60 protein-coding genes, 2 pseudogenes and 1 riboswitch (1 of these 63 only partly in view) are annotated in these 56,523 nt (G+C 52.7%); of the genes and pseudogenes, 41 read left to right on the top strand and 21 right to left on the bottom strand.

What is annotated here, in order from left to right:
- Positions 1-123: 123 nt before the first annotated feature.
- The 3 genes from MFP24_RS05405 to MFP24_RS05415 all read right to left on the bottom strand — a co-directional run bounded on the left by MFP24_RS05405 (position 124) and on the right by MFP24_RS05415 (position 3,175).
- Complete coding sequence (locus MFP24_RS05405; RefSeq protein WP_263458416.1) at positions 124-408, bottom strand: group II intron maturase-specific domain-containing protein; 285 nt, start codon at positions 406-408, stop codon at positions 124-126.
- Between the two features lie 144 nt (positions 409-552).
- Entirely contained in the window at positions 553-1,350 is a 798-nt protein-coding gene (gene ltrA / locus MFP24_RS05410; RefSeq protein ID WP_249229558.1) for a group II intron reverse transcriptase/maturase, read from the bottom strand.
- Between the two features lie 589 nt (positions 1,351-1,939).
- A complete protein-coding gene (locus tag MFP24_RS05415; RefSeq protein ID WP_249229559.1) occupies positions 1,940-3,175 on the bottom strand; it encodes an O-antigen ligase family protein in 1,236 nt (411 codons plus the stop codon).
- Positions 3,176-3,370: 195 nt separating this feature from the next.
- Between MFP24_RS05415 and MFP24_RS05420 the strand changes: the two genes are divergently transcribed.
- Positions 3,371-4,576: a right-handed parallel beta-helix repeat-containing protein gene (locus MFP24_RS05420; RefSeq protein WP_249229560.1), complete on the top strand. Its 1,206-nt coding sequence runs from the start codon at positions 3,371-3,373 to the stop codon at positions 4,574-4,576.
- Between the two features lie 796 nt (positions 4,577-5,372).
- Here MFP24_RS05420 and MFP24_RS05425 read toward each other — a convergent pair.
- Complete coding sequence (locus tag MFP24_RS05425) at positions 5,373-6,413, bottom strand: IS110 family RNA-guided transposase (RefSeq protein WP_249229561.1); 1,041 nt, start codon at positions 6,411-6,413, stop codon at positions 5,373-5,375.
- Between the two features lie 175 nt (positions 6,414-6,588).
- Between MFP24_RS05425 and MFP24_RS05430 the strand changes: the two are divergent.
- Positions 6,589-7,626 (top strand): annotated as a pseudogene (locus MFP24_RS05430) (IS630 family transposase).
- Positions 7,627-7,692: 66 nt separating this feature from the next.
- On the opposite strand, the gene MFP24_RS05435 reads toward MFP24_RS05430, so the two are convergent.
- The 5 genes from MFP24_RS05435 to MFP24_RS05455 form a co-directional block, all read right to left on the bottom strand.
- Positions 7,693-8,769, bottom strand: a complete 1,077-nt coding sequence (locus MFP24_RS05435; RefSeq protein ID WP_249229562.1) for an acyltransferase family protein — start codon at positions 8,767-8,769, stop codon at positions 7,693-7,695.
- 17 nt (positions 8,770-8,786) lie between these two features.
- A complete protein-coding gene (locus MFP24_RS05440) occupies positions 8,787-9,650 on the bottom strand; it encodes an ATP-grasp fold amidoligase family protein (protein ID WP_249229563.1) in 864 nt (287 codons plus the stop codon).
- Positions 9,647-10,237: an oligosaccharide flippase family protein gene (locus MFP24_RS05445; protein ID WP_318011325.1), complete on the bottom strand. Its 591-nt coding sequence runs from the start codon at positions 10,235-10,237 to the stop codon at positions 9,647-9,649. The genes MFP24_RS05440 and MFP24_RS05445 overlap by 4 nt, the downstream gene beginning before the upstream one ends.
- Before the next feature lie 17 nt (positions 10,238-10,254).
- Complete coding sequence (locus MFP24_RS05450) at positions 10,255-10,893, bottom strand: polysaccharide biosynthesis protein (RefSeq protein ID WP_249229564.1); 639 nt, start codon at positions 10,891-10,893, stop codon at positions 10,255-10,257.
- 483 nt (positions 10,894-11,376) lie between these two features.
- The gene (locus MFP24_RS05455) at positions 11,377-12,051 is read right to left on the bottom strand and encodes a conjugal transfer protein TraJ (protein ID WP_249229565.1); all 675 of its coding nucleotides are present in this window, start codon (positions 12,049-12,051) and stop codon (positions 11,377-11,379) included.
- 233 nt (positions 12,052-12,284) lie between these two features.
- Between MFP24_RS05455 and MFP24_RS05460 the strand changes: the two are divergent.
- From MFP24_RS05460 to MFP24_RS05465, 3 genes and pseudogenes are all read left to right on the top strand, one after another.
- Positions 12,285-12,840, top strand: a pseudogene (locus MFP24_RS05460) (transposase); the annotation flags it as partial.
- A complete protein-coding gene (locus tag MFP24_RS24370; RefSeq protein WP_407061980.1) occupies positions 12,833-12,958 on the top strand; it encodes an integrase core domain-containing protein in 126 nt (41 codons plus the stop codon). The pseudogene MFP24_RS05460 and the gene MFP24_RS24370, both read left to right, overlap by 8 nt.
- A 103-nt stretch (positions 12,959-13,061) precedes the next feature.
- Complete coding sequence (locus MFP24_RS05465; RefSeq protein WP_249229566.1) at positions 13,062-13,622, top strand: DedA family protein; 561 nt, start codon at positions 13,062-13,064, stop codon at positions 13,620-13,622.
- 194 nt (positions 13,623-13,816) lie between these two features.
- On the opposite strand, the gene MFP24_RS05470 is transcribed toward MFP24_RS05465, so the two are convergent.
- Complete coding sequence (locus MFP24_RS05470; protein ID WP_249229567.1) at positions 13,817-14,173, bottom strand: HepT-like ribonuclease domain-containing protein; 357 nt, start codon at positions 14,171-14,173, stop codon at positions 13,817-13,819.
- Positions 14,170-14,460 carry a nucleotidyltransferase family protein gene (locus MFP24_RS05475; RefSeq protein ID WP_249229568.1) on the bottom strand — a complete coding sequence of 97 codons (291 nt, stop codon included), beginning with the start codon at positions 14,458-14,460 and terminating at the stop codon, positions 14,170-14,172. Before MFP24_RS05475 ends, MFP24_RS05470 begins: the two co-directional genes overlap by 4 nt.
- 273 nt (positions 14,461-14,733) lie before the next feature.
- Between MFP24_RS05475 and MFP24_RS05480 the strand changes: the two genes are divergently transcribed.
- Both MFP24_RS05480 and MFP24_RS05485 read left to right on the top strand, forming a co-directional pair.
- Positions 14,734-15,636 (top strand): sugar phosphate nucleotidyltransferase, encoded by a 903-nt coding sequence (locus tag MFP24_RS05480; RefSeq protein WP_249229569.1) that lies wholly within the window; start codon positions 14,734-14,736, stop codon positions 15,634-15,636.
- A gap of 519 nt (positions 15,637-16,155) precedes the next feature.
- A complete protein-coding gene (locus MFP24_RS05485; protein ID WP_210417037.1) occupies positions 16,156-16,464 on the top strand; it encodes a BrnA antitoxin family protein in 309 nt (102 codons plus the stop codon).
- 404 nt (positions 16,465-16,868) lie between these two features.
- Here MFP24_RS05485 and MFP24_RS05490 read toward each other — a convergent pair whose 3' ends face one another.
- Together MFP24_RS05490 and MFP24_RS05495 are read right to left on the bottom strand one after the other, a co-directional pair.
- Positions 16,869-17,234 (bottom strand): DUF4751 family protein, encoded by a 366-nt coding sequence (locus MFP24_RS05490; protein ID WP_249229570.1) that lies wholly within the window; start codon positions 17,232-17,234, stop codon positions 16,869-16,871.
- A 112-nt stretch (positions 17,235-17,346) separates the two neighbouring features.
- Positions 17,347-18,288, bottom strand: coding sequence for an omptin family outer membrane protease (locus tag MFP24_RS05495; RefSeq protein WP_249229571.1), 942 nt, complete (start codon positions 18,286-18,288; stop codon positions 17,347-17,349).
- 531 nt (positions 18,289-18,819) lie between these two features.
- Between MFP24_RS05495 and MFP24_RS05500 the strand changes: the two genes are divergently transcribed.
- Positions 18,820-20,271 (top strand): M20 family metallo-hydrolase, encoded by a 1,452-nt coding sequence (locus MFP24_RS05500; RefSeq protein ID WP_249229572.1) that lies wholly within the window; start codon positions 18,820-18,822, stop codon positions 20,269-20,271.
- A 231-nt stretch (positions 20,272-20,502) separates the two neighbouring features.
- Positions 20,503-20,793: a helix-turn-helix domain-containing protein gene (locus MFP24_RS05505; protein ID WP_249229698.1), complete on the top strand. Its 291-nt coding sequence runs from the start codon at positions 20,503-20,505 to the stop codon at positions 20,791-20,793.
- Between the two features lie 149 nt (positions 20,794-20,942).
- Here MFP24_RS05505 and MFP24_RS05510 read toward each other — a convergent pair whose 3' ends face one another.
- Together MFP24_RS05510 and MFP24_RS05515 are read right to left on the bottom strand one after the other, a co-directional pair.
- A complete protein-coding gene (locus MFP24_RS05510) occupies positions 20,943-21,188 on the bottom strand; it encodes a hypothetical protein (protein ID WP_249229573.1) in 246 nt (81 codons plus the stop codon).
- Between the two features lie 252 nt (positions 21,189-21,440).
- Positions 21,441-22,049 (bottom strand): plasmid pRiA4b ORF-3 family protein, encoded by a 609-nt coding sequence (locus MFP24_RS05515; protein ID WP_249229574.1) that lies wholly within the window; start codon positions 22,047-22,049, stop codon positions 21,441-21,443.
- 180 nt (positions 22,050-22,229) lie between these two features.
- On the opposite strand from MFP24_RS05515, the gene gnd reads away from it, so the two are divergent.
- A complete protein-coding gene (gnd, locus tag MFP24_RS05520) occupies positions 22,230-23,636 on the top strand; it encodes an NADP-dependent phosphogluconate dehydrogenase (protein WP_249229575.1) in 1,407 nt (468 codons plus the stop codon).
- A 120-nt stretch (positions 23,637-23,756) separates the two neighbouring features.
- Complete coding sequence (locus MFP24_RS05525) at positions 23,757-24,401, top strand: PRD domain-containing protein (RefSeq protein WP_249229576.1); 645 nt, start codon at positions 23,757-23,759, stop codon at positions 24,399-24,401.
- Positions 24,402-24,629: 228 nt separating this feature from the next.
- On the opposite strand, the gene MFP24_RS23985 is transcribed toward MFP24_RS05525, so the two are convergent.
- Positions 24,630-24,755 (bottom strand): hypothetical protein, encoded by a 126-nt coding sequence (locus tag MFP24_RS23985; RefSeq protein WP_263458418.1) that lies wholly within the window; start codon positions 24,753-24,755, stop codon positions 24,630-24,632.
- 183 nt (positions 24,756-24,938) lie between these two features.
- Between MFP24_RS23985 and abiEi the strand changes: the two genes are divergently transcribed.
- Positions 24,939-25,484 (top strand): type IV toxin-antitoxin system AbiEi family antitoxin, encoded by a 546-nt coding sequence (gene abiEi / locus MFP24_RS05530; RefSeq protein WP_249229577.1) that lies wholly within the window; start codon positions 24,939-24,941, stop codon positions 25,482-25,484.
- Positions 25,477-26,391: a nucleotidyl transferase AbiEii/AbiGii toxin family protein gene (locus MFP24_RS05535; protein ID WP_249229578.1), complete on the top strand. Its 915-nt coding sequence runs from the start codon at positions 25,477-25,479 to the stop codon at positions 26,389-26,391. Before abiEi ends, MFP24_RS05535 begins: the two co-directional genes overlap by 8 nt.
- 148 nt (positions 26,392-26,539) lie before the next feature.
- Here MFP24_RS05535 and MFP24_RS05540 read toward each other — a convergent pair whose 3' ends face one another.
- The 3 genes from MFP24_RS05540 to MFP24_RS05550 all read right to left on the bottom strand — a co-directional run bounded on the left by MFP24_RS05540 (position 26,540) and on the right by MFP24_RS05550 (position 29,624).
- Positions 26,540-27,400 carry a GHMP family kinase ATP-binding protein gene (locus MFP24_RS05540; RefSeq protein ID WP_249229579.1) on the bottom strand — a complete coding sequence of 287 codons (861 nt, stop codon included), beginning with the start codon at positions 27,398-27,400 and terminating at the stop codon, positions 26,540-26,542.
- On the bottom strand, positions 27,393-28,466 hold the full coding sequence (cobD, locus tag MFP24_RS05545; RefSeq protein ID WP_249229580.1) for a threonine-phosphate decarboxylase CobD: 1,074 nt from the start codon (positions 28,464-28,466) through the stop codon (positions 27,393-27,395). Before cobD ends, MFP24_RS05540 begins: the two co-directional genes overlap by 8 nt.
- Positions 28,467-28,565: 99 nt before the next feature.
- The gene (locus MFP24_RS05550; RefSeq protein ID WP_249229581.1) at positions 28,566-29,624 is read right to left on the bottom strand and encodes an NAD(P)-dependent alcohol dehydrogenase; all 1,059 of its coding nucleotides are present in this window, start codon (positions 29,622-29,624) and stop codon (positions 28,566-28,568) included.
- Positions 29,625-29,863: 239 nt separating this feature from the next.
- Positions 29,864-30,041, top strand: a riboswitch (cobalamin riboswitch).
- A 132-nt stretch (positions 30,042-30,173) separates the two neighbouring features.
- Here MFP24_RS05550 and MFP24_RS05555 point away from each other — a divergent pair.
- From MFP24_RS05555 to MFP24_RS05610, 12 genes are read left to right on the top strand one after another with little or no spacing between them, the layout of a single operon-like run.
- Entirely contained in the window at positions 30,174-31,586 is a 1,413-nt protein-coding gene (locus MFP24_RS05555) for a cobyrinic acid a,c-diamide synthase CobB (protein ID WP_249229699.1), read from the top strand.
- The gene (gene cbiB, locus MFP24_RS05560) at positions 31,583-32,548 is read left to right on the top strand and encodes an adenosylcobinamide-phosphate synthase CbiB (RefSeq protein ID WP_249229582.1); all 966 of its coding nucleotides are present in this window, start codon (positions 31,583-31,585) and stop codon (positions 32,546-32,548) included. Before MFP24_RS05555 ends, cbiB begins: the two co-directional genes overlap by 4 nt.
- Before the next feature lie 16 nt (positions 32,549-32,564).
- Positions 32,565-33,197, top strand: coding sequence for a cobalt-precorrin-8 methylmutase (locus MFP24_RS05565; RefSeq protein WP_249229583.1), 633 nt, complete (start codon positions 32,565-32,567; stop codon positions 33,195-33,197).
- Complete coding sequence (gene cbiD, locus MFP24_RS05570; protein ID WP_249229584.1) at positions 33,194-34,345, top strand: cobalt-precorrin-5B (C(1))-methyltransferase CbiD; 1,152 nt, start codon at positions 33,194-33,196, stop codon at positions 34,343-34,345. Before MFP24_RS05565 ends, cbiD begins: the two co-directional genes overlap by 4 nt.
- Entirely contained in the window at positions 34,342-34,944 is a 603-nt protein-coding gene (locus tag MFP24_RS05575) for a cobalt-precorrin-7 (C(5))-methyltransferase (RefSeq protein WP_249229585.1), read from the top strand. The genes cbiD and MFP24_RS05575 overlap by 4 nt, the downstream gene beginning before the upstream one ends.
- Complete coding sequence (locus MFP24_RS05580) at positions 34,934-35,503, top strand: decarboxylating cobalt-precorrin-6B (C(15))-methyltransferase (protein WP_249229586.1); 570 nt, start codon at positions 34,934-34,936, stop codon at positions 35,501-35,503. The genes MFP24_RS05575 and MFP24_RS05580 overlap by 11 nt, the downstream gene beginning before the upstream one ends.
- Entirely contained in the window at positions 35,496-36,305 is an 810-nt protein-coding gene (locus MFP24_RS05585; protein ID WP_249229587.1) for a cobalt-precorrin-4 methyltransferase, read from the top strand. The genes MFP24_RS05580 and MFP24_RS05585 overlap by 8 nt, the downstream gene beginning before the upstream one ends.
- The gene (gene cbiG / locus MFP24_RS05590; RefSeq protein WP_249229588.1) at positions 36,286-37,356 is read left to right on the top strand and encodes a cobalt-precorrin 5A hydrolase; all 1,071 of its coding nucleotides are present in this window, start codon (positions 36,286-36,288) and stop codon (positions 37,354-37,356) included. The genes MFP24_RS05585 and cbiG overlap by 20 nt, the downstream gene beginning before the upstream one ends.
- Positions 37,350-38,075: a precorrin-3B C(17)-methyltransferase gene (locus MFP24_RS05595; protein WP_249229589.1), complete on the top strand. Its 726-nt coding sequence runs from the start codon at positions 37,350-37,352 to the stop codon at positions 38,073-38,075. Before cbiG ends, MFP24_RS05595 begins: the two co-directional genes overlap by 7 nt.
- Entirely contained in the window at positions 38,072-38,863 is a 792-nt protein-coding gene (locus MFP24_RS05600) for a cobalt-precorrin-6A reductase (protein WP_249229590.1), read from the top strand. The genes MFP24_RS05595 and MFP24_RS05600 overlap by 4 nt, the downstream gene beginning before the upstream one ends.
- 1 nt (position 38,864) lies before the next feature.
- A complete protein-coding gene (gene cbiK / locus MFP24_RS05605; RefSeq protein ID WP_249229591.1) occupies positions 38,865-39,659 on the top strand; it encodes a sirohydrochlorin cobaltochelatase in 795 nt (264 codons plus the stop codon).
- Positions 39,656-40,384, top strand: coding sequence for a cobalt-factor II C(20)-methyltransferase (locus tag MFP24_RS05610; RefSeq protein WP_249229592.1), 729 nt, complete (start codon positions 39,656-39,658; stop codon positions 40,382-40,384). Before cbiK ends, MFP24_RS05610 begins: the two co-directional genes overlap by 4 nt.
- Positions 40,385-40,411: 27 nt before the next feature.
- Here the strand turns inward: MFP24_RS05610 and MFP24_RS05615 are convergent, their stop codons facing one another.
- Complete coding sequence (locus MFP24_RS05615; RefSeq protein WP_249229593.1) at positions 40,412-40,573, bottom strand: hypothetical protein; 162 nt, start codon at positions 40,571-40,573, stop codon at positions 40,412-40,414.
- Between the two features lie 37 nt (positions 40,574-40,610).
- On the opposite strand from MFP24_RS05615, the gene cbiM reads away from it, so the two are divergent.
- The 15 genes from cbiM (at position 40,611) to MFP24_RS05690 (ending at position 54,737) form a co-directional block, all read left to right on the top strand.
- Positions 40,611-41,342, top strand: a complete 732-nt coding sequence (gene cbiM, locus MFP24_RS05620) for a cobalt ECF transporter S component CbiM (RefSeq protein ID WP_249229594.1) — start codon at positions 40,611-40,613, stop codon at positions 41,340-41,342.
- Between the two features lies 1 nt (position 41,343).
- A complete protein-coding gene (locus MFP24_RS05625; protein ID WP_249229595.1) occupies positions 41,344-41,625 on the top strand; it encodes an energy-coupling factor ABC transporter substrate-binding protein in 282 nt (93 codons plus the stop codon).
- Complete coding sequence (locus tag MFP24_RS05630) at positions 41,612-42,289, top strand: energy-coupling factor ABC transporter transmembrane protein (RefSeq protein ID WP_249229596.1); 678 nt, start codon at positions 41,612-41,614, stop codon at positions 42,287-42,289. The genes MFP24_RS05625 and MFP24_RS05630 overlap by 14 nt, the downstream gene beginning before the upstream one ends.
- 13 nt (positions 42,290-42,302) lie before the next feature.
- Positions 42,303-43,118 carry an ATP-binding cassette domain-containing protein gene (locus MFP24_RS05635; protein WP_249229597.1) on the top strand — a complete coding sequence of 272 codons (816 nt, stop codon included), beginning with the start codon at positions 42,303-42,305 and terminating at the stop codon, positions 43,116-43,118.
- Positions 43,115-44,647, top strand: coding sequence for a cobyric acid synthase (locus MFP24_RS05640; protein WP_249229598.1), 1,533 nt, complete (start codon positions 43,115-43,117; stop codon positions 44,645-44,647). Before MFP24_RS05635 ends, MFP24_RS05640 begins: the two co-directional genes overlap by 4 nt.
- 92 nt (positions 44,648-44,739) lie before the next feature.
- Complete coding sequence (gene cobU / locus MFP24_RS05645) at positions 44,740-45,285, top strand: bifunctional adenosylcobinamide kinase/adenosylcobinamide-phosphate guanylyltransferase (RefSeq protein WP_249229599.1); 546 nt, start codon at positions 44,740-44,742, stop codon at positions 45,283-45,285.
- Positions 45,282-46,028 carry an adenosylcobinamide-GDP ribazoletransferase gene (gene cobS, locus MFP24_RS05650; protein WP_249229600.1) on the top strand — a complete coding sequence of 249 codons (747 nt, stop codon included), beginning with the start codon at positions 45,282-45,284 and terminating at the stop codon, positions 46,026-46,028. The genes cobU and cobS overlap by 4 nt, the downstream gene beginning before the upstream one ends.
- A 59-nt stretch (positions 46,029-46,087) precedes the next feature.
- Positions 46,088-46,696 carry an adenosylcobalamin/alpha-ribazole phosphatase gene (locus tag MFP24_RS05655; RefSeq protein ID WP_249229601.1) on the top strand — a complete coding sequence of 203 codons (609 nt, stop codon included), beginning with the start codon at positions 46,088-46,090 and terminating at the stop codon, positions 46,694-46,696.
- 12 nt (positions 46,697-46,708) lie between these two features.
- Positions 46,709-47,773: a nicotinate-nucleotide--dimethylbenzimidazole phosphoribosyltransferase gene (cobT, locus tag MFP24_RS05660; protein WP_249229602.1), complete on the top strand. Its 1,065-nt coding sequence runs from the start codon at positions 46,709-46,711 to the stop codon at positions 47,771-47,773.
- Positions 47,774-48,720: 947 nt separating this feature from the next.
- Positions 48,721-49,587: a MurR/RpiR family transcriptional regulator gene (locus MFP24_RS05665; protein WP_249229603.1), complete on the top strand. Its 867-nt coding sequence runs from the start codon at positions 48,721-48,723 to the stop codon at positions 49,585-49,587.
- 105 nt (positions 49,588-49,692) lie between these two features.
- A complete protein-coding gene (locus MFP24_RS05670; protein ID WP_249229604.1) occupies positions 49,693-50,826 on the top strand; it encodes an ABC transporter substrate-binding protein in 1,134 nt (377 codons plus the stop codon).
- A complete protein-coding gene (locus tag MFP24_RS05675) occupies positions 50,826-51,938 on the top strand; it encodes an ABC transporter ATP-binding protein (RefSeq protein WP_249229605.1) in 1,113 nt (370 codons plus the stop codon). Before MFP24_RS05670 ends, MFP24_RS05675 begins: the two co-directional genes overlap by 1 nt.
- Positions 51,938-52,792: an ABC transporter permease gene (locus MFP24_RS05680; RefSeq protein ID WP_249229606.1), complete on the top strand. Its 855-nt coding sequence runs from the start codon at positions 51,938-51,940 to the stop codon at positions 52,790-52,792. Before MFP24_RS05675 ends, MFP24_RS05680 begins: the two co-directional genes overlap by 1 nt.
- A complete protein-coding gene (locus MFP24_RS05685; protein ID WP_249229607.1) occupies positions 52,789-53,565 on the top strand; it encodes an ABC transporter permease in 777 nt (258 codons plus the stop codon). Before MFP24_RS05680 ends, MFP24_RS05685 begins: the two co-directional genes overlap by 4 nt.
- A gap of 29 nt (positions 53,566-53,594) precedes the next feature.
- Positions 53,595-54,737 carry a M24 family metallopeptidase gene (locus MFP24_RS05690; protein WP_249229608.1) on the top strand — a complete coding sequence of 381 codons (1,143 nt, stop codon included), beginning with the start codon at positions 53,595-53,597 and terminating at the stop codon, positions 54,735-54,737.
- Between the two features lie 4 nt (positions 54,738-54,741).
- On the opposite strand, the gene MFP24_RS05695 is transcribed toward MFP24_RS05690, so the two are convergent.
- Positions 54,742-55,608: a MurR/RpiR family transcriptional regulator gene (locus MFP24_RS05695; protein WP_249229609.1), complete on the bottom strand. Its 867-nt coding sequence runs from the start codon at positions 55,606-55,608 to the stop codon at positions 54,742-54,744.
- 316 nt (positions 55,609-55,924) lie between these two features.
- Here MFP24_RS05695 and MFP24_RS05700 point away from each other — a divergent pair, with 316 nt between their 5' ends.
- Positions 55,925-56,523 carry the 5' portion of a CoA-acylating methylmalonate-semialdehyde dehydrogenase gene (locus MFP24_RS05700; RefSeq protein WP_249229610.1) on the top strand. The gene runs 913 nt beyond the window's last position, so 599 of the gene's 1,512 nt are visible here — the first part of the coding sequence; the start codon lies at positions 55,925-55,927; its stop codon lies beyond the right edge, outside the window.

Below are 56,523 nucleotides of genomic sequence, written 5' to 3' on the forward strand. Positions count from 1 at the left end.
CGCTTTCGAGCAGCAATGCAACGGCTCTGCGCTTGAACTCCGGAGTATATTGTTGTCTTGACATAGTGACCTCGCTTTCGTTGATTGATTTGAAAACAAGGTGGGCACTAAATCAAGGACAGATCAGATAAATGCCCAGTGCGCAAACAATTTAGGACATTGCCCTCTTATCTGTTTGAGCCAGTTCCATGAACGTCGTTTATGTCCACGCAGCCGTTTGTATTTGTTACGGGCCCATCGCCCCAGATGCAGATCTATTCTGACCAAGGCTCGGGACAATATTTCCGGGTAAAATTTTCCGTAATACATTATCCACCCTCGCACCCGGGAATTGATCCGTTTCGCCAATTGGCCTAGATCCATCCCGGTTGCCCTGGCGATTTTCATACCGCGTAATACTTCACCCATCCGTTTGAGTGCTTTCCTACTCACACCCGGATTAAATCCGCTAAACAACTTCCCCTGCCGATCCTGTACGGTCCGGGCATGGAAGCTGAATCCCAGAAAATCAAACCGGGTATGTTCAGCATGCCCGGTACGACGACCATCCTTTCAATACACCAGCCGCGTCTTTTCTGGATGAAGTTGCAACCGACAGGCGATCAATCTCGCCTGTAAGGCTTCGTGCAACGCTTTTCCTTCAGATTCGGTGCGGCAATGGCAGACAATATCATCGGCATAACGCTCGAACGGCACCTGTGGAAAATGTTTATTCATCCAGCTATCAAACGCATAATGCAAGTACAGGTTGGCTAATAACGGCGAAATCACTCCGCCTTGTGGCGTTCCACGATCACGTGACTGACATTGTCCGTCAGCCACTATTACCGGGCACGCCAACCACCGTCTGATATACAGTCGTATCCAGCTTTCGGGGATATGCTTTTCAACGGCACGCATCATCAAATCGTGGTCGAGAGTATCAAAGAATGCTTTCATATCCATATCCAGCACCCAGTCATATCGCCAACAATGCCGTCGCGCCTGCTCCACTGCGTGGTGGGCACTTCGTTGTGGACGATATCCAAATGAGCTGGGATGAAAAAGCTGTTCCAGCCTCGCTTCCACTATCAACTTGACCGTCATTTGCGCAACCCGGTCACCTACGGTAGGGATCCCCAGAGGCCTGAACTCGCCGGCTCCTTTGGGGATCAATACCTGACGAACCGGGGATGGCATATAACTCCCTGAACTCATCCGGTTCCATAACTTATACAAATTGGGTCCCAGCCGTTCCCCGAAGGCGGTGATGCTTTCCTTGTCAACGCCAGGCGCACCTTTATTGGCGGCCACGCATTTCCACGCTTCCCACAGGGTACGCTTGGGTATATCAAAGGGTTTTGTTGACAAGCCAGGGTCATCCTGATGCGCAGTTGTCCTCACTTTTCAACGGGATAAGGTCACGTCTTCGCTCCAGTACCATTACAGCACCTTCCCCACTACTACGCATGACTCCGTCTCTGTATTCCGCATTGGTACTCAGATCCTCCACAGGTTCGCTGCTTGGATCGCTCCCTTAACATCGAAATGACAGATTCTCCTGTTCCATATTTGTGCCTGAATGATCGTCACGCCACCTCCGTGCCGGATACCGTCAGACCCGCACTTCAGGTATCGGTCTGACTTATCCCAGAGTGATGTCAAGGCCCTGGTTCTGATATCGGTTACAATTATCGACATGTCTTCAGTGGTTCACTTGCGTTCGTCTCAATCATTAGTACCTTGCGGAGTCTTGCTCCGCCTTTTCCCATGGCGCTCACCACACACGCTCTTTACGTATGCAGCCCAGGGTGGTTTGGGATCACCACCTGATCGGCGAACCCGAGGGGCCTGCCCTCATCACAAATACAGCATGGTAGAACTTCATCCAGAAGATCTACCTTCAGGACACACTGACATCTATCCTGACAAAGGGAGCAGCCACGGCGTTAAAAATGTTTCATACTTTAAATTTTATTTTTCTAAAATCAATTGTTGTATTGTTTTTCTTGTTCTCTATATACATATACCCAAAAATGAAAAGCATAAAAGACATTACTTTATAAGACATGTAAATATCAATCATAATCATGTTTATTAAAAATGAATAAAATATAAGATAATTCATTAAGGAGAGTTTTTTATTTGCTGAAAGGAATGATAAAAATAAAATTAACCCAATCACTCCACATTCTATCAACATCCGGAGCCAGCCACCATCTAATGCATTACCAAATGTTCCCGCGCCTACACCCGTGGCAATGAATACCGGGTTAGATAAGAATAACTTAACAGCATAAATCCATTTAATGGAACGTATCGACCAACTTGCATCAACATCACCATCCAGAATGTCAAAGTTTGACCAGTCAGGGTTGCCATGAAGTAAAGTTGTCGCTCTGTATGTCGTGGGTAATTCGATGAAGTTATCTGCGTTAAAAAGATTTACTGATCTTTCCGCTACGGTAGAATTAGACAGATAAAAAATTGATGCAAAAAATAACGGAGCCATTATCATTACTTTTTTCATAACACCCAATGCTGATGATGTTTTTAGTATGTAAGCAATTGCCACAACCATTTGAGCAACGAATGACATACGAGAGCCTGAAAGAAAAATAACAATTAAGCAAACGAAGAAAATAATAATTTTATACAGATTTCCTGACTTGCTGGATAAAAAATAGCAAGTGAGAAAGTTTAATAAAACTCCAAGCTCCCAAGGGCCACTAGTTAGCCCTATGACTCTTGATGATACATCTGAATTGTAACCACTAACAGTAAACCCGCCAATAATTCCAACTGATTGCAGTACTGAAATGATTATATTTAAATAAAGAATCACTTTCATCATTCCTGTAATGTAAACATCTTTTTGGGCTAGATACACACCCATTATAAAAAATGTAAAGTATTCTAGGAATCTGAATGGGAATATGATTGAGCCCTGATTGTAAAATAATAAAGAAAAGCATGTTCCAATAAACATAAATATAATGAATTTATAGTATTTTAAGTCTATGACTCTAATTGTATTTTTTTTGTTTAAAACGTAACTAAACAGGAAAACAAACAGCCAAGTAGCGATGATAAAATCATCTACACGTATACCAGCATTATAGTTTCCCACAGATATTATATTTATTTTAGGCATTAAAAAAAGAACAAAAACAGAATAATAAAGAAAAGTGGTCATTTTATTCCTTTGATATATTTTTTATGTAAATCAATAATATATTTTCGTAATCTGTTGTTTTTAAATAAAAAACTCAAATTAAGAATTTTCTTATAATGCACAGGTTTATTTTATTGCTAGCTCTAACATTTTGCAATGTTTCGAGCATACTTATCTGTAGTATGATGAGGTGTCGTTTAAATTTTGGTAATGAAAATGATAAGCAATAGACGATTTTTCCTTAAATATCTTGCTGTTATTGTAGTATCCAACAGTGTGTTTAACGATAAGGCGCTAGCTTTATCAAAAAATGATACTGTTACTCCGGAGCAGTTTGGAGCCAGCGGAACTGGTGGTGATGACACTCACGCTATCCAGGCCGCCATAGACTCCGGATGCCAAAACCTGTATCTATCGAAAAAGTACATAGTATCTCCAATAAAACATCCCGGTGTTCCTGGAATCATTGGAAGGAATTCAGTTTGTCTAAAATTAAGGAGTGATCTACGGATTTATGGGGATGGTACAATTATTCTGGCAGAAGGGTGTGAGGGGGTAAGTGGTGCAATAATGAGTAACGCTTCAACGGATGGAATACGCAACTGTGTTATTGAGGTTATCGTTGATGGTAGTAATGCTGGCGGTAAGAATGGTTTTTCTGGAATAGTGTTTATTAATGCTAATAACTGTTCAACTACATCAAAAACCAAGATTGCGAATGTTACCTATAATGGAATTCAATTTGCCAGGGGGTCTCGTGCTTGTAAATGTTATGGGACGACTATAATCAATACGGGGTACATTGGCATTCAGGCTCAGAATCCAACGGACATTATCGTTGAACGCTGTAATATCAGGAAAACAAAGGATAACGCCATTGATTTTGAAGCAAATAAGGGATGGCAAAATGGTGCAATAAGAAGTAATACGATTGCTGACTGTAAGGCTGGAATATTTCTTGAGTCTGGCGGGAACTGCTTGGTGGCGGGTAATGATATTTCTGGATTCAAAACTGCTGGTATCTTTCTAAATCGTATTAATACACCGGCTGATAATGTTAAAATAGTGAGGAACTATATTTTGGGGGATGGCGATGATGTTCAATTTGGAGGTATAACAATAAACAATGCTATCAAAAATGTTCTGATAGATGGAAATACTATATCCGGTATGAAATACGGTATATGGACAAACGGCGGAATATCTGATGTGATAATTAACATTAATACTTTCAAAGATATTTCGGAATCACTGATAAGAATAGCCGATGGAAAAAATCAGTTAGTGAAAAGTAAAATACGCTCTCAGCGATATCTGGGGAAAATAAGAAACGGTAAACCGTCACTTACAAATATAGATGATCTGGTGAATCCCATCATGCTCTATAAAGTGGACATTGATAAGATGCATGTGAAAGAGTAAGTTTGATACCGAATCAAAATTTTGGAGTTCGACAATTATTTCGAGTACATCTTCTAATGTTATTACTATGTCAATATGGATTACAGTGCAGAGTTTATTTGTTTTTTTTCCTTCGGCTACGAACAATGCTCGTGTCTATTTAATATTAAGTTTTTTGTTATTCAGATTCTGCTCGGTCAAAAACAATGAATACTGCTGACCAGCTTGAAGCTGTTATCTGACAGAAATAAGTGCTTTGCTAAGTAAATCTTACAGAAGCGGCGTTTCCCTCCTGATGCTTTTTTCCACGAGTTTGCAATGAATGTATTCAAGCAGAATCCACGGGTGGGTAGTGGACGAAATAAACTGAAACGAGCAGGCTGGGATGATGAATATAGATCAGAAGTCTTTTGGGTTAAAAGTTAACCACAGTATATTCGCGCCCTGATCTGATGATGCTGCTGGGTATGCTGCTCAGCATTCGCATAGTCTGAGAGATGCGAAAACGACTTTGCTGCGCCTTAAAAATGATTTAATTCAACAAAGCCGATGAAAAACAAAACCGCCCTTGTTAATCAGATACGGGGAGAGAATCCTAAATAGCTATATGGACACCGACCCAAAGCAAGCACGGGCAGATCTTTTTCTGACAAAGTAGTCACACATATATTCGGCTTCGTGAGCCCTGATGAACATCCGTACTCTCTGGCCTCATTATCGCAATGGCCTGCTATGGCCCAGCTATTTGTCAGGTTTACAGAGAGTCGGTTCTACCTGTCAGTACATCAACACTTTTGACTTCTTATAAATCAGACTGTTACTTGGCCATATAATCCGTTTTCTGGTTTACCAGCGCCCAGGCCACCCGGGCATTTTTGTTCGCCAGCGCCACAACGGCCTTATTCACGCCGCTCCGGACAATAATACCCTTCAGCCATCTCTGGAGGGCGCTACACCGCTCATCCGGGAGGTTAACCGTACGATAAACCACGGAGCGGGCACCATGGATAAGTAAGCCGCGCAGATAACCATCTCCGCGCTTCGTTATTCCCAGAAGTCGGGTTTTACCGCCGCTGCTGTGCTCACCGGGCATTAATCCCAGATAACTGGCAAAATGGCGACCATTATTAAAATCCCTGCTGTCACCCAGCGCTATAGTTAGTGCCGATGCACCCAGTGGCCCGACACCCGGAATATTCTCCAACCGGAGTGTATCCTCGTTTTGTGCACTCATCTGCTTCAAGCGGATATCCAGCGTTTTAATTCGTTGCTGGCAGTCCTGAAGTTCCAGCAACATCTCCTGGAACAGCTCCCGGCTGAGCGTGGTGAGTTCATTTTCCGCGTCTTCCAAATAATCAGGCAGACAGGCCATGACTTTATGGGCGGCTTCCGGTATGGCGATACCGTATTCCAGACTCAGCCCCCTGAGCTGATTAATAAGCGCCGTTCTGTTTTTCATCAGCCGCTGGCGAACCCGGTGCAGACACTGAATATCCTGCTGCTCAATGCTTTTTCCCGGTACGTAGCGCATACCTGGACGACTATCAGCCTCAGCCTCAGCCTCAGCCTCAGCAATAGCGGTGGCGTCATTTTTGTCGTTTTTATTTCCCATTCGGAAAGGCGACACATACTGGGGGCTGATTTGTCTGACGTCATGGCCGAATGTCTTAAACTGGCGGGACCAGTAATTTGCACTGCCACACGCTTCCATCACAATTTTGGACGAGGGTTGCTGAGCAATAAAAGCCATCAGCTTTTCACGGGTGATCATTTTGTTAGCTTTCTTCTCACCCTGTGTAGAAACGATATGTACCTGGAAAACTCGCTTTGCCAAGTCAATCCCGATAATTTGTTCCATTGGACACCTCTTCATTTTGCTGTTGGTTTGCACTTACAGCATGGTTCACTGAAGCTGGTATGGGGAGGTGTCCATTTCATTATTGCAAAATAGTAGATCACTCGAAGGGAACTCAGTCCGATTTAAGCGATCTGATCAATCGCCAAATATCCCACATCACTAACCGGACTGAGTTATGCCGATCATAGCATTTATCTCTGATGAAGAACGACGTCTTATGAAAAGAGAAGCTCAATAAACTCATGATAAAAACCACGCTCGCCGACTGATGGCGATGCTTATGTTGCATCAAGGAATGACCGTTACTGAGGTCGCCAGAATATTGTGTGCGGCTCGTTCCTCGGTCGGTCGATGGATTAATTTGTTTACTTTATATGGTGTTAGTGGATTGAAAAGCCTCAAGCCCGGTCGTGAGCCACAGTGGCCGGTTGCTGATATCTTGCGCATTCTGCCGCTTCTTGTGCAGCGTTCACCACAGGATTTCGGCTGGCTGCGCTCCCGCTGGAGTACCGAACTTTTGGCGCTTGTCGTTAATCGGCTTTTTGATATCTCGCTTCACCCCGTCACATTACACCGCTACCTGAGACAGGCGGGCCTTGTCTGGCGCAGAGCCGCACCGACACTGAAGATAAAAGACCCTCAATATGAGGAAAAACGGACGGCCATCGAGCGAGCTTTGGTGCAAAATTCGGTTGATAATCCGGTGTTTTATCAAGATGAAGTCGATATCGATTTAAACCCAAAAATTGGCTCGGACTGGTGTCTGAAAGGACAGCAAAAACGCATCGCCACGCCGGGGATGAATCAAAAACATTACCTGGCGGGTGCGCTGCATGCAGGGACAGGACAAGTCCATTATGTCAGCGGCAGCAGTAAGAACTCTGACTTATTTATCAGGCTGTTAGTGATGTTGAAGCAAACATATCGGCGGGCCAGAACGATAACGTTGGTGGTTGACAATTATATCATTCACAAAAGCCGCAAGGTCGAAAGATGGTTAGCAGGTAATAAAAAGTTCAGGGTACTGTTTTTGCCAATCTATTCTCCGTGGCTAACCCCGATAGCGCGGCTATGGTTGTCGTTACATGAAACGGTAACGCGTAATCATCAATGTCGGTATATGTGGCAATTACTCAACCGTGTTACTCAGTTTATGAAGGCCACCTCACCGTTTCCGGGTAATCAGCACGGACTGGCCAAAGTGGAGCGGTAATATGCAAAGCTATTTAGAATACTGTATCCTATCTCTTATTTTAAGAGACATCTACGGTCTTGTTTTTCAGATAGCCTGGACAGGTTTTAATTTTTTTATTCCGAAGAGCCACTGTCCTGCCCCCTGATTTATTAATCTCCAAAGTATCACCGACACAATACAACATAGTGCGGTCATAATTAGTGGATATCCCAATGCCCAAGCTAGGGAAAATGGGGGATAATCAAACCATTGATGAAATCTCGCTTGTTGAATGGATATCATTCCAAATAATTCTATGAGCACCCTGTGAATAACATATATTGGAAGAGTTATAAAGCCTAATTTATTAAATTTATTCAAGTTAAAATAATCATTCATCCAGCGACAGACTGCTATTGTTATTATAATTGCCAGTAAAGATTCGAAAATATTTTGAGGAAACCCCAGTATACGATGAATGATCGCACCAAATATAAGTGTTAACCATATTTTTTTGTTTCCCCATCGCAGTTGACTAAACGTTATTATGTTAGATGAACCATACAGTCCGATATGAAAAAATATATAATATAGAAATAAACTCTGTGGTCCCCAATAAGGAATTAATTTTAACATTGACACATAATGCAGAGTTAAAGCCAGAACTAAAAGTATAGTGGAGTGATTTTTTCCAATTTTTCCCAGTATTAAATATCCAAACAATGCGTAAAGATACCAGGAGCTGCTCATACCCATCAGTAATAGAATGCAAAAGGATGTTAATGATGATGCGTAAATTGCATTGGTATTCTGTGATATACGTTGCCCTGTAATTTCATAGGTAATAAAATGAACCGTTATCCACTGGAGAGTACACCACAATATGTATAGATATAACAAATTAGCTAAACGCCCAGAACCTAACTCTCTCCATGTTCTGGATGTTACACTCTGGTGTGCAAGTAACCCAGAAACAAAAAAGAAAGCAGGCATACGGAAGGGCGCAAGGTATGTATTGAATACTACCCATGCCTCAGCAATATACCTGCCACTAGAAAGTTCCGGAATTGTATTTATAAATCCCGGCAGGGTTACATGATAAAGAACCACAAGAAGAATACATATAGCCTTAAGTGTATTTATCCATGAGATATTTCGGTTTAATGCTAATTTGTTGTTCATGTTTTATGTGAATAAAATTAAATTGCTTTAGGTAATTCCCAGTGTTGCCCCATTAGTAAGTCTAACTCTTTTCCAAGTCCAGTTGCGAATCCAGCCGCTGGAGTAAGAGTTATTTCGCTAAAATATAACTTGCTATTATGAATCAACCAATCTATTCGGGCATATTCAATAGAGATCATTAATTTAATACTTTCGTTAAGTGCTTTACGTGCAATATCACAATCTTTTTCACTAACTGAGTAATATCCTTTGCACGGTGATTCAAAATTATTTATATATGTGGTAAATATGGGTGATTGCCCCCGTCTTCTTTCAACTACTTGTAAAACAAAAAAAACCTCATCACGTTTTTTAAAAATATGAAATTTATAATCAGCTGGAGGATCGTTAATGTTACCAATCATTTTCTCCACAAGTATTTTTTTGTTAATATTTCTGTAGTGATATTCACAGGAAGCATTGGAGAAATCTATACGCATCCATTTTTTAATATCATTTAAAACTTTACGCGCATTGTCATATGTTAGATAATCATCAATAAAACTAATCATACCAGATCCATGGTTGGGTTTTATAACCACATGATTCAAATTAAAAATGTCATTTTTTAAACTATTGATATCAGAGTAAACATAAATAAGCGGGACTAAATAATCTGAGCCAATAATGGCGCAGACGTAATTGCGAACTTTATATTTATCAGCAAGGCTGGTGTATAACATATTGTCAAAACATTGTGTGCGTTTTCGCTTTAAAACTTTTTCATTAAATGTTTGTGGGTTAGTTAAATTTGGGAAATGTCCAAATTTCCTTCGATACAAAAGCACATCCCTGAGATACCATGGCATACTTTTAAAAAACACATTTATAATAGCATTCATTTTTTATCTCCTTTTATTGCTAGTAGATGCATATTTAATACTGATTTTCGTTTAAAAAAATAACTCATGACGGTTAGTGAGAGAAATTCAACAATGACGACAGCCCATGCGGCCCCTATTATCCCGTAATGTTTTACCATGGGGCCGGTAAGTAATATGCTTAATAGTAATGACAGAACCGTTTTTATTGATAAATAGAAAAATCCGGAATAATGCATAATATATCGATAAGTAACACTCCCCATAAAAGACAACACAGAAGCAAATGAGAGAATAATCATTGGCTCGTGGGCTGAAATAAATTCAGCTCCGTAAAGCTTCAAGATTATTTTCTCTCCCACCGCCATAAGAATAATACTCGCTGAAAGAGAAATGACGGCTACCCAGCGTAATAGCATACCGGCTTTCTCCGCAGCGCGTTTTTCATCAAATTCAGAATAAATAGATGCATAGCACGATGTTACTAACGCATTTATTAATACGCCGATACCTGTTGCCATTGTTAATGCTACAGAGTAGATTCCTAATTTCGTGCTTCCCTCAAAATAATAAATAAAAAAGTTTTGACATTGAGTATACAGAACGATTGATAGCGTAGAACAGACTACGTGTTTACCGCTATGGAAAAAGTATTTTTGGTAATGACTTTTTTTTTAATTTTAACTGAATGATATGTATTGTATTTCTTTCTTCTTAGAAATAAAGGAAGTCCTGTATTTATCACAATCGGTAATGTTAGCCAAATTGGATGCCAGGCTAATGCAGCTATAAGAGCGCGTAATAGCAGGCTTGTTATTAACCCATAGCTATTTATAATAGTATTATATTTTGACATTAATTTTGCATTATAGAATATTGCATATACATCAAGTATATTGAATAAAGTGCCAGTAGCAATTGCAAGTGATAGAACAAAAAATGTAGTATCATGTGTAAAATAAAAGAATAATTCTATTGGGATCGCTAATAAAAAAAGAATCCCCATACGTATAGTCCCTGAAGACTGCAGACAACGGCAACCAGAAACAGGATTCCTGGTGGTTCGTCGAAAAATTACACTTTCCCCTCCCCATTTTGCGACCACTTGTACAATTTGATATATTGAAAAAATATACGCTAATTGACCTACCATTGAAGGCCCAAGATACTTTACTACGTAAGCTGTCACTAAAAAAAAACCAACTATTGTTATAGATTTTTCTGAGCACATCCACATGGTATTTATTATTGTTTTTTTATTCATTTTATAACCTTCCATTTTATAACCTTCGTGTTATTTTTTTTACCGGTAGGTGTTTTTTAGACATAGATTATAAATAGTGTTTTTATTTAATTAAATTAATTTTTTCAATGAAAAAGGCTAAGGTATTTCTCTATATACCTGTCATACTTCAAGCTGCATGTGCGTTGGCCGCATTGCTCGACCCCTCCCTGGGCCTAGCCTGTAAAGAAGCAACGCTTTGCGCTGTTTAAAATGACAATATGTTGCCCTGTAACTTGGGTTGTTTATGTTATATTAACTTAACTATTTTTTAATTGATGCTGTATTAACGTTTATTTCAGGACGCGATTGAAATATTTTTTGTTTTATTAAATTTTTTAAAAACCGGTGTTTTATTAAGAGTTATTTTACTTTTCATGTTATTTTTTTCCCAACATGGCTACATCCTCTGGTTGTTGTTTACAAGAATAGTTTCGGAGAGTACTAAAGTAAATAACCTAAAAGTCACTTTTTTCTTAATAAGTTGTTAACATTTTTATTTATAAGATTTGTTATCTGTTTCACAAAAAGTATGGACAGGCCACTTATGTGAATTATTATGAAAATTTCCTCTTTGTCATCTATGGGGATTTTATTCTGTATATTTCTAATTCTATTTTTTGATGTACCTATGGATATATTAAGTATTTTTGAAATTAAACTATGACTTGCACCTAAATAATATAAGGCCAGGTTATTTCTTTGACTTTCATTTAAATCCGACACCACTGCTTTAATAGTTGTTAATGTCTCCATTATTCTTGAGCTAAATCTCTTCGCTAAAACGATTTTTCTATATATTCGAGTAAATTGCCAAATGGAGATGGCTACATTCCCTACGTTTAATTTTGTAATAAAAAAATCCCAAGAGATTCCATTTATAATGATATTTTCTTCAATAACTAATCCTAACTCTAATGAATATGCCTCAATTTCAAGATCACAAAGTTTGTGTGAGGTTTCGAAATCGAGATTAGATAACCATTCTGTTAATTTTAGGTTCATTAAAAAAGTTTCTGCAAAAGCATGATTACAAATCAAAAAGTCTCCATTGCTTTCTCTAATACATATGGGATGAGCAGAGAGATTGATTATTTTTTGCATGTAATGGCAATAACGTCTTTTTGTTTTCATTTCCATAGTCTTTCATCGCCTCTCAGTTAGCTGTATGCGTAATTGTTAAGATTGTGATCAGTGAGTCCTAACGGTAGACCTACTGGATGTAGGTAAGCGATCGGCGAATTCTCATTGTGCGGATAACGGGGAAATTAATGTTATAGAGTGGTGGGTACTGTTAAGTATCCCGGTAAATCGAACTATTCACTTTTAGAGATCTTCCGACATACTGATTAGGTTCCCCTGAGGAGATCGCTATGCGTAAAGTTAGATTCACTGAACACCGTTCTTAAATCCGTGGAAGCCGGCCATACTGTGAAAGATGTCTGCTGTGACGCCGGTATTTCTGAAACCAGCTATTACAACTGGAAAGCGAAATACGGTTGTATGGATGCGTCTGATATCAAAAAGATGAAAGATCTTGAGGACAAAAACCGACGTCTAAAACAGATGTTCGCCGACTTGAGTCGAGAAAATCGGGCAATGAAATATGTTATCGAAAAAAATCTTTAAAATCAGCGATAAAGCGTGAGCTTATCAGTTACTTGACGGTGCAATTTGCGATGAGCATACGCCAGGCATGCAGGACATTATCGCTGAGCAGGGCGGTATACCTTTACCAGCCCGACACCCGGCGTGATGAGCCGGTGATTCAGTCGTTGACTGAATGAAATGGTAGAACGCTATCCGCGATATGGCTTTAAGAAGCTGTTTCAGATGCTACGCAGACAGGGACAGGTATGGAACCACAAACGCATTCATCGTATTTACTACTTGTTGAAACTGAATTTTCGGCGCATGGGAAATCACAGAGCGCTGGCAGTATGAATATAACAGCGAGCGTCCCCATGAATCCCTGAATAACCTGACGCCGGAAGAATACCGGTTGATGGCTGAAAATCCGGAAATTTCAAAAAATGTGTGGAACTAAAACCATTATGCTTACAATATTCCGGCATGCTGGCTCCACCTAACTCCTTATCCTCGTAAAAAGCCTATACTCCCCCTATATCACAGCAACACAAGGCATAGCCATGGCCGATCTGGCCCACTACATTACGGAATACGGTTACTGGGCGCTGTTTATCGGCTGTCTGGCGGAAGGGGAAACCATCACCCTGCTGGGCGGCATTGCGGCGCATAACGGATTGCTGTACTGGCCGTGGGTGATTACGGTGGTGGCGGTTGGCGGCACGTTGGGCGATCAATTGCTGTATTTTTCCGGCCGCCGTTACGGCGATCGGGTTATCTCGCGTTTGAAAGGTCAGCAAAAACGTATCGCCCGCGCCCAGGGACTGATTGCCCGTCATCCGATGCTGTTCGTTATCGGCGTGCGTTTTATGTATGGTTTTCGCATCATCGGTCCGGCGCTGATCGGCGCCAGTCAACTGCCGCCTGCGCGCTTTGTGCCGCTCAATATCCTCGGCGCCATACTATGGGCTTCTCTATTCGTTATGCTCGGTTATTTTGGCGGCCAGGCGATTGAAAACTTTATTAGCGTCTTCGATAAAAAACTCTCCGCCTTACTGTTTGCGGCGCTGCTCATCGCCATTATCCTGTTGCTGCGCCACTGGTGGCGCCACCGCTGCGTTTGATAAAGACGGCTTCTGAACTTTGGGATGATGTTAAACACCAGCACCAGAATTGTCCTATGTGGCGGAAAAAACCGGTCTCGACGATCGCTTTGCCCAAGATTAGGTGTAATCTTAATGTTATATATGACACAGACTCCTTCGAATTCGAATCCCTGTTGGAAGAGTGCGCCAAAGCGGCAACTGCTGGCAGAGGTTCAGTCTAAGGTTGGATAATCAAGATTTTCCAATTGCTCAATAAGTTCAGGTAACCTATTTTTTACGGTATTCCAAATAGTCACCAAATCAACATCGAAATAGCCATGTGCAACTTGATTACGTAAACCTCGAATCTGTTTCCACGGAATATGTTGGTTGGTTTCGATAAAGTCGGGATGTTTCTGCATGATTTTTGTAGCCGCTTCGCCGATAACAATGAAATTCATTAGCACAGCGTCTTGCTTGAGCACATCACAATTAAAATCAATTTGCTCCATGCCATCTATAAAATAAACACATTTTCGTGAAGCAGCCAGAATATGTTGAATATGATCTATCAGTACCGTTTTACTCATAATGGACGAGCCTCGGTCAGTACCTGATGACGATAGCGCAAGGATATATCACCAGGGCAGCGGACATCCAGATCGATACCTAAGGCATCGCGCAGTTCTTCTGACAGCCCGCCCAGGTGAAACAAATCCGTCTCTGGTAGCGTATCAACCAGGATGTCGAGATCACTTCCCTCGTTGTCCGTGCCTTTAGCCACAGAACCGAAAACACGTGGGTTGGTAACGGGATAGCGAGAGCATATCTCAAGGATTAGCTCTCTTTTCTCTTTTAACACCTCTGACGGTCTCATAAGCGCTCCCATTTTTGTTAACCTTGCATAAATTTTATCATAAGAGTGGGCTGACGAATGAGGATTTGGCCATTTTGAGCGGGTGTGTGATAAAGACGGCTTCTTAACACTTTGGGGAGGAGGTAAACACCGGCACCAGAATTGTCCGATGTGGCGGAAAAAATCAGTCTCGGCGATCGCTTTGCCCAAGATTAGGTGTAATCTTAATGTCATGCGTGACACAGAGGTTACTGTGTTACCAAGTGAAAACAACCTGATGAAGAGAATCCATTCATGACATCATTGAAAGCCGTTATCCCTGTCGCTGGTTTAGGGATGAATTTGTTGCCGGTGACCAAAGCGATCCCGAAAGAAATGTTGCCGTTGGTCGATCGTCCGGTAATTGAAAAAATCGTTAACGAGTGCGCCAATGCGGGTATCAAGGATATTGTGCTGGTTACCCATGCGTCTAAAAATGCCATTGAAAACCACTTTGATACCTCCTTCGAGCTCGAATCCCTGTTGGAAGAGCGCGCTAAGCGGCAACTGCTGGCAGAGGTTCAGTCCATCTGCCCGAAAGGCGTGACCATCATGAACGTGCGGCAGGGTGAAACCCTGGGCTTGGGCCACGCGATTGCCTGTGCGAAACCGATTATTGGCGACTCCCCGTTTGTGGTGGTGCTGCCGGACGTGGTTCTGGATGAGAGCACCGCCGATCAGACCAAAGACAATCTGGCGTTGCTGGTTTCGCGTTTTGAACAGACGGGGCGCAGCCAGGTATTGGTAAAACACCGCCCTTATGAAGTCTTGCCGGAGTATTCCGTGGTTGAATGTGAAAAGCCGCTGGTCAATGCGGGTGATGCTTCAGCTATTACCTCAATGATCGAGAAGCCGGAAGCGCCTTCAGGAACGGGTTCGGATCTTTCGGCGGTCGGCCGCTATGTGTTGACCGCGGATGCCTGGCCGCTGCTGGCTAAAGCCGTACCCGGCGCCTGGGGCCGCATTCAGCTTACCGATGTTATTGCCGAGCTGATCCATACTCAGCAGGTTGATGCGGTGCAGATAGCGGGTAAAAACTTTAACTGCGGCCGTAAGCTGGGTTACGCGCAGGCGTTTATTTCCTACGGTTTGCGCAACCCGGAACTGGGGGCGGCATTTAAGGAAAGCATTAAGAAACTGTTAGCGAAGCAGGCCTGATCCGCTCTTTTTGCATAGCGTTTGTCGTGTAGATCTTTTCTGTTATTTCCGCATTCCCCTGTGCAGGTGAGAGTTTCTCCTGCACACACTCGGTCCTCTGATGTCAAATTCACAGTTTCTTTCTTTTAAAGGGTGCAATTAAACCTTTTATTGCCATTTATCATGCGTTGATTCGAATCGACGGCCGCGGCAGGAAAGTGCGCATAGGCCAAATAGAGTTTGAACTTATATTTTTTGTTACTACAATAATTGTATGAAAATGGAACTTATCTGGGACGAAAACAAGCGTGCCGTGAATCTCAAAAAGCACGGTCTGGATTTTGCGGACGCACATGAGGTTCTGGGGGGCACGTTACCGGTTGGATTTGCCTTCTTTTCGTAACGGAGAGGCGCGTATTCAATCCCTCTCCTACGTCATGGGCTGTCTGTCCGTGTTGTCATTGGCCCATGTTGAGCGCGACGGAGCAACACGAGTTATCAGTTTCAGGAAAGCAAACGACGCAGAATACGAGGTGTATCATGAATGGCTCGAAAACCAATGATATGACGCTGGATGAAGTTATCGCCGCCGTCCGCGCCATTCCGCCGGAGAACCACTATGTGTGGGATGGTCAGGACGAGGACGACCGCCCCATGACGGCGGAAGAGAAGAAGGCGGCGCTGGCCGCAATCAGAAAGCCCGGCAGGCCGAAGGGTAGCGCCAAGACTACTACCACTATCCGGCTTGATGATGAGGTGCTCGAAGCCTTCCGCGCTACGGGAAAGGGCTGGCAGACTCGCGTGAATGACGTTCTCAAGGAATGGCTGGCAACTCATCAGGAACGTTAAGTTTCGGTCACTCGCTTATTTCGGCCGTGGCCGTTCTTTTCGCAGATCCGCCGGTGCGGGGAGGAATCGCTCCTGTACCGGATCGCCATCAGATGCAGATCCCCGCCTACGGACGCGGGGATGACGGTGGCAGTATTCGCGGGGATGACGGTGGCAGTATTCGCAGATACTGTGTTGAGCCTCAGCGGTCAAGACACTTTTATTCACCACGCCTTACCCCCTCCGTCATGCCCGCGAAAGCGGGCATCTCAGCAACACCGAGCCGCCAGCGAAGAGATCCCTGCCTACGGACGCAGGGACGACGGCAAAGGCAAGGCGGATTGGCGCGGCTTTCATCGCAACGATTGGAGGAGACGCCGTCGGGCGTCTCCTTTATAGCAGTTTAACTGCATCAATCATTGTTTCTATTCATCAAACCATTCGGCAAAACTACCTTCGTAAGCTTGGTTATCGCCACTGATATAAGCAATATTAGTGTCTGAATGACCTTTGGCCACATCGCCATTGGGGGAGTGAAAGAAGACATAGTCTTTAATCGTGGCCTGCCATTGCGTGCCGTCGGCGGTAATATAATTGATTATGCTGTCTTTATGGCCTTCCGCTTTTCTCCCTTGATGCCAGTGGAAAAAAGCATTGCCATTGTCGACGACTTCTGCAAACCACAGTTTGGGGTCGTTCCAGGATTTATAGGCTATAAATTTACTTGCCGTTTTTACCGTTCTATCCGATAAAAGCTGGTTTACGAAAACAGGCTTGGTATATTTTCCCATTGCAATTACCTCTCTGATATATGAATTATTCTCGTTTTCGGCGACTTTCCTGGTCGCCGCCTTGCTACAACTCGAAACCTGTTGCTTAATTTCTTAACCTCGATAATGGCGGCTAGAAGGTATATTTAACGCCTAAAGACAGGGTATAATATTTATTATCCAGCCCGCTCCAGTCACCATCGAGATACTCAGTTTCTCCTTCTTCTCGCCACTCCATGCCGCTTCTGGCTTCCTCATAACGACTGTAGGAGGCTTCTGCATAAATTTTTGTTTGCGGATAAATATAATAACCGGCGCTAACGGTAGCGGAGAGATGGCGGGCATTACTTCCCTTATTACGTATGGTCAAGTTCCTGTCATAGTGTTCATCATTGCTTTTCCCTTCTACCCAGTCGCTGAATTTTAGCAGGCCGCCAAGTTCGAAGTCCTGATAGCGCCATAAACCAATTATCCCGATATAAGGCATGCTGTATTTTTGCTGGTAGCCGATTATCTTGTAGCTGTTGGGGTAAGTGAAAATATCCTGGCCGTTGTTGTAGTTGAACTCGCCGCCGTACGCCGACCAGCTAAAGGCGGTTCTCTGATAGCCGAAAGTCGCGCCAACTTGGTAATCAGGGGCTTTGACCAGCCAGCCAATGATATTCACATCAATTTCATTGGCATAGTTCAAATCGGTTTTAGCGTGATGGCTCCAGTGCGACCAGCCTGATTTGCTGTCGTCAATCCAGTCATAATCGTCCATGGTACCGTCGCCGGAGGAAAGCGTGGTCCAGCCGCGCAGTCCTGCGCTAAGGCGGGGCAGAATATCGTAACTCAGGTCGGCTTTCAGAATAGCCGCGTTGTTGATTTTCCAGTCCAGTTCACTGGCTTTTTTTCCGCCGTTATCCGGATGATAAATCGACTCCTGAGACTCTCCGGATAAAAATCCCAGTGCAATACTCCCGGTTAATTTATCCTGGTAAAAGCGCTGGCTCTTTTCATTAGCATCCGCGACGGCATATGCGCTAACCATCAGTCCGCCAGTCAGGCTGATAATGGCGAGTAATTTTTTCATTTTTTATTCCTGTGCCAGTGTAGTCATTTAATGTGACAACCGTGTAACAAAGCCCGGATGATATATATCCGGTAAATAAAAATATAGTTATAAGAAGGTAAGTATTATCTTCCCTGATTTTTTTGGCGTGTTGTCTGCTGTGGTTTATTCAGATTAATGAAATAGAATAATATTCCTATCACCTTTTGTCTGATTTAATATTCACCCCCCCCAGGTGCGATGTATTTATTTTTTTCTGATAAGAATACGCGATCAGACAGGGAGCGGCAGTAAGTAGCCTGTTGGTGCAAAGCAGAAAGATAAAAGTGATAAGTGAGGATGCTCACCCCCTTGGGTTTATATAACCTATTGTTTTTTCGATAAAGTATTGTCTTCGCATGGCTCTCTCACCCCCCTGGTGATAAAAATAGCGGGCTGGCGGGGGGTGAGAGCGATTTTATATTTACACTGTGACTTGATCACGGTAAACGTTTCGCTGCACAGGTAATTGATATAGTAGAAACATTTCCTCATTCAGCGATGGTCGTTCTTATGAATAAGTTGTTACAGGCTTTGGATGAAAAAGAGGGCAGGGTGATTGAGCTCCATCGTGAACTGGTCTGCCGCCCGGCGATTAATCCGGAGCATGGTGGTGAGGGTGAGGAAGTTAAAGCGCGCTGGATCGAAAGCTGGCTGTATCATAACGGCCTGTGCCGGGTACAGCGTATGGATTCGCTGGATATCCGGGCGCATAAAAAGCTGCGGCCAAATCTGGTGGCGCATTATTTACCGCCCGGCTGTAAACACACGCTGTGGATTGTGACGCATATGGACGTCGCGGCCAGCGGTCCGCTGGAAAATTGGGTCAGCGATCCTTTTACGCTGCGGGTTGACGGAGACCGGCTATATGGCCGTGGGGTTGAAGATAATAATCAGGGAATGGTCTCCGCTTTATTATTGCTGGAAACGATAAAACAATTAAATATCTCTCCCCCGATGGGGGTGGGCGTGATATTCACCAGCGCCGGTCTTACCGACTATACCAAGGGTATCGGCCATATTCTGAATAAAAGCCCTAATCTGTTTCGCCCGCAGGATCTGATTGTGGTGCCGGATTATGGCAACGAAACCGGCACTATTATCGAGATCGGTGAAAAACGTAATGCCTGGGTGCGTATTGATGTGCGAGGCAGGGAATATCATGCCGGTTTTAGCGAGGGACCAAACTGTTTTGAAGCGGCGGCCTTGTTTATTTCTCGTCTGAAGCATATTCGCAAACGCTACGCCTGTCCGGATCCTTTTTTTATTCCTCCAACCTCCACCATCACGCCAACGCATGCGGAAACAAACTGTACCGGGATAAATCACGTCCCGGCGAATTTCATTTTTTATCTGGATATTCGTCTGATGCCGAACTGCGAGCTTGAACAGGTTGTGCAGGAATTGCAGCAGTTGGCGCTGGTTATCGAGAAAAGAGAGAAGGTCTCTTTTGCCTTCGAATATGTGGAGATTACCCCGGACGCTCCCGTCACCTCCGGTAACGCCCCGGTGGTCCGCACGCTTTCCGACGCCATAGCGAAAGAGCTTAATGTGACGCCTCGCCTGGTGGGCGTTGGCGGTGTGACCATGGTCTCCGTGATCCGTTCGTTGGGGTTGCCCGTGGCGGTATGGGGGATTCAGCAATCCGCTAAAAATCAGACCAACGAAAGTATCAGCATGAAAGCGCAGCTGGCCCAGACGCGCGTATTTGCCCGCATGCTCTATGCTCCGTTGCTGAAAGAGCAGTCCGTTGTCTGCCGGGAGCGGGTAAACGGAGGCGCCGGGAAGATCACGCCCGCCGAGCAGGCCGTCGCCACCCTGGTGGGGCTTGGCATAAATAACGAGCAAATTGGTGAACAGCTTAATTTAAGCGTGAACACCGTACGTACGCATCTGAAGAATTTGTACCGTAAAACGGGCGCCCGCAACCGGCGTGAGCTGCAACGACTGTTTATTCTGAAGTAGCGAGGCGGCCGGCATTTTCGGTAATTCCCGCAGGCTCTCCCCTCCGTCACCGATGTTTCCGCATTCCCCGGTACAGGTGAGAATCTCGCCTGCATCGGATCGCCATCAGATGCAACTCCCCGCTTTTGCCTCGCATAGTTGCGTAGGATTGAGTACTTGATGTTATGGGTGTACTATACTTTTATACGAAATCTTGTATAAGGCACTGATACAGGAGAGAGCGAAATGACCATCCAGATTCAGACTTTTGACAGCGTATGGGATGCTATAGATGATACTGTTGAGCAGGCTGAAAATATGAAGGTTCGCGCACAACTGATGCGCGTGCTGACGGACTTTATCGTTCGAAAAGAACTCTCTCAGGCAGAAGCTGCTCGTACACTTGGTATAACCCAACCCAGGGTTTCCGAACTGGTGCATGGTAAAATTCACCTTTTCAGCATTGATAAGCTGATCTCCATGATGGCTACAGCGGGTATCCATATAGCTAATATTGAAGTGATAGAAGGCGTTGCTGCGTAATGTTTCATAGGCGCAGAGGGTTTCCTGCAAAATATATTTAACATTATGATATTAAATATAAATTTAGTATTTTAATCGCTCACGTCACGCGCAAGAAATTACGCTGAAGACATCGCGTCAGCGGTGTGATTTCAGCCAGAAGCTCGGGTTCATTTGGAACTGCCGCGGGGATGTCCGGTGGTGATATTCGGGGGTGACCGGCGTAAAAACCCGTTACCCAACTCTTCAGACAAACGTTTAATCAATCGTCGTTCATGCGGCGTCAGCTTGTCTTGTTCGATGTACTTCCAGTTGCGCTCATAGAAGCTAAGCGCCTCACGATCGTCAAACTGAGTGTCTTGAGTAAGATACCAGGCACAAGCTTTCATTTGAGGGTAATCGGCAATTTTAATCATGCGCACCTCTAGGGTATTCATTATACAACCACGCCGATAAGCCTTCAAACTTCAGGCATCCGGGCAGGATTGGCGCAGCAATCATTCTTTTAATTGCTAAGGCAGTCGCAAAAATTACCGATTTCGTTATCGTTATGCTTGATCCAAGTAGCTCCCCGCCCGCGCGGGGAGCTGATTTTTGATGCCGAGCCGCCATCGGGTAGGTCCCTGCCTACGGCCGCAGGGACGACGGAAGTCCCTGGTCGACGTCCCCTAGTCGAACCACGTCTGGTAACGGTCTCTCGTCCAGCGTGTATAGAGCAGTAAATTGTCGTTCACCTCGCCGGGGTCAAATTGCTCAAAAATATCCGGCGCAATCTCGAGCAGTTCAGCCGGAATGCCCAACCATTCCAATGTTTCTTCATAGTCTTCATGGGCGGGGTCCTGAAGAATACCGAGCAGGTTTTCATAGCCGGGTATGCCGCCGCAATCTTCTGGCGGGCAAACGCGCTCTCCATCCAGGCAAAATAGCCAACCGTCAAACTCGTCCGGTTTGTAGTCGCTGTCTTCCAAAATGATTTCGTGTTCCCAACCGTCGCCAAAATCATAAAGGTAAGTCAGGGTGTTGCTTCTGCGTTTCAGCAACTCGTTAAGGCGATAAAAACCTTCTTCTTCCTCTTTTCCCGGCTCTTCCGGCTGTTCGGTAAAACGTTTTTTGCCGAAGGAAAACTGATGAAGGTGGCTGTCTTCCCATCCCATCACGATTTGCAGCACGTCATGCAGCCGATCGAGCGTAATGGAAGAGGGGACTACGAAGCGTCGCCAGATGGCGGGTTTCACTCCGCGAAGACTGACTTTAAGCAGATAAAATCTTGTATCCATGGATGCCTCCTTTCTGGGTATAAAAAAAGGTATGGAAGATAGTATGGTAACCATGAGCGGCTATCAAACCAATCACTATTCACCCGCCGCAAGCTGAGTTACCATGTTGGCCTGCTTTTAATTGCCTGCGGTGATGATGATCGCGGCAGGCAGGTTACCTTTCAGACGGGAGTTGCTTTAATGTCCAAACAGCAAATTGGCGTTGTCGGTATGGCGGTGATGGGGCGTAATCTGGCGCTGAATATCGAAAGCCGTGGTTATACCGTTTCTATTTTTAACCGCTCGGCCGATAAAACTGACGAAGTCGTTACCGAAAATCCGGGTAAAAAACTGGTGCCTTATTACACCTTTCAAGAGTTCGTTGCATCCCTGGAAAAGCCGCGCCGTATTCTGCTGATGGTTAAAGCCGGAGAGGCGACCGATAAAACCATCGAGTCGCTGAAACCCTATCTGGAGAAAGGCGATATCCTGATCGACGGCGGCAACACCTTCTATAAAGACACCATTCGCCGCAATCGCGAGCTGTCCGCCGAAGGGTTTAATTTCATCGGCACCGGCGTTTCCGGCGGTGAAGAGGGCGCGCTGAAAGGGCCTTCCATCATGCCGGGCGGGCAGAAGGAAGCCTATGAGCTGGTGGCGCCGATTCTGGAAAAAATCGCCGCGCGCGCCGAAGGCGAAGCCTGTGTGGCCTATATCGGCGCCGACGGCGCGGGTCACTATGTGAAAATGGTGCACAACGGTATCGAATACGGCGATATGCAGCTGATTGCCGAAGCCTATGCGCTGTTGAAGCAGGCGCTGAATCTGGACAATGAAGCGCTGGCCGCCACGTTCTCCGAGTGGAATAAAGGCGAGCTGAGCAGCTATCTGATCGAAATTACCGCCGATATCTTCACCAAAAAAGATGAAGACGGTAACTATCTGGTTGACGTTATTCTGGATGAGGCGGCGAATAAAGGCACCGGTAAATGGACCAGCCAAAGCTCGCTGGACCTGGGCGAACCGCTCTCTTTGATCACCGAATCGGTGTTTGCCCGCTACCTCTCTTTCCTGAAAGATCAGCGCGTGGCGGCGTCCAAAGTGCTGACCGGTCCGGCGGCCAAACCGTTCGACGGCGACAAGGCCGAATTCGTGGAAAAAGTTCGTCGTGCGCTGTATCTGGGTAAAATCGTCTCTTACGCGCAGGGTTTCTCGCAGCTGAAAGCCGCGTCGGAAGAAAACGACTGGCATCTCAACTACGGCGAGATTGCCAGGATTTTCCGCGCCGGCTGTATTATTCGCGCCCAGTTCCTGCAGAAAATCACCGACGCCTACCAGCAGAACGCGGATATCGCCAACCTGCTGCTGGCGCCGTATTTCAAGCAGGTGGCGGACGAATACCAGCAGGCGCTGCGTGACGTGGTGTCTTATGCCGTTCAGGCGGGCATTCCCACCCCGACCTTCTCGGCGGCTATCGCCTATTACGACAGCTACCGTTCCGCGGTATTGCCCGCCAACCTGATTCAGGCCCAGCGCGACTACTTTGGCGCGCATACCTATAAGCGTACCGATAAAGAAGGCGTATTCCACACCGAGTGGCTGGAATAACCTCGATCTTCGTTCCCGTCTTTCCGCGTCCCTGGCTTTTTAGCGTCGTCTCTGCCTTTTCACCGTCGTCCCTGCCTCTTCACCGTCGTCCCTGCGGTAGTAGGCAGGGACCCGCATTTGATGGGGTGCGGCACCGCCTGTTTAGCGGTAACCCAGCAAATCATTACCCTGGCGCAAAACACGCTGCGGCTGGACGTGCAGGAAACCCTGTTTCTGGCATTAAGCGATCATATTAATTTTGCCGTTCAGCGCCATAAAAAGGGGCAGACTATTAAAAACGCCCTGCTGTGGGATATAAAGCAGTTCTACGGCAGCGAATATGCGGTGGGGCTGGAGGCGTTATCGTTAATTCGCTCCAGGCTGGATATCGACCTGCCGGAAGATGAGGCGGGTTTTATCGCTCTGCATTTAGCCAACGCCCGGAATAACAGCGATATGCACAGCACCATGCAAAGCGCCGGCATTATTAAAGATATCCTGACGATTCTGAAATACGATCCGCATATTAAATTTGATGAAAACTCACTGGATTATCATCGTCTTATCACGCATCTCAAGTTTTTTGCCTTACGCTTGTTGAATCGTAATACCGTGAGTCACGGCGACGACGGTATTTATCAGGGCATTAAGGAACTGATGCCGCAGGCCTTCTCCTGTGCGCTGAAAGTGTATGACTATGTGGAGAAAAACTATCACTGCCAGCTGACTACCGATGAAATCATGTTCCTGACCATCCATATCAACCGCCTGCAAAAGCACCCATAGCCGCTGCCCGCCGGCGCGGTTTCCCCGTTTTATCAGTAAGCCGTCCGAATCGTGACAGGAATAAGTAGGCGAATGTAACCAACTGTTTATTTGCTTCTTTTCAGGAAGATTCCGCATTGCCCGCTTATTGGCGGCCTCCTATGATTCGCCTGGTGAAGTCACAATAAAACAGAGGTAAATATGAGTCGTATTTTTAAAATCATCGGGGTTGTTGCTTTGATTACCGCATTAAGCGGTTGCCTGTTTCCGCCTCCGGGCGGCGGTGGCGGTCATGGCGGAGGTGGCGGCGGCGGTCCGCACGGCGGCTTCCAGGACGTGCACGGTGGCCCAGGCCCGCGTTAATTTCTGTTGCACATAACGTAAAACGCCGGATAACGATATCGTTATCCGGCGTTTTTTCACTAAAAAATCCATTTCTTTATCTGAATCTCCATATGGTCTACATAAAATTATCAAAAAAGATAATTTTATGTAGACCATATAGGTTGTGTTATCTATGATATCAGTGGGCGCATAGCAGAAATTAAAAGGTGCGGGATGACACAGCAGGAACTTCGTACGGTATTGCAGCAATGGGATAAACATGGCGAGTGGCTTTTCACGATTAATGAACTCGCGCTTATGTTTCCCAACGAAACGCGTTCCCAGTTACGGCTTTCATTGCATAGGCATGTTGCAACGGGGGTATTGATTCGTATTTCCAAAGGAGTGTATGCCAATGGTGATGCGCGCTCGCGACCCTTTTATGTTTTGGAGGCTATTGCACAAAAGTTACGTGCGTATGAGATGAACTATATTTCTCTGGAGTCTGCATTGTCGGAATATGGACGTATTTCTCAGGTGCCGATAGGATTACTGACTTTAATGACGACAGGGCGTTCAGGTTTTTTTCTTACTCCCTGGGGAAATATTGAGTTTATCCATACCAAGAGAACGCCTCCTGCCATTTTGAGCGCCACTTTTTTTTCGCAGGAAAGAAATATACTTTTTGCCACAGAAGAAACGGCTCTGCGTGATTTAAAAGTGGTAGGCAGAAATCTTGACCTGGTTGAAATTCGACAGGAAAAATATGAGCATGGATAATAATATATTATTGGCAAAGGCTAGAACATATGCGGAGCACAACCCTTCTTCGTTGGGAGCGGTGATTAAGGAACTTTTGCATTATGATATTATAAATGTGCTCAATAAGCTGAAAGCCTTTGAAAAAGGGATTACTTTCCAGGGAGGAACAGCCCTGCGTCTGGTGTATGGCGGGCGTCGTTTCTCTGAGGATCTCGATTTTGCTGCCGGTCATGATTTTAATCCCGACCGGGTAAAAGGTTTATCAGCAGAGTTACAGCGATATATTGAACATCGGTATCAATTGCCCTGTACGGTAAAGGAACCTAAATTACGGGGAATGGATGGCGTTGCGGTAGATACCTGGCAACTGGCCGTTACTACACAGCCAGAAAAACGCGATGAGCCCCAGCAAAGGATCAAAATCGAATTTGCCTGTGTGAATGCCATCACTAAAACATTAAGATTTATCGAGCCCGCTTTTGATGCGGAAAAATCATCAAGAACAATGGTACTCGTTGAGTCGGCGGAAGAAATTTTTGCCGATAAGATTATCGCCGCCGGGAATCGGACTTATTTTAAGGCGCGTGATTTATTTGACATTAAATTTCTTAGCGACAGACAAATTACGTTCGATATTCAGCATGTCATTCAAAAGGTAGATGACTATCATATTGATATGAAAAGCTTTGTTGACAGGCTCTCTGCCTATTGCGAACTGTTGGAGCTTACTGAAATCGGGGATAAATGGCGGCAGGAGATGAGTCGTTTCGCGACGGCGGAACTGACCCCGGTACTGAATCATCCCGCTTTTTGGCCGTCTGCCCGGCGGCAGGTACAAGACGTGATTATGCAGGCAGTCAGGCAACTTGAATCCTATATTTCTGGTAATGACGTTAAATCTGATAAAGATATTTTCAAACTTTAATAAAGGTCTACATAAAATTATCAGAAAAGATAATTTTATGTAGACCTTTCTGCCATCAGATGCAGATTCCGGACTACCGTGGAGATGGCGGTGGTGGTATTCGCTGGGGACGCCGGGAATATTTATGGTCTCTCCCCGACGCCGCCCATCACCGCACGCCGCCGGCAACCATCGATAACAGATGCTGAACGGGGTAGTGCCGCGTAATACCCCGCTGACGCAGCTGCCAGCGCAGTTTCTCCACGTCGTGATAGCGGCCGTCGAGCAACAATCCCACCACGCTGCCGCTGTGCGCCACGTTTAAACCGTAAATACCGCTGGCTTCGACCAGATCCAATAGATCGCCAAAGGCGGGTTTGGGCAACGTCCGCTGACTGGCGCCGGCGCTGATGACGCAGGCTTCTCCCAGCCTGTGGGGATCCCGCTGTTCAACCGCGCGGCGGAACCGCCGCCAGGCGCGCTCCAGCGCGTCGGCATCGTCCAGCAACGCCTGCCGGCGATCGCGGCGGTGAAAGTCAAGGGTGTTGAGGGTCAGCGGGCTTTCCAGCAGCAAAATATCCATCCGCGGCTGCCAGTCACAGGAAATCGCCGTGGCGGCGGTTTGATGATCGAACAGCGTCAACTGGCGAAACAGGGTGCTGTCGGTCGGTTCCAGCCGAACGCAGAGCGCGGCAATTTCGGCTTCATCCAGCGTTTGTCCGATATGGCGGGCGGTTGCCAGCGCGGTGGCGGCCAGATCCGCCGTGCTGCTGGCCATGCCTTTGGCGACGGGGATGGTGGAGGAAAAATCAATATGCAGGCCGCGCCCGCCCTCCGCGGGCAGGCCGAAGTGCGCGAGCACCGCTTGCAGCATGCGGCGCATGCGCGGGCGCTCGGTTAATCCGGGGGCGCCGTCCGTTACCGCGACTTCGCTGAACCACTCTACCGGGCAGGAGATCAGCTTTTCGCCGCCGAGGATCCACCCCTGGAGCAGTTCGCCGCAGGACGCCGGGCAGCGCGCTTCAGCCATCCGCGAATATCCGGCGCAGCGCGGCGACCAGCCGCCGGTTATCGGCGGCGCTTTTAACGGCCACCCGGTAATGGTCGGCGGTCAGCCCCGGATAGTTGGCGCAGGAGCGGATAAGAATACGCTGTTCCAGCAACGCCTGTTGCAGATCGGTCTGGGCGCGCAGGCAGCGCAGAAAAATATAGTTGGCCGTCGGTCGCCAGACCTGCAGCTCGGGCATGGCGGCCAGCTCCCGGTAAAGCCACGCCTGCTGCTGCGCCAGCCAGCGGCGGGTGGCGGCGATATAGGGCGCGTCGTCCAGCACTGTCTCTCCCGCCAGCGCGGCGAAGGCGTTGATGGTCCACGGCTCCCGCGATTGCTTCATGGCCGCAACGGCCGCCCGGTCGCCGCTCGCCAGATAGCCGAGGCGCAGGCCGGGAATGGCGAAAAATTTGGTCAGCGAACGCAGGATATACAGGTGGGGGAAGGCGGATAATTGCGGGATAAAGCCCGCCTCCCGCGGCAGAAAGTCGATAAAGGCCTCATCGATAATCAAGGCGGTACGGCGCAGCCGGCAGCGTTCGGCAACGGCCTGTAGCAGCCCGGCGTCCGGCATTAGTCCGGTGGGGTTATTCGGCGTGGCGATAAACAGGCAGTCGTAGCGGACGTTGTCCAGCGCGCTCAGCAGACGGGCGTCGGGTTGAAAACCGTCGGCTTCATCCATGGCGTAGTCGTCAATCTCACAGCCGACGCGCTGCAAGGCGCGCCGATATTCCGCAAATCCCGGCGTCAACAGTAACGCCCGCCGCGGGCGCAGGTATTGCACTACGGCATAAATCAGTTCGGTGGCGCCGTTTCCGGCGATAATATTGTCGGCGGCGCAGCCGTGAGCGCGGGCCAGCGCCGCGTGAAGCGCCCGATACGCCACGTCGGGATAACGTTCGGCGCGCTCAAGCTGGCTGACAATCGCGGCCTTCAGCGTGTCGGGCATCCCCAACGGATTGATATTGGCGCTGAAGTCAATAATCTCGCCGGCATCCAGGCCGGTTTTTAACGCCATCTCCAGCACATTGCCGCCATGTTCGCTCATTACGCTCTGATATCCCTGCAATAACTATGGATGTCAGCGTACCATAAGCGACGGAATGGCGGCTAGGTTGCCCGCGGCGCCGGAGCGGCGGGCGAGGGGTTAAAAGCTGGCTTTCAACGACGCGATATCGATAACGAAGCGGTAGTGCACTTCGCTTTTCAACATACGCTCATAGGCGGTGTTGATGGACTGTATATCGATCATTTCAACGTCGCAGGTAATGCCGTGCTCGGCGCAGAAGTCCAGCATTTCCTGCGTTTCCGCAATCCCGCCGATCAGCGAACCGGCAATCGACTTACGTGCCATCACCAGCGCGCCGCTGTGCACCGTCGGCTCAATGGGTTCAATCAGACCCACCAGGATCAGCGTCCCGTCGCGTTTCAGCGTGCTCAGGTAGGGGTTAAGGTCGTGCTGCATCGGCACCGTATCCAGAATAATATCGAAGCGGTTGGCGACCTCTTTTAACTGCGCCTCATCGGTGGAGATCACCACGTGGTCGGCCCCCAGACGGCGCGCTTCCTGCTCTTTGCCCGGCGAGCGGGTGAATAGCGTGACGTCCGCGCCCATCGCTTTGGCGAACTTCAGCCCCATATGACCCAGACCGCCGAGACCGACGACCGCCACCTTGTCCCCCGGCCCGACGTTCCAGTGCTTCAGCGGCGAGTAGGTGGTGATGCCGGCGCACAGCAGCGGCGCGGCGGATTTCATATCCAGCTTGTCGGACATGCGGAGCACGAACTTGTCGGACACCACAATCCGTTCCGAGTAGCCGCCGAAGGTCGGCAGGCCGTCGTGGCGATCGACGCCGCCGTAAGTGCCGGTCGGCCCTTCAACGCAGTACTGTTCCAGCCCGTCGTCACAGGCGTCGCAGCTTTGACAGGAGTCCACCATACAGCCGACGCCCACCCAGTCGCCTTCTTTGAAGTTTTCCACCAGCTTGCCGACGCTGACCACCTTGCCGACGATTTCATGGCCGGGCACCACCGGATACAGGCTGTTTTTCCACTCGTTGCGCGCCATATGAATGTCGGAATGGCACACGCCGCAGTAGACGATATCGATCGTTACATCGTTGTCCCGCGGATCGCGGCGCACGAACTGATGGGGAACTAACGGGCTGCTCGCGTCGAGAGCAGCAAAGCCACGTATATTTTGCATTGCAATTTTCCTCTTTGTTTTTGCACCACATCAAGAGATCGAATTGAAAACTCAGTATGATCTGGCGCTAATGATTCACGTAATTTAGCCAACAGCCGGGTCAGCAAGCGCTTTCGCGCCCGAACTGAGTGAGTAACGTATTAAATAGTAAGATAAACAGCAAAAATACAGTTATCGCCGTCAGGTAAATGTCGCGATGGGCATCAGAGCCGTTGACGCGCCGGAGTTGTGGTATTGGACCCGCCGCGTCGCCAGTTAGTTCAATGATAACCCATTACGACCGGGAAGGAGGTGTAAATCCTCCGCAGCCCCCGCTGCTGTGATGCCGACGAACCCGTTAATACCACTGATCGAACGATCGGGAAGGAACGGGGGAGGATGACGCAGAGCCAGAAGACCGACCTGACGATAACGCCCGCAGCGACCGGCGTTAACGGCGATTCAACTCTTTCGGCGGGAAATGAGTTGTCATCCGATACGCGCGGCGGCGGCGCCGTGTTCGCGTGTCCCGTTGACAGCGTATTTCCCGGCCGGCACGTCGGGATTTATATGCCATGTTCAGATAAACAAGGGCCAGGTAGCCAAGGGCCGGGTAAAAAAGCGTTTGTTATTGCCGGCACCGGCAGCGGCTGCGGCAAAACCACCGTGACGCTGGGGATCCTGCGGGCGCTGATGCAACGCGGATTAGCCGTACAGCCGTTTAAAATCGGGCCGGACTATCTGGACAGCGGCTGGCACAGCGCCGTGTGCGGGGTGACTTCGCGCAACCTTGACGCCTTTATGCTCCCCGCGGCAACGCTGAACGGCCTGTATAAGCAGCATATCCGCCGCGCGGACGTGGCGATAATCGAAGGGGTGATGGGGCTGTACGACGGCTACGGCACCGATCCCGACTATTGCAGCAGCGCGGCGATGGCGAAACAGCTGGGCTGTCCGGTGATTTTGCTGGTGGACGGCAAGGCGGTGTCCACCTCGGTGGCGGCCACCGTGATGGGCTTTTGCCGTTTCGATCCGGCGCTGAATATCGCCGGCGTGATTGTTAACCGCGTTAACTCGGCGGGGCACTATGAGCTGCTGCGCCATGCCATCGAGCGCTACTGCGCCATTCCGGTGCTGGGCCGCCTGCCGGTGATGGAGGAGGTGGCGCTGCCGTCCCGCCACCTCGGCCTTATTCCCGCCCGGGAACAGACCCATGACGACCTGCGCTGGCAACGTCTGGCCCGGCAGGTGGAGCAGACCATCGATCTCGACCGCCTGCTGGCGCTGTGCGCCGTCGCCGCCCTGCCGGCGGGGGAGCCGCCGGCGTTGCCGGACCCCGCGTTGGCGGACGGTCTGACGCTGGCGCTGGCGGACGACGAAGCCTTCAACTTCTACTATCAGGATAATCTCGACCTGCTGGAGCAGGCCGGGGTGCGTCTGCGCCGTTTTAGCCCGCTGCACGACCGCCAACTCCCGGATTGCCAGATGATCTATATCGGCGGCGGTTATCCGGAGATCCACGCCGCGCGGCTGGCCGCCAATACCCCGATGCATGCCGCCCTGCGGAATGCCCACCGCATGCGGATCCCGCTGTACGCCGAGTGCGGCGGACTGATGTATCTGGGCGACGAACTGATCGACGCCGACGGCCGGCGGCACGCGATGGCGGGCATTCTGCCCGGCGTAAGCCGCATGGGAAAACGCCTTACCCGCTTCGGCTACTGCCAGGCGCAGGCCGGCCGCGACACCTTATTGGCCGCCCGCGGCGAGGTGCTGCGCGGCCACGAGTTCCATTACTCCGATTTTTCCACCGCGCTGCCGCCGGCGTTCGACTGCGTCAAATGGCGCGACGGCGCGGTGATCCAGCAGTGGCAGGGCGGCTACCAGCTCGAGCAGACCTGCGCCAGCTATCTGCATCTGCATTTCGCCCAGCGGCCGGGATTGCTGAACCGCTGGCTTGGTCGCGCCAGGAGCCTGCTATGACGCTGAGCGCCTGGTTTTGCGCCTTTTTACTCGACTGCTGGCTGGGAGACCCGCCCCATTGGCCGCACCCGGTGCGCTGGATCGGCCGGCTGATTTCCTGGCTGCATCGCGGCATTCGCGCCCGCTGTCGCAGCGAACGGGCGCTGAGGATCGGCGGCGGCGTGCTGTGGCTGGCGGTGGTAGGGACGACCGGCGCGCTGAGCTGGGGCGTGTTGGCGCTGCTGACGGCGCTCCATCCGTGGCTCGGCTGGCTGGCGCAGGTGTGGATGATTTACACCCTGCTGGCCGGTCGCTGCCTGAGCGACGCCGCGCTGGCGGTGCACGGGGCGTTGCGCCACGGCACGCTGGAAGAAAGCCGCCGCCGGCTGTCGTGGATCGTCGGGCGGGATACCGCACGGCTCGAAAAACCGCAGATAACCCGCGCCGCGGTGGAAACCGTGGCGGAGAACAGCGTCGATGGAGTGATCGCGCCGCTGTTTTACCTGCTGCTCGGCGGCGCGCCGCTGGCGATGGCCTACAAGGCGGTGAATACCCTCGACTCCATGGTGGGCTACAAAAACGCCCAATACCGCGCCATCGGCTACGTATCCGCCCGGATGGACGACCTGGCCAATCTGCTGCCGGCGCGGCTGAGCTGGCCGCTGCTGAGCGTGGCCGCCTGGCTGCTGCGCGCCGACTATCGCCAGGCGTGGCGCATCGGCTGGCGCGATCGCCGTCAGCACGCCAGCCCCAACTGCGCCTGGCCGGAAGCCACCGTGGCCGGAGCGCTGGGCGTGCGGCTGGGCGGCCCCAATAACTATTTCGGCGCGCGGGTGGAGAAACCCTGGATAGGCGATGCGCGCCGGGAGATCGCGCCGGATGATATCCCGCGCAGCATCCGGCTGATGCAGGTCGCCTCGTTGCTGGCGCTGCTGCTGTTTAGCGGCGTCCATCTTCTGCTGGCGGCCGCATGGACGGCATAGAACAAGGAACCGGCTTATGACTTACCTGCGGCATCCGCAACAGATTGAGCAGCAAAGCATGGCGATCATCGGCGACATTATCGCCCGCGAGCGTCCGGACTACCGTTTCGCCGATGCGGCGCAGGAAGCGGTGATCAAACGGGTGATCCACACCACCGCGGATTTCGACTGGCTGGACGTGCTGTGGTTTACGCCGCAGGTGCTGACGCGCATCGCCGACGGCCTGCGCGCCGGCTGCGTGCTCTATACCGATACCACCATGGCGCTGTCGGGGATCAATAAAACCCTGCTGGCGCGACTGGGCTGCGAATGCCGCTGCTTTATCAGCGATCCCCGGGTGGTGGCGCGGGCGCAGGCGGAAACCATCACCCGCTCGATGGCGGCGGTGGATATCGCGCTGGATGAGCCGGGCGACAAGCTGTTCGTCTTCGGCAACGCGCCGACCGCGCTGTTCCGCTTACTGGAGCGCCAGGCGTCGCCGCTGGCGGTAATTGGCGTGCCGGTGGGATTCGTCGGCGCGGCGGAGTCGAAAGAAGCGCTGATGCGCAGCGGGCTGCCGTGCATCGCCGCGGCGGGACGCAAAGGGGGCAGCAACGTGGCGGCGGCGATCGTCAACGCCATTTTGTACCCTATCCGGGAGACGCTGTGAAAAACCATCCGCAAAATTCCGGCGCGCAGCTGGATACGGTGTGGCACAAGGGCAGGCAGTACCGCAAAGGCTACACCACCGGCTCCTGCGCCACCGCCGCGGCGAAAGTGGCGGCGCTGATGGCGCTGCGCCAGCAGGTGATCGATCAGATCTCCATCGTCACCCCCTCCGGCGTCACGCTCTATCTCAACGTGGAGCAGCCGCTGATTGAAGGCCAATGCGCCACGGCGGCGATCCGCAAGGACGGCGGCGACGACGTGGACGCCACCCACGGCATGCTGATCTTTGCCCGGGTGACCCTGCGCGAGCACGCCGACATCCGTATCCGCGGCGGCGCAGGCGTCGGCACCGTGACCCGCAAAGGCATCGGCCTCCCGGTGGGCGGCCCGGCGATCAACCGCACCCCGCTGCAAACCATCGAAGCCGGCGTCCGCGAGGCGATCGGCCCGGCGCGCGGCGCGGAAGTAGAGATTTTCGCCCCGGAAGGCGAAGAGCGGGCCAAAAAAACCTATAACGCGCGGCTGGGGATCCTCGGCGGCATTTCCATTATCGGCACCACCGGTATCGTCACGCCGATGTCGGAAGAGAGCTGGAAGCGTTCGCTGGCGCTGGAGCTGGAAATGAAGCGCGCCGCCGGCGAGGACCGGGTCATTCTGGTGCCCGGCAACCACGGCGAGCGCTTTGTGCGCGAGCATCTGGGCCTCGACGCGCAGCGGGTGGTGACCATGAGCAACTTTGTCGGCTACATGTTGCAGGAAGCGGTGCGGCTGGGCTTCCGCCAGGTGACGCTGATCGGTCATCCCGGCAAGCTGGTGAAGGTAGCGGCCGGCATTTTTCACACCCACAGCCATATCGCCGACGGGCGCATGGAAACTCTGATCGCCCATCTGGCCCTGATGGGCGCGCCGCATGATTTATTGCTGGCGGTGAATCGGTGCGACACCACCGAGGCGGCGATGGAGCTGATCGCCGAGCGCGGCTTTCAGGCGGTGTACCCGCGTCTGGCGCAGCGGATTTGCCAGCGGGTGGACGAGATGCTGCGTTTTTCCGCCTCGCCGCCGCGCGTCGATGCCGTGCTGTTCGCTTTCGATAATAGCGTGTTGGGAACCAACCGCCCGCTGCCCGACATTCTGGAGGCGCTGCGATGATCGTGGTGGTGGGCATCGGGCCCGGCGCGCTGGCGCATCTGACGCCGGAGGCGCAGCGGGAGATTGCGCGCGCCGAGGTATTGGTGGGCGGCGCCCGGCATCTGGCGCTGTTTCCCGCTTTCGCCGGCGTTACCCGGCGGCTTGACGCCGATCTGCCCGCGCTGGCGGCGTGGCTCGACGGGCAAAAGCACCGTCGGGTGGTGGTGCTGGCCTCCGGCGATCCGCTGCTGTACGGCATCGGCAAGCTGCTGTGCGCCCATTTCGCCGCGGCCGATCTGCGCCTGGTGCCCGGCATCAGCGCGGTGCAATACCTCTGTTCCCGCGCGGCGCTGGATATGAACGATCTCTACCTTACCAGCAGCCACGGCCGCGAGCCGGATTTCGACTGGATTTTGCAGCATGACAAGGTGGCGATGGTGACCGACGGACGCATCGGGCCGCGCGCCATTGCCGACGCCATCCTGCAACGCCGGCTCGTCCGCACGCTGATTATCGGCGAGAACCTCTCCCTGCCGGATGAGCGCATCCACCGCCTGCAGCCGCAGGCGGTGGCGCAACGCTATGACATGAACGTGGTGGTGATCCTCAATGAAAGATGAAGAATTTTTACGCGGCCGGCGCGTTCCGATGACCAAAGAGCCGGTGCGCTTACTGGCGCTGGAACGGCTGGAACTGGAGGAGGCGGCGCTGCTGATTGACGTCGGCGCCGGAACCGGCAGCGTGGCGCTGGAGGCGGCGCGGCGTTTTCCCCGGCTTCGGGTCGCGGCGATTGAGCGCAACGCGGCGGCGCTGGCGCTGATTGAGGAAAATTGCCGCCGTTTCGGCTGCCGCAATGTGGAGATTATCCCCGGCGACGCGCCGCTGCCGCTGGAGGTCACGGCGGACGCGGTGTTTATCGGCGGCAGCGGCGGCCGGCTCACCGCGCTGATTGACTGGGCGCTGGCGCACCTGCGCCCCGGAGGCCGTCTGGTGCTGACCTTTATCCTGCTGGATAACCTCAATCAGGCGCTGGCGCATTTGGGGCAACTGCCGGTGAGCGCGCTGGAATGCACGCAATTACAGGTTTCCGCGCTGACGCCGCTGGGCGACGGCCGTTATTTTAAACCGGCCAACCCGACCTATCTTATTTCTTGCCGCAAGGAGGCAAACCATGCTTGAACAGGCAGAAATCACGCCTGACGTGAGCAACGCCAAAAACTTTGATGCCCGCAAGGTGTGGTTCGTGGGCGCCGGGCCCGGCGACCGCGAATTGATTACGCTGCAAGGCTATCGCCTGTTGCAGCAGGCGGACGTGGTGATCTACGCCGGGTCGCTGATTAATACCGAATTGCTCGACTACTGTTCGCCGCAGGCGGAATGCCACGACAGCGCCGCGCTGGCGCTGGGCGAAATCGTCGAACTGATGGTGAACGGCGTGCGCGCCGGCAAGCTGGTTGTGCGGCTGCAAACCGGCGATCTCTCGCTGTATGGTTCGATTCGCGAGCAGGGGGAGGCGCTGGCGCAACAGGATATCGGCTTCGTTTCGGTGCCGGGCGTCAGCGCGTTTCTGGGGGCGGCCGCCCAGCTCGGGGTGGAATACACCGTGCCGCAGGTGGCGCAGAGTCTGATTATCACCCGCATTGAGGGGCGCACGCCGATGCCGCCGCTGGAACAGCTGGAGGCGTTCGCCGCGCACCAAACCTCGATGGCGATTTTCCTGTCGGTGCAGAATATCGACGGGGTGACGGCACGGCTGATCGCCGGCGGCTATCCGGCAACCACGCCGGTGGCGGTGGTGTACAAGGCCACCTGGCCGGAAAGCCGCACGGTGCGCGGCACGCTGGCGGATATCGCCGGACAGGTGCGCGCCGCCGCCATCTGCAAAACCGCGCTGATTCTGGTGGGCGCCTTTCTCGGCGATGAGTACCACTTTTCCCGCCTCTATGACGCGGAGTTTAGCCATGAATACCGCCCGGCCTGAATCGATAGCGCTGTTCTGTCTGACGCCCGGCGGCGTACGTCTCGCCCGGCGCATCCGGGCGCATATGCCGCTGACCTGCTTTACCAGCGAAAAACTGCTGGAGCCGGGATTTATCGCCTTTGACGGCAGCTTCGCCGACACCCTGCGCGCCGCCTTTCAGCGCTACGCCGCGCTGGTGGTGGTCGGCGCGACCGGCATCGCGGTGCGGGCGATTGCGCCGCTGTTAAACGACAAGCTGAGCGACCCGGCGGTGGTGGTGATCGACGAACGGGGGCAGCACGTTATCAGCCTGCTCTCCGGCCACGTCGGCGGCGCCAACGCGCTGACCCGCCGTCTGGCGGATCTGCTGGGGGCCGATGCGGTGATCACCACCGCCACCGATGTTAACCAGTTGGCGGCGCTGGATACGCTGGCCGCGGAGTTGGAGGCGGAACTGGCGGATTTCCGTGCGGCGGTAAAAACGGTGAACCAGATGCTGGTCAGCGGGCAGCGCGTCGGGCTGTGGTGGGACGAGCCGCTGCTCGGCGAGCGCTCGCGCTGCGATGTGCGCGGGTTTATCCCGGCGGCGCGTCTCGATGCTTTGCCGCCGCTGGACGCGCTGGTATGCGTCACCCTGCGCGACCGGCTGCCTGAACTGCCGCTGCCGGTTTTCAAGCTGGTGCCGCGCCGGGTGGTGGCGGGGATCGGCTGCCGGCGGAACACCGCGCTGCAAACGCTGGAGGAACTGCTGTCGCGGCAGCTGGCGGAAAACCGGCTTGATCCGCTGGCGCTGCGGGCCATCGGCAGCGTCGATATTAAACGGGACGAACCGGCGCTGCAGCAGCTGGCGCAGCGCCGCGGCGTGCCTTTTACGCTGTTCGGCGTCGATGCGCTGCGTCCGCATGAACGGCGTTTTCCGGCCTCCGAATTTGTGCGCCGCACGCTGGGCGTCGGCAGCGTTTCGCAACCGGTGGCCTGGCTGATGAGCGGCGGCAACCTGATTGGCCCTACCCTGCGTCAGCAGGGGGTCACCATTACTTTAGGAATAGCTTTGGGAGTAGCGCAATGTTAACCGTAATCGGCATAGGGCCGGGCAGCGAAGCCATGATGACGCAGGAGGCCATTGCGGCGATTCAGCAAGCGGAAATCGTGGTGGGATACAAAACCTACACCCATCTGGTGAAACGCCTGACCGGCGACAAGCAGGTGATCAAAACCGGCATGTGCAAAGAGATCGAACGCTGTCAGACGGCCATCGATCTGGCGCTGTCAGGCCGCAACGTCGCGCTGATCAGCAGCGGCGACGCCGGTATTTACGGCATGGCCGGGCTGGTGCTGGAACTGGTCGGCCGGCAGCGTCTCGATCTGGAGGTGCGGCTGGTGGCGGGCATCACCGCCAGCATCGCCGCCGCGTCGCTGCTGGGCGCGCCGCTGATGCACGATTTCTGCCATATCAGCCTGAGCGATCTGCTGACGCCGTGGCCGGTGATTGAAAAGCGCATCGTCGCGGCGGCGCAGGCCGACTTCGTGATCTGTTTCTACAACCCGCGCAGCCGCGGCCGCGAAGGGCATCTGGCGCGGGCGTTCGAACTGATGGCGCCCTGGACGGCGGCGCAGACGCCGGTCGGGGTGGTCAAGGCGGCGGGACGCAAGAAAGAAGAGAAGTGGATCACCACCTTCGGCGCGATGGACTTTACGCCGGTGGATATGACCAGCCTGGTGATCGTCGGCAATAAAACCACCTACTGCCGCGACGGGCTGATGATCACCCCCAGAGGCTATGAACTGTGAGCGGCCCGGCGATCCATATCTTCGGCGGCACCAGCGACGCCCGGCTGATTTGCCGGGCGCTGGACGCCGCCGGCGAGCGCTACCGGCTTTCCGTCGCCACGGCGACGGGCGCACAGCTGGCGGGCGACATTGCGGGCGAGGTGGTGGTCGGGCGGATGGATGCGGACGCCATAACGGACTACCTTGCCGCGCGGCGGGTGCGCTGGGTGATTGACGCTTCGCACCCCTACGCCGACGCGCTGCATCACAACGTGGCGGCGGCCTGTCGCCGTTTATCTCTGCCGCTGACCCGCTATCAGCGGCCCAGCGACATCGACGCCATCGACCATCCGCTGCTGCACAAGGTGGAGAGCCTCGACGCGGCCTGCGCCGTCGCCCGTTCGCTGGGGCCGCGCGTACTGCTGACCACCGGCAGCAAGGAACTGGCGGCCTGGCGGCAGCGGCTGCCGGAAAAATACCTGCTGGCGCGGGTGTTGCCGACGGCGGCGGTGCTGGCGCAGTGCGAGGCGCTGGGGCTGGGCGTGGAGCAGATTATCGCCCAGTGCGGGCCGTTCAGCGCCGAATTTAATCAGGCGCTGTATCAACACTGTCGGCCGGACGTGGTGATCACCAAAGAGTCCGGCGCGCCGGGCGGCTACCGGCAAAAGGCGGCGCCCTGTCTGGCATTGAATATTCCCTGCATCGTGGTGCGCCGTCCCGCGGCGTCGGCGGACGCGCAGGAACAGGTCGCCACGCTGGAGGCGTTTATCCGGCGGCTGGCCGACTGGCAGAGACAACGAGGAAAATAGTATGAAAAAAGCACTGCTGATTATCAGTTTCGGCACCAGCTACCCGCAAACCCGGCAGAAGAACATTGACGCCTGCGAGCGGCATCTGGCGGCCGCCTATCCCGAACGGGAGCTGTTTCGCGCCTTTACGTCGGAAATGATTATCCGCAAGCTGCGGGAGCGCGACGGCCTGCGGGTGGATAACCCGGCTCAGGCGCTCGACCGGCTGGCGCAGGCGGGCTACCAGGACGTGGCGGTGCAGTCGCTGCACGTGATCAACGGCGATGAGTATGAAAAGGCGGCTACGGAGGCGCGGGCGTTTGCGCCCCGTTTCCAGCGGCTGGCGCTGGGCGCGCCGCTGCTCAGCGGTTTTGATGACTACCGGCAGGTAATGAGCGCGCTGCGCGGGCAGATGCCGCCGCTGGCCGCCGATGAGCGGGTGGTGTTTATGGGGCACGGCGCCAGCCATCACGCCTTTTCAGCCTATGCCTGCCTCGATCACCTGATGGCGTCGCAGCAGTTTCCCGCGCTGGTGGGGGCGGTGGAAAGCTATCCGGAGATCGACCATATCATTCTGCGCCTGCGACAGCAGGGGGTGCGTAAAGTCCACCTGATGCCGCTGATGCTGGTGGCGGGCGATCACGCCGTCAACGATATGGCGTCGGACGAGGAGGCGTCGTGGAAATCACGGCTCGAGGCGGCGGGGATCGCCGTCCAGTGCTGGCTGCAGGGGCTGGGGGAAAACCCGCTGATCCGCGAGATGTTCGCCCGGCATCTCGACGCCGCGCTGCGCCGCAACGACCGGGAGGCGGCATGACGCGCGGCAGGCTGTACGCCCTGGGCGTCGGCCCCGGCGCCGGCGATTTGATCACCGTGCGCGCCGCCCGTCTGCTAGGCACCCTCGATATTCTGTATGCGCCGGCGGGACGCAAAGGCGGAGACAGTCTGGCGTTATCCATCGTGCGCGAGTATCTGGCGCCGGCGACGGAAATCCGCATCCGCCATTTTCCCATGAGCGCCGAAAACGACGAGAAAGAAGCGGTGTGGGACGAGATGGCGCAGCGGCTGACGGACGACGTCGCCGACGGCAAGCGGGTGGGTTTTATCACCCTGGGGGACGCGATGTTGTTCAGCACCTGGGTGTTCCTGCTGGCGCGGATTGGGCGGCAGCCGTGGCTGGAAATCGTGCCGGGGGTGACTTCTTTCGCCGCCATCGCCGCGCGCGCCGCGCTGCCGCTGGCGATGGAAAAACAGTCGCTGGCGGTGATGCCCTGCACCGCGCCGCCGGCGCAGCTGGAGCAGGCGCTTCGCAGCCATGACTGCGTGGTGCTGATGAAGGTCTACGGCCATTTCGCCGCGGTGCGCGAGCTGCTGGCGCGGCTTGATCTTTTGGATCACGCCCTGCTGATGTCCGACGCCTCGCTGCCGGGCGAACGGTGCTGGCGCCGTCTGGATCGGGTCGGCGACGAGCAGAAATTACCCTATTTCTCCACCATTCTGGTGAATAAACGGGTCAGGCAGGAAGAAGACGATATGGCGTAGAGCACGGCGCTTCCGGTGTTCCCGGCGTCACCGGCGCGCGTCTCCGGCGTCACCGGCGCGCGTCCCCGGCGTCATCCCCGCGCAGGCGGGGATCTGCTCCAGCAGCGGCGCCGCCATTGGAAAGATTCCTGCCTGCGCAGGAATGACGGAGGGGGGGGGAATAGCGGCGTAAATATAAAAACTCAACAATGAATTCGACAAATCCTGGCGTTCTGAGGAGTAACCAATGGAACAACAACTAAAGAAACTCTCGCTATCCGCGCTGGCGGTAGCGCTGTTACTGATGCTGGCGCCGCAGGAGGCGTTCGCCATGCATATTATGGAAGGCTTTCTGCCGCCGCTGTGGGCGCTGGCCTGGTGGGTGCTGTTTCTGCCCTGCCTGTTTCTGGGCCTGATGCGGCTACGCCGGATCGTCAGCGAGGACGGCAACCAGAAAGTACTGCTGGCGCTGTGCGGCGCGTTTATTTTCGTGCTTTCGGCGCTGAAAATCCCCTCGGTGACCGGAAGCTGCTCGCATCCCACCGGCGTCGGCCTGGCGGTGATCCTGTTCGGCCCGGCGGTGGTGGCGGTGCTGGGGGCGATCGTGCTGCTGTTTCAGGCGCTGTTGCTGGCGCATGGCGGCCTGACCACCCTGGGCGCCAACGGCATGTCGATGGCGGTCATCGGGCCGGTGGTCGGCTATCTGGTGTGGCGGCTGGCCTGCAAGGCCGGGCTGCGCCGCGACGTCGGGGTGTTCCTGTGCGCCATGCTGGCCGACCTGACCACCTATTTCGTCACCTCGCTGCAGCTTGGCGTGGCGTTCCCGGACCCGCAGTTGGGCATAACCGGCTCAATGCTTAAATTTATCGGCATCTTCTGCCTGACGCAGATTCCCATCGCCATCGCCGAAGGGCTGCTTACCGTGATGATTTACGATCAACTCACCAAACGGCAGATTATCCGTGCCGGGAGTCACTAAGATGAAAAAGACCTTAACGCTGTCGGCGCTGGTGATTGCGCTGGTCATTCTGCCGTTTTTTATTCCCCACGGCGGCGAATATGGCGGCTCCGACGGCGAGGCCGAAACGCTGATTACCCAGACCGCGCCGGACTATCAGCCGTGGTTCGAACCGCTGTATGAGCCCGCCAGCGGAGAAATCGAAAGCCTGCTGTTCACCCTGCAGGGATCGCTGGGCGCCGCGGTGATTTTTTACATCCTGGGCTACTATCGGGGCAGGTACAGCGGCCATGCTGGGAATTGATAAGCTGAGCTACCGGAGCCGCTGGAGCCAGGTAGGGCCGATGCGCAAACTGGCGCTGTACCTGCTGTTTTTGACGCTGGCGATGAGCTGCCCGCCGCTGTATCAGGCGTTGCTGCTGGGCTTTATCGCCGTATTCACCTGCTGGCTGTTGCGGGTCGGGCCGCTGCGCTATCTGAAGTGGCTGGCGGTGCCGCTGGGGTTTCTGCTGGTGGGGCTGATCGCTATTGTGCTGTCCATCGCTCATCGGCCGGATACCCTGCTGTGGAGCGTACCGCTGGGGCCGCTGTGGTTCGGCGTCGACCCGCAGGGGCTGCACGTCGCCAATCACACCTTCTGGCGCAGTTTGGCCGCGCTGTCGGCCACTCTGTGGTTTGTGCTGAATACGCCGTTTCCGCAGCTGATTCAGCTGCTGCAACGCTGCCGGGTGCCGAAGCTGCTGATTGAGCAGATCATGCTGACCTGGCGCTTTATCTTTATTTTTTTCGATGAGGCGATGGCCATCCATCGCGCCCAGTCGCTGCGCTTCGGCTACGTTTCGCTGAGCAGCGGCTACCGCTCGCTGTCGATGCTGGTGGGCATGCTGTTTATGCGGGTGATGACGCGCTACCAGCAGATGGTTATCTCGCTGGAGGTTAAACTGTATCAGGGGGATTTCCACCTGTGAGGAAAGGTCAGAAATGTTAGCGACCCGACAATTGAGTTTCCGCTATCAGGACGAACAGGTGCTGCAGGAGCTGTCACTGGATTTCGGCCGGCATGCGGTCACCGGGCTGGTGGGGGCGAACGGCTGCGGTAAATCGACGCTGTTTATGAATCTGACCGGGCTTTTGCGGCCGCAGGCCGGGGCGGTGCTGTGGAACGGCCGGCCGATTGATTACGGCAAGGCGGAGCTGCGCAGGCTGCGCCAGCAGGTCGCCACCGTATTTCAGGATCCGGAACAGCAGATTTTCTATACCGATATCGACAGCGATATCGCCTTTAGCCTGCGCAATCTCGGGGTTGATGAGGGGGAAATCGCCCGCCGGGTGGACAAGGCGCTGACGCTGGTGGACGCCCAGGCGTTTCGCCACAGGCCGATTCAATATCTTAGCCACGGCCAGAAAAAACGCGTGGCCGTCGCCGGCGCGCTGGTGATGGAGGCCGATTATCTGCTGCTCGACGAGCCGACCGCCGGGCTGGACCCGTCCGGGCGCGAGCAGATGATCGCCATTATCGGGCGTATCTCGGCGCAGGGGAAACGGGTGATTATTTCCAGCCATGATATCGATCTGATCTATCAGGTTTGCGACTATGTCTACGTGATGTCGCACGGCCGGGTGGTCGGCGAGGGGGAAACGGCGACGGTTTTCCTGCAACGGGAGCAGCTTCAGGCGGCGGCGCTGGTCCAGCCCTGGCTGGTCAAACTGCACTGCGAACTGGGGCTGCCGCTGTGTAAAACCGAGCAGCAGCTGTTTGCGCAACTGCGCCGGTTGCGCGGCGGGGCAACGCCATGAGCCTGTCCGTGATGTTGCAGGGCACCGCCTCCGACGTGGGGAAAAGCGTGCTGGTGGCCGGACTGTGCCGGATTTTCGCCCAGGACGGCTACCGCTGCGCGCCGTTCAAGTCGCAGAATATGGCGCTGAATTCGGGCATCACGCCGCACGGCGAGGAGATGGGGCGGGCGCAGATATTCCAGGCGGAAGCCGCCGGCATCGAACCCGACGTGCGGATGAACCCGGTATTGCTCAAGCCCACCAGCGATCGCAAATCACAGGTGGTGCTGATGGGAAAAGCGGTCTGCAATATGGATGCGGTGAGCTATCACCAGTATAAGCCGCAGTTGCAGCAGCAGATTTATCAGGTGTACCACAGCCTCGCCGGCGAGTATGACGTGATGGTGCTGGAAGGAGCGGGCAGCCCGGCGGAGATCAATCTGCGCGATCGCGATATCGTCAATATGGGCATGGCGGCGATGGCCGATGCGCCGGTGCTGCTGGTCGCCGATATCGATCGCGGCGGGGTGTTCGCCGCCATCTACGGCACGCTGGCGCTGCTGCGTCCGGAGGAAACAGCGCGGGTGAAAGGGGTGATCATCAATAAGTTTCGCGGCGACGTCGCCTTGCTCCGGCCGGGGCTGGCGCAGATTGAAGAACTGACCGGGGTACCGGTTATCGGGGTAATGCCGTGGCTGGATATAACGCTGGAGGACGAGGACGGCGTGGCGCTGCAAACCGGCAAATACCACGCTGGCGCGGCGGAAAAGGCGTTGGATATCGCCGTCGTCCGGCTGCCGCATATCGCCAACTTCAGCGACTTTAACCCGCTGGTCGCGCAGTCGGACGTCAATCTGCGTTATGTCGCCGAACCCTCGGCGCTGGCGGGGGCGGATCTGCTGATCCTTCCCGGCAGCAAAAATACCCTGGGCGACCTGCAGTGGCTGCAACGGAGCGGTTTCGCCCAGGCGCTGCTCTCGCAACATCAGGCCGGCGTGCCGATCGTCGGCATATGCGGCGGCTATCAGATGTTGGGCCGGCGGATTATCGACGGGGTGGAGTCGGACGTGGCGCAGATGGACGGCCTGGGACTGCTGGACGTGACGACCGAGTTTGCGGTGGAAAAGGTGACCACGCGGGTGAGCGGCCGCTGCGGCGACGCGCTGCCGGGCATTTTTTCCGCCGGCGCCGGCAAAGCGCTTAGCGGTTATGAAATTCATATGGGCGCTTCGCGTCTTGGCGACGGGGCAAGGCCGTTTGCCCGTCTGACCCTGAGCAACGGCCGGTCGGTGGATTACAGCGACGGGGCGGTAAACGAGGACGGCAGCGTGATCGGCAGCTATCTTCACGGCCTGTTTGATAACGGCGAGTTTACCCGCACGCTGCTGGACGCGCTGCGCCGGCGCAAAGGCATCGCGCCGTTTGCGGGCGAGGCCTTCGATTACGCCCGCCACAAACAGCGGCAGTTCGATATTCTGGCGGCAGCCATGCGGGAACATATTGATATTGAAGCGATATACGGGTTTATGGCAGCCAACTCCTCCCCCTGACAAGCGGGAGGCCGGGAGGGGGTAATGAATGGCAACGCAGATTCTTCGCCACTAGTTCTACTATAAGTAAATATCCAGAACAGGAGCAGCATGTGATCTTGATTACCGGCGGCGCCCGAAGCGGCAAAAGCGCCCTGGCGGAAAAGCTGGCGGCGCGGCGGCGCGACAAGGTGCTGTATATCGCCACCTCGCTGGTGACCGACAACGAAATGGCCGAGCGCGTACGGCTACACCGGGCCAGTCGTCCGCACCACTGGCGCACTTGGGAAGGCTATCGCGATCTCGACCGGGTGATAACGCAGCAGGCCGCGCCCGACGAAGCGGTGATCCTGGAGTGCGTCACCACCATGATCACCAATCTATTGTTTGAACAGGCGGGCGATACGCCGCCCGAACGGATGGATTTCCCGGCGATAGAAGCGCTGATCCAGCAGCAGATAGCGGCGTTGATTGCGGCCTGTACGCACAGCGCCGCGCCGATCTACCTGGTCACCAACGAGCTGGGCATGGGCATTGTGCCGGAAAACCGGCTGGCGAGGCATTTCCGCGATATCGCCGGACGGGTTAACCAGCGTCTGGCCGCCGCCGCCGAAGAGGTCTATCTGGTGGTGTCGGGGATTGAGGTAAAAATCAAATGAGTCTGCGTCTGTTTCTCGCCACGCTGCAATTTATGACCCGGATCCCGGTGCCTGAACGCTGGACCCAGGGGCTGGATATGGGGCAGTACGTACGGGGCATCGTCGGTTTTCCCGTTATCGGCCTTATCGTCGGCGGCCTCGCCGGCGCGGTATTTATGGCGCTGACGCCGTGGAGCGGGGTGCCGCTGGCCGCGCTGGGCTATGTGCTTGCGCTGGCGCTGATTACCGGCGGCTTCCATCTCGACGGTCTGGCGGACACCTGCGACGGGGTGTTCTCCGCCCGCACGCGCGAAAAAATGCTGGAAATTATGCGCGACAGCCGGCTCGGCACCAACGGCGGACTGGCGCTGATTTTTATCGTGGTGGGCAAGGTGCTGGTGGTCAGCGAACTGGCGCTGCGCGGCGCCTCGATGCTGGCGCTGCTGACGGCGGCTTCGGTGGCCGGACGCAGCGCCATTGTGCTGCTGATGTACCGTCAGCGCTACGCCCGCGAAGGGCAGGGGCTGGGGAATCTGTATATCGGCCGGGTGAGCGGCGGCCAAGCGCTGGCGACGCTGCTGGGCGGCGCGTTGCTGGTGGGGCTGTTGGGCCATATTCAGGCGCTGACGGCGTTCGGCGTCACCCTGATTGTTATCTGGCTGCTGGGCATCTACCTGCGCCGGCGTCTGGGCGGGCAAACCGGCGACACGCTGGGCGCCGCGGCGGAGCTTGGCGAGCTGGCGTTTTTACTGGCCCTGCTGTGACCACGGAAAATCCGTCGCCGCGGGGAAAGCGGCGACCGACGAAACATTGAGGGAAAAAGATGCGGCTATTTCTGGTCAGACACGGTCAGACCGAGGCGAACCTCAGCGGGGTATTTTGCGGCGCGACGGATATCTCGCTGACGGATAACGGCGTGGCGCAGGCGCGGCGGGTATCCGCCTGGCTGGACGAGGTTGTTTTTTCGTCCGCGGTCAGCAGCGCGTTACTGCGGGCGAAGCATACCGCCGCCATTGTGCTGGCGGCGCGGGAGATCGCGGCCGTGGCTGATGCCGCGCTGAACGAGATGCATTTCGGCGACTGGGAAATGCGTCATCACCGCGACTTGCAGCATGAGGATGCGGACGGCTGGGCGGCCTGGGTGGCGGACTGGCAGCAGGCGCGTCCCACCGGCGGCGAGTCTTTCCCGGCGTTTGCAAAGCGGGTGGAAGCTGTGGCGCAGGCGTTGCTGACGCGCAAAACCGGGGATAATCAGCTGATCGTCGCGCATCAGGGGGTATTAGGCCTGCTGCTGGCGACGTGGTTGAATATGCCTCCCGCCGCGATGTGGCATTTTCCCTTTGAACAAGGCGCCTACAGCGTGCTCGAAGTGCAGGATGGCTTTGTCACGCTGCGGGCATTTAATCATCGCTCCCGATGGCAGGCTGAATAACGAGAAAATAGTATGCAACTCTCCCCGCAACACGATATTTCACAGTTGGTTAATGCCATCACGCCGCTGGACGGCGACGCCATAAACCGCGCGGCGACCAGGATTGACGGCCTATTGAAGCCTTTGGGCAGCCTCGGCCGGCTGGAGCAGTTGGCTATCCAGCTCGCCGGTATGCGCGGGTTGTCCGGGCATCAGGTCGTCCGTAAACAGATTATGGTGATGGCCGCCGATCACGGCGTTTATCACGAAGGGGTGGCGATTTCGCCGCGCGCGGTGACGGCGATTCAGGCGGCCAATATGGTCAAGGGTATTACCGGGGTGTGCGTGCTGGCGGCGAACGCCGGCGCGGAAGTCAAGGTGGTGGATGTCGGCATCGACGGCGATCCCATCCCCGGCGTGATTAATATGAAGGTACAGCGCGGCAGCGGCAATATTCGCCGCGGCGCGGCGATGACGCGGGCGCAGGCGGAAGCTTTGCTGCTCGACTGCGCCCGGCTGACCATGCGGCAGGCGGCCGAGGGCGTACGGGTGTTTGGCGTCGGCGAGCTGGGAATGGCGAACACCACGCCGGCGGCGGCGATAATCAGCGTATTGACCGATAGCGATCCGCAAGGGGTGGTCGGCATCGGCGCCAATTTCCCCGATCACCGGCTGCATCATAAAGTGGCCGTGGTGCGTGACGCCATTACCGTTAACCAGCCCAACGCCCATGATGGTATTGACGTGCTGGCAAAAATCGGCGGTTTCGATCTGGTGGGCATGGCGGGCGTCATACTGGGCGCGGCGGCGTCCGGGCTACCGGTGGTGCTGGATGGTTTCCTCTCCTATGCCTCGGCGCTGGCCGCCTGCCGCATCGCCCCGCGGGCGCGTGACTATCTGATCCCTTCCCATCTCTCGGCGGAAAAAGGCGCGCTAATCGCGCTGCGCCATCTGCAACTAGAACCCTATCTGCAATTGGGCATGCGGCTCGGCGAAGGCAGCGGCGCGGCGATCGCCATGCATCTGATCGATGCGGCCTGCGCGATGCATAACAATATGGGACAGCTGGCGGACAGTTATATTGTTTTGCCGACATAGTATAAATCCGCCTTCCCGCCTATCTGTCGGGTATAACTCCCGCGGGATTTCCAGAAAAATATCTTGTTAATGTTTTTATATTTAACTTGATGATATTAAATACAAAATAAGTTTTTACATAGTTCATCCTACGGCGTAAGAAATTACGCTGAGGTGGACGACCCCGCGAATGCGCCGCAGGACGCGGCGCAAGCCAGTGCCGCGTCGGACAAAAACGCGGGGAGCGTTTTTGAACAGCACTTGTGCTGGCCCGTTAGGGCGAGTCCCATGGATGGGACGAGTATTCCGCGTCACTGGCGGTTCGGGAAAGGGGGCGACCGCCGAAAGCATCGCGTCAGCGACGTGATTTCAGCCACAGCCCGGGTCCGGAGGGTGGTGGCGCTTGAACCACCCTGCGTCGGGCGCGTGCTGCGACATAGCAGAGAAATGGCGGCTTTATCGCGCACGAAATATCCTCCGATGTGACATATGCGAGTTCATGGGAATACCTCAGGTATAACGCCCGGTCGGTTATCTATCAACCGACGACAAAAAATGTGCTTGTTTGTGACCTGCCATTCCTGACGGTCACCCTCGCGGGCCGTAGCGGGGCGAGGTCAAGAACTGGAAGTTTTTTATCGTCGATTGGCGTTATTCATCTACGCTATATGGGAAACGCCATCTTTGCTGTCTGCTGTCATCAGATAGCGCAATAAATAGTTAATAAGGAAATGTATTGTTAATTGATATATTAGCGACGCAATTGATTTTCATACCAAACAAACTATTAACACCCTATGCACATAGTCACTCTGGTAATTTATTGTTTTGCTTATGAATGTTTGCATTGATATTATCTTTTTGATTTTTAAGTTCTTTTGTTGCCTACCTCAAAAAAATTAATTTTATTGTTGCAAACACAACATATTTGCACTTTACTGTAATAACTGAATCATTCAGGACGGTTTATGAATTTCTCTGCATTGGTTAGCGAACGTTTTTCAAGTCTTACTCCGGCACAACAGCTTATTGCTCGTTATATTGAAAGAAACAAGGAACGGGTAGCCTTTATGACGGCCAGGCAGCTGGCAGGCGCCATTAATGTCAGTGACGCCGCGGTGGTAAGATTCTCCCGGGCGTTGGGATATCGCGGCTATGCGCACCTGCGTGAGGATCTGGGAGAGGCGCTGATTGAAAATATTGGATTAAGCGGCGTATATCAACAGATTCCAATATCATCAAGCGACGCTGAGTTAAAAGAATGCGTTTTTGCCAATGGCAGTTTGCTGATGAGTCAAACTTCAGCGTTGAATCAGCCTGAAACGGTTGTTCGCATTGCTGAAAAAATGGTTTCCGCCAGACGTATATGGGTGACCGCGCATGGTACAACGCATGCCTTGGCTTCTTATATGGCGATGCAGCTCAACGTATTGAAAGATGCGGAAGTGCTTGATATCGGGCATGGTGATATCGCCGATCGTATAAGGCATATTAATGAAGGCGATGTCGTTATCGGCATAGGGTATGAACGCTATATCCCATATACCACTGAAATGATGCAACTTGCTCGTATGCGAGGCGCTTATGTTGTCGCATTTACCGATCGCTCATCTTCTCCTTTAGCGAGGGAAGCGGAGGAAACGCTTTACATTGCCCGCAGCATGTCAAAAATCGGGCGCTGGTCCCAGATAGGCACAATGATCATTGCTGATTGGTTAATATCGCAAATGGTTGTAATTGATAAGGAAAATATAAATAAAAGGCTGCAGGAATCAGATAAGATATGGGAATTTCTCGGCCATTGGAAAATGTCAACACCAAGGAAACACCGATAATAAAATATAAAATGCTTAATAAAAGCAATTAATAAAAAATTTAATAAAATTTGAGTGCTAACATCAGAAAGGAGCTTTTTCGTTATATATCAAAGGATAGTGGATATGAGTAATAAAAAGGAAGGTCTGCTTTCCCCTGCGCAGGGGGTAACGGGGGGAGATATCAACGCCTCCCGGCGGGATCTGATAAAGAAAGGGTCGATTCTTGGCGCTGGTATGGCGCTTGGCGCTTTCTCTATGCCTGTTGCGTTTGCCAAGGGTGATAGAGAAGTGATTGTAAGGGGGCTGGGCGGCGCTTATCAGGACGCCATGGATATCGCCGTTCATAAGCCTTTCACCGCAGCCACCGGAATAAATGTCAGAGTTATACCAGCAACGGGATCACAGATACTGGCTATGTCAAAAACCGGCAAAGTGAGTATCGATGTTTTGGACCTAAGCGATATTACGCAATTTAATTTGGATAATGCCGGGATATTGGCGCCGATTAATTACTCCGCAATGAAGTTCAGCAATCCTGATGATATTATGCCGGAGTTGCGCCATCCCAATCTGGTCGGCAATCTTCTTTACGCTTCAGTGATGGTTTACAACACTGACGTGTTCAGTGATAAATCCCATCCCAAAAATTGGGCAGAGTTCTGGGATGTTAAGCAATTTCCAGGCCCGCGCACATTAGCTGATATGCGTACGAGTTCGACCGAATTAGAGTTCGCTTTGCTGGCCGATGGGGTGGACAAAAACCAGCTTTACCCGATTAATATCGAACGTGCTTTTGCCTCTCTAAGTAAAATCAAACCGCATGTTGCAAAATGGTGGGATACTGGCGCGCTCTCTGCTCAGCTATTGGAGCGCAAAGATGCGGTACTCGGCGCGGTGTGGAATGGTCGCGTTCAGACGCTGATCGACCAAGGCGCGCCGTTGGCGATCGAATGGAATCAGGCAAAACAGCAAGTACAGTATTGGAGCGTGGTTAAAGGCGCGCCTAACCCGGAAAATGCCCAGTTGTTTATTGATTTTGCTCTGCAGCCGGAAGTACAGGCCAATATCACTCAGCATATTGCCTATGGCCCGACCAATAAAAAAGCTTTTGACTTTGTGCGTCCAGAAGATTTGGTGAAATTACCGTCTAATCCGGATTATTATGCCAACACGTTCGTACGAGATGCGCGGTGGTGGGCTGATAATATGGAACAAGTGAGTAAAGTCTGGCAACAGTGGTTTCTGGGCCAGGGGTAATGAGTATTGCCAATCTGTCATTCCGTTCCCGCAATGTGGGAACGGAAATTCGCTTGCAAGGCATTACCCGGCTGTTTGGTCAAACTATTGCTGTAGATGACGTGAATTTGACTATCGAGCCGGGTGAGTTCGTTACCTTGCTGGGCGCCAGCGGTTCAGGCAAAACCACAACGTTAATGATGGTGGGAGGATTTACCGATCCTTCCTCCGGTCGGATTTTGTTAGGCGGTAAAGATGTCACCGATATGCCGCCCGCTAAACGAAATCTGGGGGTGGTATTTCAGAACTACTCGCTATTTCCTCATCTTTCGGTGGCTCGTAATCTGGCATTCCCGCTGGAGATGCGCGGAGAGTCGCAGGGTACGATCAGGAAAAAAGTAGCGGACGCATTGGATATGGTGCAGTTAGCCGATAAGAGCCATCGGTTGCCGCGTGAATTATCTGGTGGTCAACAGCAGCGGATTGCTCTGGCACGGGCGCTGATTTTTGAACCTCAAGCCCTATTGATGGATGAACCGCTGGGCGCGCTGGATAAAAAGCTGCGTGAGCATATGCAGCTGGAAATCAAGCGATTACATACATCGTCAGGTTTTACCGTGTTGTTTGTCACCCACGATCAGGAAGAAGCTCTCACACTTTCCGATCGCGTTGCGGTAATGCAGGATGGGCGAATCGCACAGATTGACTCTCCCAGGTTTTTATATGAACGGCCGCAGAATCGGTGGGTTGCCGAATTTATCGGGCGATCCAATTTCATTGGCGGCCGCATTCATATGGTTCAGACGAGCGGGTATGATGTCACTCTGGATAGTGGGGAGTTGATAAGCGGCACTGGCGTAAAGAATCTTGTTGGTGGTCAGCGGGTTTTTGCGGTGTTACGGCCAGAGAAAATTCGTTTGGCAGCACCGGGTTCGCTACCGGTAAAAGCTATCGTCACCGATGTGCTTTATCTGGGACATACGGTAAAAGTGACGCTGCGACTCAATGATGGGACCGAGTTGCTGGTTCAGGCGCAGAATATTCATCTGGAAAAAGCCCTTATGCCGGGAGTGGATGTTTCTCTTGGCTGGCAACCGGAAGATTTATGGTTTATTGCCGGGGAACAGGCGTAGTGGCAGCGACGGTATCGTTATCCCGCAGAAACAGGAAGCTCTGGCTTCTGTTGGCGCCGTCACTCCTGGCATTGTCAGCGTTCTTTATTTACCCATTGATAAAAATGCTGGCTTTTAGCTTATACGGCCCGGAGTTTACCTGGAAACATTATTTACGGATTATCCATGAGCCTGTCTGGATTAACGTGCTGTGGATTACCCTGCGTATTTCCCTGTGGGTGACGCTAAGCACGCTAATGCTGGGGTATCCGCTAGCCTGGTTTTTGACAAGGTTAAGACCACGGATAGCCAATATTTTTCTGATTATTGTCATTATTCCTTATTTTACCAGCGTGTTGGTACGAACCTATGCGTGGATGGTGCTATTGGGGACGGAAGGCATAGTAAACCGCTGCTTGATCGCGATTGGCCTGGTGGATGAACCGCTTAAGCTGATGTACTCCTCAACCGGGGTGCTGATTGGTATGACTTACATTTTGTTGCCTTATATGGTTTTGGCTCTTTACAGCGTATTGCGTGGCATTGATCTAACATTGCTCTACGTAGCAGAAAGTCTGGGAGCATCGCGCATCAGGGCTTTTTGGCGGGTGATTGTCCCGCTCTCTTTACCGGGGATTGCCGCGGGCGGGTTGCTGGTATTTATTATGGCGCTAGGGTTTTTCATCACACCGGCTCTGATGGGCGGTCCGCAGCAGACAATGATCTCCATGGTCATTGAAAGCCAGATTGAAACCTATTTTGACTGGGGATTCGGCTCTGCGCTGTCATCGGTATTGTTAGCCTGTACGCTATTGTTGTTCTGGCTATACCAGCGCCTTGTCGGGTTGGAGCGGTTGTTTGAGGCAAAGCGATGAATACCGGCAGACCTGGAGTGTTTTCGCTGATTATGGCGCTATTGGCGCTGTTATTTCTGATATTGCCCATCGTGATTATTTTCCCTCTGGCGTTTAACGATGCGAACTATCTGGCTTTTCCACCGACTGGGCTTTCCCTGCGTTGGATGGAAAAAGTCTTGACCAACGCCGACTGGCTACATTCATTGTGGTTGAGTTTTCGTATTGCCATTATGTCAACCATTCTGGCAATGATCTTAAGCGTGTTGATGGCAATGGCATTGGTCCGCTTTCGTTTCAAGGGTAAGACAATTATCTATGCGCTGATATTACTTCCCATGATCGTTCCCAATATTATTTCCGCGCTCTCGCTATTTTTTTTATTTTCCAATATCGATATATTTAATAGCATTACTGCTATTGTTATCGGCCATGCCATAATTTCATTACCCGTTGCGACGATTATTATTTCCTCCACCTTGCAGGGAATAGACAGCCAGCTTGAATATGCAGCCATGAGCCTTGGCGCCAGCGGTTTTACCGTGCTGAAACGTATTACTTTTCCGCTTGCCGCTCCAGGGATGATCGCTGCGGCGATATTCTCCTTTCTCAGTTCTTTTGATGAGCTGCTTATTTCCATGTTTATGGCAGGAAATAATATGCAGACACTGCCAGTTCGTATATGGGATAACATTCAGTTTGAATTGGAACCGACCATAGCCGCAGTAAGCGTATTGCTGATATTGATTACGGTTGTCATGCTACTGACGGCCAACCTTATGACAAAGCGATAATAATCACCAGGAAGATTGATAGGAATAAGATGAATAACTATAAACAAACTATATTCACACCAGAAGAGTATCATCAGCGGGTTGAGATAACCCGTTCTCATATGCGCGAAAAAAATATTGAATTACTGATAATCGACCAGGCTGAGTTTTTATATTATCTAACTGGATTCGGTATTTCCGAGAATATGTATCGGGCTTGTCTGCTGACATTGCAGGACGATCCGGTGATGATATTCCGAGCCATGGATGCGCATACCTTTCATGAAAGTAGCTGGATTACCGATACGGTAACCTTTTCTGACTGGCAGGATCCGGTTGATGTCCTTATTGATACGCTTACCGCGCGTGGATGGGAGCGGTTGAATATCGGAATGGATTTTGACTCATACAATATGACGGTAAAGCGTTTTAATCGCTTACAACGTCATTTCCCTGAAAAACCTTTTCGGGATTTTTCCGGCGTGCTGGAGCTTTTGCGGGAATGTAAAACACCACAGGAGATCAGATATCTTTCTGACGCTTCAACGGCCTGTGATCTGGCGTTATCATCTGCTTTATCTGAGGTTGGCGTGGGAAAAACGGGGCGTGACGTCGCCAGCATTGTCCATCAGGTATTTATGCGAAATGGCGTGGATTCCAATCGTTGCGGCATTATTACCCTGGGCGTGGGGAACAGTTTTCTGCATGGAAGCATACATAATCGCCCATTGGTTTCGGGTGATATTTTGCATACGGAGCTTGTGGCATTCAAGCATGGGTATAGTGCCCGGCTAATGCGGCCTATCGTCATCGGAAACGCCACGCTTCAGCAGAAAGCGGTGGCGGAGCAGTTAATTGCTATCCAGGATAAACAATTTGCAGCTATGAAGCCTGGTGCCGTTGCTAAAGATATTGATAGTCTGGCTCGCGACGCGGTTATTGCGTCTGGAGTGCGCAAGGATTATGCCGGAATTACCGGCTATGCATTAGGCTATTACCCGCGATTTTCACCCCGTACCAGCGATTTCAGCCGCGTCTTTCTACCCAATGCGCAGTGGCGTCTGAAAGCGGGGATGGTATTTCATATGTATATCTATGCCGAGGGGCTGGCGTTCAGTGAAACCATCGCCATTACGGAGCAGGGGCATGTCCGCCTGACCCAGGCTCCGCGGCGGTTATTTATTGCCGGCTGATGACTCAGGGCAAACTGCGCTGCGGTTTTTCTTCCGCATGCTTCGCGCCGTTGCCCTGCCGATAAGCCAGCGACACCATCAGCGACTGCACCAGACACAGGGTGGCGGATTGGGAACGAAACGCGTCCACCTGCGCTTCCTTGATCACAAAGCAGACGTCGCTAAGGGTGGCCAGCGGGCTTATCTGGCTGTCGGTAATCACAATCTGCCGGGCGCCGGCTTTGGCCGCCATTTCGCTGACCATCACGGTTTCCTGCGAGTAGGGCGAAAAACTGATTGAAACCACAATATCTTTTTCATTCACCCGGCTGAGCTGTTCGCGGAACATGCCTCCCAGACCGTTGACCAGCACCGGATTGCTTTCCAGATGGCTCAGCGCATAGGTCAGATAGGTCGCCACGCTGAATGAACGCCGTAGCCCGACCACGTAAATCATTTGCGCATTGGCCAGCAGGTCCACGGCTTTTTGCAGATCCTCTTGCGGCGTGCGGGCCGCCAACTGCTGCATGGCCTGGGCGTTTGAACGGGCGAATTCGTGCAGGATATCACTCGGCGTTTCCGGCACCGACTCGGTTTCCATGGCGCGGAATAGCCGCGCCCGATCGGTATAGCTGGCGGTTTCTTCCACCAGATTCATACGGAACAGCTGTTTCATTTCGTTGAAGCCGCTGAAATCAAAGGCGTTGGCGAAGCGGATCAGCGTCGAGGGCGGAACCTCCGCCCGTTCAGCGATCACCGCGACGGTATCGAACGCGATGCTGTTGGTGTTATCAAGCACATAGTGCGCCACCTGCTGTAGTCGTTTACTTAAGCTGTCGTAGCGCTCGCGGATCTGTTCCTGTAACTCTCTCAGGTTGGTCGCCATGGGCATATTCAATATTCTCCCGAGACCTATCCCAAATAGGCTCTTGTTGCTCGATTCTAGTAATTTACCCTGTCATTTCAAACGTATTTTTCATTCGTTGCGGTAAAAATAGAACGTACGGTTCAATGCCGGGCGGCCGTTTGCGGATGGCAAGCATCTCCATATCTGATCCAGGCTCGAGGCTTCGAGTTTACATAAAAATTCGCAGCAGATCACAATAATCAACATTTATTTTATTTTTAAATAAAATGGAATGTTTATTTCATATACTGTAAACCGACATCCGCGACTTGTCCTTCTTGCAACCCATCGAGGTATAAACATGGAAACCGTATCCAACTTCATTTCCGGGGACGTGACCCCCGGCCGCAGTCAACGTTTTGCCCCGGTTTATAACCCGGCCACGGGCGAGCAGATTCGTCAGGTCGCCATGAGCGGCGCCGAGGAAGTGAAGCAGGCGATCGGCGCCGCCGCGGCGGCGTTCCCGGCATGGTCCAAGTTTTCGCCGCTGCGCCGCGCGCGCATTATTTTCCGCTTTAAGGCGCTGCTGGAAGAGAATATGGATACCCTGGCCCGGCAGATATCCCAGGAGCACGGCAAGGTCTATTCCGATGCGGTGGGCGAAATCACCCGCGGGCTGGAAGTGGTGGAGTTCGCCTGCGGCATTCCGCATCTGCAAAAAGGCGAACATTCCGCCAATGTGGGAAGCGGCGTCGACAGCCACTCGCTGATGCAGCCGCTGGGGGTGTGCGTCGGAATCACGCCGTTCAATTTCCCGGCGATGGTGCCGATGTGGATGTTCCCTATCGCGCTGGCCGCCGGCAACACCTTCGTCCTTAAGCCTTCCGAAAAGGATCCTTCGCTGTCGTTGCTGCTGGCGCAGCTGCTGAAAAAGGCCGGGCTGCCGGATGGGGTATTCAA

It is taken from the genome of Brenneria tiliae (assembly GCF_023347575.1).
In the GTDB taxonomy this organism is placed as follows: Bacteria; Pseudomonadota; Gammaproteobacteria; order Enterobacterales; family Enterobacteriaceae; genus Brenneria; species Brenneria corticis.

Coding starts and splice junctions, on each gene's coding strand:
- MFP24_RS05465 (WP_249229566.1), top strand. CDS start 13,062: ATGGCCGATCTGGCCCACTACATTACGGAATACGGTTACTGGGCGCTG.
- MFP24_RS05515 (WP_249229574.1), bottom strand. CDS start 22,049: ATGGATACAAGATTTTATCTGCTTAAAGTCAGTCTTCGCGGAGTGAAA.
- MFP24_RS05655 (WP_249229601.1), top strand. CDS start 46,088: ATGCGGCTATTTCTGGTCAGACACGGTCAGACCGAGGCGAACCTCAGC.
- MFP24_RS05675 (WP_249229605.1), top strand. CDS start 50,826: ATGAGTATTGCCAATCTGTCATTCCGTTCCCGCAATGTGGGAACGGAA.
- MFP24_RS05490 (WP_249229570.1), bottom strand. CDS start 17,234: ATGGGAAAATATACCAAGCCTGTTTTCGTAAACCAGCTTTTATCGGAT.
- MFP24_RS05665 (WP_249229603.1), top strand. CDS start 48,721: ATGAATTTCTCTGCATTGGTTAGCGAACGTTTTTCAAGTCTTACTCCG.
- cbiM (WP_249229594.1), top strand. CDS start 40,611: ATGGAACAACAACTAAAGAAACTCTCGCTATCCGCGCTGGCGGTAGCG.
- MFP24_RS05535 (WP_249229578.1), top strand. CDS start 25,477: ATGGATAATAATATATTATTGGCAAAGGCTAGAACATATGCGGAGCAC.
- abiEi (WP_249229577.1), top strand. CDS start 24,939: ATGACACAGCAGGAACTTCGTACGGTATTGCAGCAATGGGATAAACAT.
- MFP24_RS05550 (WP_249229581.1), bottom strand. CDS start 29,624: ATGCAAAATATACGTGGCTTTGCTGCTCTCGACGCGAGCAGCCCGTTA.
- MFP24_RS05455 (WP_249229565.1), bottom strand. CDS start 12,051: ATGGAAATGAAAACAAAAAGACGTTATTGCCATTACATGCAAAAAATA.
- MFP24_RS05585 (WP_249229587.1), top strand. CDS start 35,496: ATGCTTGAACAGGCAGAAATCACGCCTGACGTGAGCAACGCCAAAAAC.
- MFP24_RS05630 (WP_249229596.1), top strand. CDS start 41,612: ATGCTGGGAATTGATAAGCTGAGCTACCGGAGCCGCTGGAGCCAGGTA.
- MFP24_RS05450 (WP_249229564.1), bottom strand. CDS start 10,893: ATGAATAAAAAAACAATAATAAATACCATGTGGATGTGCTCAGAAAAA.
- cbiB (WP_249229582.1), top strand. CDS start 31,583: ATGACGCTGAGCGCCTGGTTTTGCGCCTTTTTACTCGACTGCTGGCTG.
- MFP24_RS05595 (WP_249229589.1), top strand. CDS start 37,350: ATGTTAACCGTAATCGGCATAGGGCCGGGCAGCGAAGCCATGATGACG.
- MFP24_RS05425 (WP_249229561.1), bottom strand. CDS start 6,413: ATGGAACAAATTATCGGGATTGACTTGGCAAAGCGAGTTTTCCAGGTA.
- MFP24_RS05495 (WP_249229571.1), bottom strand. CDS start 18,288: ATGAAAAAATTACTCGCCATTATCAGCCTGACTGGCGGACTGATGGTT.
- cbiK (WP_249229591.1), top strand. CDS start 38,865: ATGAAAAAAGCACTGCTGATTATCAGTTTCGGCACCAGCTACCCGCAA.
- MFP24_RS05625 (WP_249229595.1), top strand. CDS start 41,344: ATGAAAAAGACCTTAACGCTGTCGGCGCTGGTGATTGCGCTGGTCATT.
- MFP24_RS05640 (WP_249229598.1), top strand. CDS start 43,115: ATGAGCCTGTCCGTGATGTTGCAGGGCACCGCCTCCGACGTGGGGAAA.
- MFP24_RS05485 (WP_210417037.1), top strand. CDS start 16,156: ATGAATGGCTCGAAAACCAATGATATGACGCTGGATGAAGTTATCGCC.
- MFP24_RS05685 (WP_249229607.1), top strand. CDS start 52,789: ATGAATACCGGCAGACCTGGAGTGTTTTCGCTGATTATGGCGCTATTG.
- MFP24_RS05475 (WP_249229568.1), bottom strand. CDS start 14,460: ATGAGACCGTCAGAGGTGTTAAAAGAGAAAAGAGAGCTAATCCTTGAG.
- MFP24_RS05670 (WP_249229604.1), top strand. CDS start 49,693: ATGAGTAATAAAAAGGAAGGTCTGCTTTCCCCTGCGCAGGGGGTAACG.
- cbiG (WP_249229588.1), top strand. CDS start 36,286: ATGAATACCGCCCGGCCTGAATCGATAGCGCTGTTCTGTCTGACGCCC.
- MFP24_RS05580 (WP_249229586.1), top strand. CDS start 34,934: ATGAAAGATGAAGAATTTTTACGCGGCCGGCGCGTTCCGATGACCAAA.
- MFP24_RS05610 (WP_249229592.1), top strand. CDS start 39,656: ATGACGCGCGGCAGGCTGTACGCCCTGGGCGTCGGCCCCGGCGCCGGC.
- MFP24_RS05565 (WP_249229583.1), top strand. CDS start 32,565: ATGACTTACCTGCGGCATCCGCAACAGATTGAGCAGCAAAGCATGGCG.
- cobT (WP_249229602.1), top strand. CDS start 46,709: ATGCAACTCTCCCCGCAACACGATATTTCACAGTTGGTTAATGCCATC.
- MFP24_RS05500 (WP_249229572.1), top strand. CDS start 18,820: ATGAATAAGTTGTTACAGGCTTTGGATGAAAAAGAGGGCAGGGTGATT.
- MFP24_RS05435 (WP_249229562.1), bottom strand. CDS start 8,769: ATGAACAACAAATTAGCATTAAACCGAAATATCTCATGGATAAATACA.
- MFP24_RS05525 (WP_249229576.1), top strand. CDS start 23,757: ATGGGGTGCGGCACCGCCTGTTTAGCGGTAACCCAGCAAATCATTACC.
- MFP24_RS05405 (WP_263458416.1), bottom strand. CDS start 408: ATGGGTGAAGTATTACGCGGTATGAAAATCGCCAGGGCAACCGGGATG.
- MFP24_RS05540 (WP_249229579.1), bottom strand. CDS start 27,400: ATGGCTGAAGCGCGCTGCCCGGCGTCCTGCGGCGAACTGCTCCAGGGG.
- MFP24_RS05635 (WP_249229597.1), top strand. CDS start 42,303: ATGTTAGCGACCCGACAATTGAGTTTCCGCTATCAGGACGAACAGGTG.
- gnd (WP_249229575.1), top strand. CDS start 22,230: ATGTCCAAACAGCAAATTGGCGTTGTCGGTATGGCGGTGATGGGGCGT.
- cobD (WP_249229580.1), bottom strand. CDS start 28,466: ATGAGCGAACATGGCGGCAATGTGCTGGAGATGGCGTTAAAAACCGGC.
- MFP24_RS05470 (WP_249229567.1), bottom strand. CDS start 14,173: ATGAGTAAAACGGTACTGATAGATCATATTCAACATATTCTGGCTGCT.
- MFP24_RS05555 (WP_249229699.1), top strand. CDS start 30,174: ATGCCATGTTCAGATAAACAAGGGCCAGGTAGCCAAGGGCCGGGTAAA.
- MFP24_RS05575 (WP_249229585.1), top strand. CDS start 34,342: ATGATCGTGGTGGTGGGCATCGGGCCCGGCGCGCTGGCGCATCTGACG.
- MFP24_RS05415 (WP_249229559.1), bottom strand. CDS start 3,175: ATGACCACTTTTCTTTATTATTCTGTTTTTGTTCTTTTTTTAATGCCT.
- MFP24_RS05420 (WP_249229560.1), top strand. CDS start 3,371: ATGATAAGCAATAGACGATTTTTCCTTAAATATCTTGCTGTTATTGTA.
- MFP24_RS05440 (WP_249229563.1), bottom strand. CDS start 9,650: ATGAATGCTATTATAAATGTGTTTTTTAAAAGTATGCCATGGTATCTC.
- cobS (WP_249229600.1), top strand. CDS start 45,282: ATGAGTCTGCGTCTGTTTCTCGCCACGCTGCAATTTATGACCCGGATC.
- MFP24_RS05480 (WP_249229569.1), top strand. CDS start 14,734: ATGACATCATTGAAAGCCGTTATCCCTGTCGCTGGTTTAGGGATGAAT.
- MFP24_RS05695 (WP_249229609.1), bottom strand. CDS start 55,608: ATGCCCATGGCGACCAACCTGAGAGAGTTACAGGAACAGATCCGCGAG.
- MFP24_RS05690 (WP_249229608.1), top strand. CDS start 53,595: ATGAATAACTATAAACAAACTATATTCACACCAGAAGAGTATCATCAG.
- MFP24_RS05510 (WP_249229573.1), bottom strand. CDS start 21,188: ATGATTAAAATTGCCGATTACCCTCAAATGAAAGCTTGTGCCTGGTAT.